This window comes from Nocardia sp. NPDC020380 (genome assembly GCF_044386975.1).
Taxonomy (GTDB): Bacteria; Actinomycetota; Actinomycetes; order Mycobacteriales; family Mycobacteriaceae; genus Nocardia.
Genome location: NZ_JBIRVQ010000011.1, coordinates 226208 through 283676, shown reverse-complemented (window position 1 = coordinate 283676; position 57469 = coordinate 226208). Strand labels below are relative to the sequence as shown.

The following is a 57469-nucleotide window of genomic DNA, read 5'->3' as shown; positions in this document are numbered from 1 at the left end:
CGTCCAGGAGGTTGGCGAGGGCGGCGAGGTCGGTGAAGGTGCCTGGGAGTTGGATCCAGAGGGCGTGCAGTCGCCGGCCGAGGGGTTCGATGGCGTCCAGGAAGGCGGTCATTTCGCCGTCGATGCCGGTGAGGCGGCGTTCGTGGGTGACGGTGCGGGGCAACTTCATTACGAAACGGAACTTCGGGTCGGTTTGCCGCGCCCAGGATTCCACGGTCCGGCGTTGCGGGGTCGCGTAGAAGGTCGTATTGCCTTCGACCGCATTGCACCAGGAGGCGTAGGAGCGCAGACGTTCCGCCGGGGGCAGGGGTTTCTCCTGCCACTCCGGATGTGTCCACATCGCGCATCCCACGTAAAGCCGCATATCAGCAACGTTAGTACCCGCTCGTGTGGCGTATGGCGGGCAGCCGGATAGTCGCGCATTTGCGACAAATCAGGCGAGAGTGTTATGTCCGATCACGCGGCCGCAGCCAGCCGAAGGTGAGTTCCACTGCGCGCCGCCAATTGTCGTACTCCTCCTCGCGCAGCGCCGGATCCATCCGCGGCATCCACTGCGCGGCCAGCCGCCAGTTGGAACGCAAGCCCTCCAGGTCCGGCCAGTACCCCACCGCCAGCCCTGCCGCGTAAGCCGCACCGAGAGACACAGTTTCGGCCACGATCGGGCGCATGACCGGAATCCCGAGCACATCCGCGATGATCTGCATCAACAGGTTGTCCGAGGTCATGCCACCCGCGACCCGCAGCGCCTCGGCGTACAGCCCGGAGTCGGCGTTCATGGCCTCGACGACATCGCGGGTCTGCCACGCCGTCGCCTCCAACACGGCCCGGGCTATGTGCCCCTTGGTGATATACGACGTCAGCCCGATGAGCAGTCCGCGCGCGTCACTACGCCAGTGCGGCGCATACAGTCCGGAGAACGCGGGAACGAGATAGCACCCGCCATTGTCTTCCACTGTCCCCGCGAGGGTTTCGATCTCCGGCGCACTGGAGATGAGCCCGATATTGTCCCGCAGCCACTGCACCAGCGAGCCGGTGACAGCGATCGGCCCCTCGAGTGCGTACACCGGATCCGGCCCGACCTGATAGCCGATGGTGGTGAGCAACCCGTGCTTGGACCGCACCAGCTCCCGCCCGGTGTTCTTGAGCAGGAATCCGCCTGTCCCGTAGGTGCATTCGGTCTCACCCGGCGCGAAGCAGGTCTGCCCGAACAGCGCGGCATGCTGATCCCCGAGCGCCGCCGCGATCCGCACTCCGGGCGTGACCCGCCGGGCGGTCCCGAACGATCCGGTGGACGGTTCGATCTTCGGCAACATTGCCTTCGGAATGTCGAAGAACCGCAACAGCTCGTCGTCCCACTCCAGTGTGGACAGGTTCATCAGCAGCGTCCGCCCCGCATTGGTCACATCGGTGACGTGCACTCCGTGGTCGGCCCCGCCGGTGAGATTCCAGATCAGCCAGGTCTCCATGGTCCCGAACAGCACCTCGCCGCGCTCGGCGCGCTCGCGCAGTCCAGGCACGTGGTCGAGCATCCAGCGCAGCCGGGGCGCCGCGAAGTAGGTGGCCAGCGGCAGACCGCAGAGTTCCCGGATGCGTTCCGCGCGCGGGTCTTCGGCGAGCTTCCGCACCAGCTCCTCGGTGCGCACGTCCTGCCAGACGATGGCGCGTTTGACGGGCGTCCCGGTGCTCCGATCCCACACCACGGTGGTCTCTCGCTGATTGGCGATGCCGACGGCCGCCACCTGATCCACCGTGATGCCCGAATCCCGCAGCGCCGCAGGAACGATGCGCTCCACATTGCGCCAGATCTCCAGCGCGTCCTGTTCCATCCAGCCGGGCCGCGGGTAGTGCTGCTTGTGCTCGCGCTGCGCCACGCCGGTGAGCCGGGCGCGCTGATCGAACAGGATGCACCGGGTGGAGGTGGTGCCCTGGTCGATCGCCAGCACGTATCGCTGCGTCATGCGGTGATTCTCCTGATCGTGAAAATCATTGTGCGCCACCGAGATCCCGCGACACCGCCTGCGCCGCATTACGCACCTGCTCGACCAGTGCGGGCCGGAATCGCAACTGCCCGTCGCAGAGGTGATCGATCGGCCCGCTGATGGCGATGGCTCCCGCCACCAGTCCGCCCCGGGAGCGGATCGGAGCGGCGATGCTCGCTTCACCGGAACGGTACTCGCCGATATCGCCCGCCCAGCCGGCGCGCCGTACCTCGGTGAGTGCCCGTCCCAGTGCGGGTTTGGCGATGATGGTGCGGTGGGTCAGCGCGGTCAGCTCGCCCTCGCGCACGGCGGCGGTGAGTTCGGCGTCGTAGGCGAGTAGCACTTTCCCGAGCGCCGTTGCGTGAGCGGGCAGTATTTCGCCCACGGCGAGTTCCTGTTCCGAGTTGTCGGGCCGGAAGACGTGGTGCACCACCTTGATCTCGCCGTCGACGGGTGCGGCGATGCGCACGGATTCCCCGCTGCGGGCGGCGAGGGCGTCCGCGCGATTGATGGCGCGCGACCGCAATTCATTGGCATCCAGGTGCCCGCCCCCGAGTTCCTGGATGCCGGGGCCCAGTTGGTACTTGCCGCTGACCGGGTCCTGATCGACGAACCCGACGCCTTGGAGAGTCCGCAGAATCCCGTGTGCGGTGGGTTTCGCGAGCCCGAGCGCCGCCGCGATCTCACCGACGCCCATGCGTCCGGAGCCGCGCGCGAGTAACCGCAGCATCGCCGCGGCGCGCTCGATGGACTGGATCGGGCCCGGCATAGCCGTAACCTACCAGCAAACCGTTCGGCATTGTCGAACGGGAAGCCTGTCCGAGTTGTCGATCTCTTCGTAGCGTGGACGTCGGGCGCCGTCAGCATCGCGTCCACCCGCCACCGCCTCCCCGGGCACCAGGCAAACGGACTCAATGACGAGAATCCGGAAAGGACCGCGATGACGCAGTACGTCGGAGCCATCGACCAGGGCACCACGAGCACCCGCTTCATGGTTTTCGATCACGGCGGCAACGTGGTTGCCCGCCATCAGCTCGAACACGAGCAGATCATGCCGCAGGCCGGCTGGGTCGAACACAATCCCGATGAGATCTGGGAACGCACCCGCACCGTCATCAAGAGCGCCCTCGCCGGCGCCCGGCTCACCGCGAGCGACCTCGTCGCCGTCGGCGTCACCAACCAGCGCGAGACCACCATCGTGTGGAACCGCCGCACCGGACGCCCCTATTACAACGCCATCGTCTGGCAGGACACCCGCAGCGACCGCATCATCTCGGAGATCGAGAAGGCCGGTCACGCCGACCTCATTCGCACCAAGGCCGGACTGCCGCCCGCGCCGTACTTCTCCGGCGGCAAGCTGAAGTGGATCCTCGACAATGTTCCGGGCGTGCGCGAGGCCGCCGAGAACGGCGACGCCCTCTTCGGCACCCCCGACTCGTGGCTGATCTGGAATCTCACCGGCGGCGTGCACGGCGGCGTCCACATCACCGACCCCACCAATGCGTCGCGCACCATGCTCATGAACCTCGAAACCCTGGACTGGGACGAGGAATTGCTCGCGGTGTTCGGTATCCCGCGCGCCATGCTGCCCGCCATCGCACCGTCCTCCAACCCGGCGGGCTTCGGCACCACCAATCCGGAGGGCCCGTTCAAGGGCGCGGTGAAGATCGCCGGCGTGCTGGGCGATCAGCAGGCCGCCACCGTCGGCCAGGTCTGCTTCCGCCCGGGTGAGGCCAAAAACACTTACGGCACAGGGAATTTCCTGATGCTGAATACCGGTACAGACATTGTGCGCTCCCAGCACGGCCTGCTGACCACCGTCGCCTACCAGTTCGGCGACGAGAAGCCGGCGTACGCGCTGGAGGGCTCGATCGCGGTGACCGGGTCGGCCGTGCAGTGGCTGCGCGATCAGCTCGGAATCATCGGCGGTGCAGCGCAAGTCGAGAATCTGGCCCGGCAGGTGTCCGACACCGGCGGCGTGTACTTCGTGCCCGCCTTCTCGGGTCTTTTCGCGCCGTACTGGCGGCCGGACGCACGCGGCGCCATCGTCGGCCTGTCCCGCTACTCCAACAATGCCCACTTGGCCAGGGCCACACTGGAATCCATCTGCTACCAGACCCGTGACGTGGTCGAGGCCATGCAGCGCGATTCCGGCGTCAAGCTCGCCACCCTGCGCGTCGACGGCGGCGTCACCGCCAACGAACTGGCCATGCAGATCCAGGCCGACTTCCTCGGCGTCCCGGTCTCGCGCCCGATGGTGCCGGAGACCACCGCGCTCGGCGCGGCCTACGCGGCCGGACTGGCCGTCGGATTCTGGAACAACACAGACGAACTCGTCGCCAACTGGCACGAGGACAAACGCTGGCAGCCCTCGTGGACCGAGGAGCAGCGCGAAAAGGGCTACGGCCGCTGGCTCAAGGCCGTCTCGCGCACTCTCGACTGGGTCGATATCGATGACGACTGAACCCGGGCTGCCGCAACAGACTCACAACCCCGATTGCAAGGAGTATTTCGTGTCCGCTCAATTGGATCCCGCCTACCGCGCCCGGGCGATTGATTCGCTCGGCGACACCGAGATCGACGTCCTGGTCATCGGTGGTGGAGTGACCGGCGCCGGCGCCGCCCTCGACGCCGCCTCGCGCGGCCTGTCCGTCACCCTGGTCGAGGCGCGCGACTTCGCCGCCGGTACCTCCAGCCGTTCGTCCAAGCTCATCCACGGCGGCCTGCGCTACCTGGAGCAGTTCGACTTCGCCCTGGTCCGTGAGGCTTTGAAGGAACGCGGCCTGCTGCTCAACAAGCTGGCCCCGCACCTGGTGCACCCGGTCTCGTTCCTGTTCCCGCTGCAGAAGCACTACGAGCGCTTCTACATCGGCGCCGGCATCGCCCTGTACGACACCATGGGCGGCGCCCGTTCGGTGCCGATGCACCGGCACCTGAGCCGGGTCAAGGCGCTGGAACTCGCTCCGGCGCTGAAGGAAGACGCCATGACCGGCGCCATCCGCTACTACGACGCGCAGGTCGACGACGCCCGCCACACCATGATGATCGCCCGCACCGCCGCCCAGCACGGCGCGACCGTGCTGACCCGCACCAAGGTCACCGGCCTGCTGCGGGACGGCGAGCGGGTCGTCGGCGCGAAGGTCATGGATCTGGAAACCGGTCTGGAGCACAGCATCCGGGCCAAGACCGTGATCTCGGCGACCGGCGTGTGGACCGACGACATGATCAAGATGACCGGCGTCGACTTCCCGTTCCACGTCCGCATGTCGAAGGGCGTGCACATCATGGTCCCGCGCGAGCGCCTGGACCTGGGCAGCGGTATCGCCATGAAGACCGAGAAGTCCATCCTGTTCGTCATCCCGTGGGCCGAGCACTGGATCGTCGGCACCACCGATACCGACTGGACGCTGGACAAGAACCACCCGACCGCCTCCGCGGCCGACGTGCAGTACATCCTCGACCACATCAATTCGCTGCTGCGCGAACCGCTCACCCGCGCCGACATCGTCGGCACCTACGCGGGCCTGCGGCCGCTGATGACCGGCGCGTCGAAGGAGACCTCCAAGCTGTCGCGCGAGCACGCGGTGGCCGAGCCGGCACCGGGCCTGTTCGTCATCGCGGGCGGCAAGTACACCACCTACCGGGTGATGGCCAAGGACGTCATCAATGCCGCGGCCGAGCGCCTGGGCAGCGATGTCGCGCCGTCGGTGACCGAGAACCTGCCCATCCTGGGCGCCGTCGGCTACCAGGACATGCTGGACGACCTCGCCGGGGTCGCCGAGCGCGCCGGGCTGCCGATCGAGACCGTCGAGCACCTGCTGGGCCGCTACGGCTCGCTCAGCCACGAGCTGTTCGATCTCATCGCCGCGGTTCCCGAACTGGCACAGCCGATTCCGGGCGCCGACGACTACATCGCCGCCGAGGCCGTCTACGCCGCCACCCACGAGGGCGCGCTGCACCTGGACGACCTGCTCACCCGCCGCACCCGCATCTCCATCGAGGTGCCGGACCGCGGCCTGACCGCCGCACCGGAGATCGCCCGCCTGATCGCCCCGCACCTGGGCTGGGACGACGAGCGCACCAATGCGGAGATCAACCGCTACTACGACCGCGTGCACGCCGAGCTCGCGGCCAACGAGGCCCGTGACGACGAGGCGGCCAATGCGGCCCGGCTGGTCGCGGTGAGCTGATTTCCCGCAATTCCTGAATATCGATTGTGCCGCGCCGGAGAATTGCTCCGGCGCGGCGCAAGCGGTTGCGCGCCACCGGAATTCGCTACCGCGCCGGACTTGTGCGTTTGCCGACATTACCTCTAGCGTGTTTCTAGAGATTTGCTGAAAGGGGCCACGAGTCCTTTTCGGCGTGGCAACGACGCCGACCGGGAGGCACATCAATGAACTTCGGCTCGATATTCGTCAGCGAGGCGCTAGGCACCGGTGTGCTGATCCTGCTGGGTGCGGGAGTGGTCGCCAATGTGGTGCTCACCAAATCCAAGGGATTCGACGGCGGCTGGCTGCTCATCACCTTCGGCTGGGGTCTCGGCGTATTCGCCGGCGTCTATGCCGCGTACAAGACCGGCGGCCATCTGAACCCGGCCGTCACCATCGGAACGCTCTTCTCCGGCGCGGACGATTACGCCCCCGGAATTCCGGTGAACTTCGCCAATACCCTCGCCTATCTGTCCGGCCAGCTGGTCGGCGCATTCCTCGGCGCGTGCGCCGCCTACATCGCCTACAAGCGGCACTTCGACGAGGAGCCGGACGAGGGCAAGAAGCTCGGCATCTTCGCCACCGGGCCCGCCATCCGCTCCTACCCGTGGAACTTCCTCACCGAGGTGGTCGCCACCTTCGTGCTGGTGCTGGTGATCCTGGCCTTCGGCCACACCCCGAGCGGCCTCGGCCCGCTGGCCGCGGCCCTGCTGGTGGTCGGCATCGGCGCCTCGCTCGGCGGCCCGACCGGCTACGCCATCAACCCGGCCCGCGACCTCGGCCCGCGCATCGCCTACGCCCTGCTGCCCACCCGCCGCGCGGCGAACATTCTGCCGCAACGCATTCCGGCCGAGACGACGGTGGGCGGCGGCGCCCAGCGCGTCATCGACGAGAGCCCGGGCGAACCGGTGTCCTCGACCGAGAAGAACGCCGACTGGAGCTACGCCTGGGTTCCGGTCCTCGGCCCGCTGGTCGGCGGCGCGCTCGCCGGCCTGGCGGCGCAGGTCTTCCTGTAAGGCGGGGGTCCTCCCGTCGGACTCTCGATCGGCCCGGTTCCGTAGCGGCGGAGGCGGGCCGATTCGCATGAGCCGCAGGTCAAAACCCTTGAATCCCGCACTCTCGCTCGAGGGTTAGGGTCGAAGGGCCGGTGCGAAGAAGCCCGGCTTTCGTATGCGTTGGAGGTAGTACAGATGGCTCGCATTCCCTCGGTACCTACGTCGCTGCTGGCGGCCGGCGGACTCACCGGCGGCTTCGCGCTCGCGCAAGCGACCAAGCAGCGTCAGCTCGGCGGCGCGGTCTTCGCCGCGGGCGTCGGTGCGGCGGTACCGCGCTGGAAGAAGGCCGCCGGCCTCCCCGGCGCGGCCGCCCTGGTCGGCCTCTCGATCGGCGCGATGGGCGCCTCCCACCCGCTGGCCAAGAAGATCGGCGCCTGGCCCTCGGTCGCCGTCGTCTCGGGCGTAGTCGCGGTGGCCGCCTGGGCCGTGGCAGACCGAAAGGCCTGACCACCCAATCGAATTCGCTACACAGCTCGGGCCCGCACCAACGCGGGCCCGATTGCTATGAGCGACCGCGCCTTCCGCTACAACCATGGGCTGTGACCGCTGCGGAGTCCGGCGGAAGCGGCCCGTCATGATCGGGGCGGATGTGCTGCGGCTGGGGCGTTGGTGACAGTGCCGGCCGCGTTCGTCGATCGCGCTGATGACCGTGTGGTTGGGGTTTCGTCGGCGCGGTGATCGGCGTGCGTGCGGCGCTGTTCCTGGTCGGGCTGTTCGTGCTGGCCAGGCCGCTGCTACTGCCGCGCCGGGCGCTCATGCCGGAGTCGGCTCTCGCCCGGGGGGCGGTCTGGCTCGGATACTTCGGCTGGCACCGAAGCGTGGGCGCGGGACACTGGGTTCATGGAGCCGATCAAAGATGGCGATGTGGATATCTCCGCCGCGGCGCGGCTGCTGGCGGACCCAGCGCGGGCACGCATGCTCATGGTGCTGGCCGACGGACGTGCGCAACCTGCGGGGGAGTTGGCTCGCGCGGCTGGCGTGAGCGCGGCGACCGCGAGTGAGCATCTCGCGAAGCTGGTCGCGCAGGGCTGGCTGGGTGCGGAACGATACGGGCGGCACCGCTACTACCGGATCATTGCGCCCGATGTGGTGCCCGCGTTGGAATCGCTGGCCGTCATCGCCCCGATCACGCCGGTGCGGTCACTGCGCGGCGCCCGTGCGAGCCGGGCTATGAAGATTGCCCGCACCTGCTACGACCACCTCGCCGGTGCGGTGGGTGTCGCGGTCTTCGATTCCCTCTGCGACGGGAATGCCCTGGATATGGTTGGGGGCGAATGGCAGGCCACCACCCACCCGCACCCTCTGCTCACCGAACTCGGCATCGAAGCCTCCGATCTCCAGGGCCACGGTCGCCGCCCACCCATCCGCGCCTGCCTGGACTGGTCGCAGCGCCGCTACCACCTGGCTGGTGGCCTGGGCGCCCTGGTCCTGCAACGCATGTACGACGAGAAGTGGTGTGCCAGCGAAAAGCCCAACCGCGCAGTAGTTTTCACCCCGGCAGGCTGGGAGGCCCTGTCACGTGTGGCGGGCGTGGACCGCGCCGCCACCGAGTCGGCCGCGGAATCCCCTGCCCCTGATCCCCGCTCTCTCCCGACCGCCCGCGGCGCGTGATATCGCGTCAACCCTCCCTGGGCGCAGGAAACCCGCGGCCTTCAATGCGTCGCGGCAGTTCGGTGGTGCGCTGGGTGTGGCGGTGGCGGGTTCGCTGCTCACTTTCGAGAACGGTTCCGTCCGGCTCGCATTGGCGTGTGCCGCACTGGCTTTCCTGGCCGCCGTCCCGATCGCGGCCCGGCTGCGCGATATCAAGGATCCGGAAACGAAAAATGCCGCACCGGAAGTGATTCCGGCGCGGCACTGATTTCCCGGGTCAGCCGATGGTGACCGGTTCCTTCCCGCGAGCGGCCTCGCGGGCGAGGGACCGGTCGCGCTGTTCCTCGAACCGGACGACGTCCTTGCGGAGCTTTTCGATGAATTCGCCCAATTCATTGCGGGATTGGTCGCCGCGCGGCCCGAAGTCGGTGCGTTCGAAGATGTTCCACTTCTTGAGCACGGGCAGGATCACTTCCTCCAGATGCTGACGGAGGTCGTAGATTCCGTGTTTGGCCATGAGCACCCCGTGGCGGCGGAAGTTGGGCATGCCGGCGCCGGGCATCTGGAAGGTGCGGATGATGTCGTAGATGGCGCCGATGGCCTGATCGGGTGAGAGGTCCAGCGCGGCGCCGCACATGTTGCGGTAGAAGATCATGTGCAGGTTCTCGTCGGCGGCGATGCGCTGCAACATCCGATCCGCTATGGGGTCATTGCAGACTTTGCCGGTATTGCGATGAGAAACGCGAGTCGCTAATTCCTGAAATGTCACATAGGCGACGGAATACATGAATCCGGCAGCGGTCGGGACACGTTCGGTTCCGGCGTGCTGCTTGATCAGCGCGGCCGGCTGGTAGCCGTTGGTCATGTGGATCATCCGGGCCTGTTCCAGCGCCACCGGATCCACGCCGCGGGTGACCACGAGGTAGTCGCGGATGACGATGCCGTGCCGGTTCTCCTCGGCGGTCCAGCGGCCGACCCAGGTGCCCCAGGCGCCGTCCTGGGAGAAGTTCTCGGCGATTTCCCGGTGATAGCTGGGCAGATTGTCCTCAGTGAGCAGATTGGTGATCATGGCGGCCTTGGCGACCTCGTTGAGCTTGGACTGCGCTGGATCCCAGTCGATGCCGTCCATAGCTGCGAAGTTGCGACCCTCATCCCACGGGACGTAGTCGTGTGGGTGCCAGTCCTTGGCCATGGATAGATGCCTGTTCACATTAGCTTCGGCGATCGGCTCCAGCTCGATGAGCAACTCGAGCTGCGTCAGATTCCTGGCCACGATCGTGTGCCTCCCTCGAAATGGCTCGGTACTGCGGAAAGATAGTGATGATCAAAGGCTGTCGGATGCTGTCCGACTGTGGAATGCTGGAATTTCAGGCGCTTGCCGCCGCGGCGAAGGGGCCGTCGGGAAGAGATCCGGGGATGCCCGCGTGTCGCTCGAGGAGACTGGTCGGCTTCGCCTCGGATAATCTAGCCCAGTTCGCCGCAGATTGGCTCCATCCCCCGCCAATGTTTTGATGGCCGGGTCCGCTCGCTAGTTCCAAACCAGTCCTTGACAGCCCACGCGGATCGAAATCTGGTTCGCCGGAGCATTGCTACGGAGAGTGAAGAACATGCAGACCCCCAACCGTCGTACGTTTCCCAGCGTCGTCGTCACCTCGCTCGCGGCGACCACCTCCATCTCGGGTGATGTCGACTCGACCTGGAAGGGACTACTCAACGGAGAGAGCGGGATCGACGTGCTCGAGGACAGCTTCCTCGACGACTTCGAACTCCCGGTCCGCATCGGCGGCCACCTCAAGGTCAACCCCCGCGACCTGATGACACGCGACGAGACCCGCCGCTGGTCCTATGTCGAGCAGATGGCGGTCCATCTGAGCCGCGAAGTCTGGCGCAATGCGGGCAGTCCCGAGGTGGACGGGGACCGGCTGGGCGTCGCGATCGGCACCGGTCTCGGCGGTGCGGAAGTGCTGATGGCCGCGCGGGACAAGCTGGTCAACGGCGGTTACCGCAAGGTCTCGCCGCTGACCGTGCAGTCGATCATGCCGAACGGCCCGGCCGCGTGCGTGGGTACCGAACTGCATGCGAGGGCCGGTGTCACCACGCCGGTTTCGGCCTGTTCCTCCGGTTCCGAGGCGATCGCGAACGCCTGGCGCATGATCGTCATGGGTGACGCCGACATCGTGGTCACCGGTGGTGTCGAGGGATCCATTCAGGCGCTGCCCATTGCGGGCTTCTCGATGATGCGCGCCATGAGCACCCGCAACGACGATCCGAAGGCCGCCTCGCGCCCGTTCGACAAGGATCGCGACGGTTTCGTCTTCGGTGAGGCCGGCGCGCTCATGGTCATCGAGACCGAGGAGCACGCCAAGGCGCGCGGCGCGACCATTCACGCGCGGCTCATGGGCGCCGGTATCACCTCGGACGGTTTCCATCTGGTGGCCCCGGATCCGGAGGGCACCGGCGCGGCCCGCGCCATGGCCCGGGCCATGGAGCACGCGGGGATTTCGAAATCCGATGTCACGCATATCAATGCACACGCGACCGCCACTCCGATCGGTGATACCGCGGAGGCGAACGCCATCAAGCAAGCCGTCGGCAACCATGCCGCGGTGTACGCGCCGAAGTCCGCGCTCGGGCATTCGATCGGTGCTGTCGGCGCGCTGGAATCGGTCATCACCGTGCTCAGCGTGCGGGACGGAATCATCCCGCCCACTCTGAATTTGGACAATCAGGATCCCGAAATCGACCTTGACGTGGTCTCCGGCCAAGCGCGTTCCGGCCAGTACGACTACGCCCTGAACAACTCCTTCGGTTTCGGCGGGCACAACGTGGCCCTGGCCTTCGGCCGCTACTGAGCGGTCTCCGGTTGGTTCTGAGTGACGCGGGATCTCGGCACCTGTTAGAGTTCCCCAGCCCCAGCAACTTCCGGGCCTTCGGTGTCGATTCTTGTTCGGTGTCACTGCACAGTCACGGCTGTGAGTTGAAAAAGGATAGGGAATGATCGGCGAGACCTTTGAAGACTTTCTGGACGAGCGAGGCAACATCAGCCTCCCCGAGGACAAGACCATGATCGATCTGGTCGACCGGCACGCCGCCGCGAACGGGGATGAGCTCGCCTACCGCTTTATCGACTATTCGCGGGAACGCGACGGCGAGGTCCACGACATCACGTGGAACCGCTTCGGCGTCCGGCTGCGCGCGGTGGCCGCCCGGCTGCAGCAGGTCACGCAGCCGGGCGACCGGGTGGCGATTCTGGCGCCCCAGGGCCTCGACTACGTCGTGGCCATGTACGCCGCGGTGTACGCGGGCAATATCGCCGTGCCGCTGTTCGATCCGGATGAGCAAGGGCATTCCGACCGTTTGCACGGGGTGCTCGACGACTGCACGCCGTCGGCCATCCTGACGGTCGCCACGGCGGCCTCCGGGGTCCGTGACATCTTCAAGCACCTGCCCGCGCCGCAGCGCCCGCGCATCATCGCGGTGGAGGCGGTGCCGGACGGCGTCGGCGAGACCTGGGTGCGCCCGGATCTGCAGATGGACGACGTCGCCTATCTGCAGTACACCTCCGGGTCGACGCGCACCCCGGCGGGCGTGGAGATCACGCACCGGGCCGTGGGCACCAATCTGTTCCAGATGATCCGGGCCATCGGCATCACCGAGAAGGCGCGCGGGGTGACCTGGCTGCCGCTGTTCCACGATATGGGGCTGCTGACGGTCATCCTCCCCACCATCGGCGGCAAGTACATCACCATCATGTCGCCGAGTGCCTTCGTGCGGCGGCCGTACCGCTGGATCAAGGAGCTGGCGGCGCAGGAGGACGGGGCCGAGATCTTCGCGGCCGCACCGAATTTCGCGTTCGAGCACGCCGCGGCGCGCGGCCTCCCGAAGGCGGGGGAGGAACTCGACCTCTCCAATGTCATCGGCCTGATCAACGGCAGCGAGCCGGTATCGGTGACGTCGATGAAGAAGTTCAACGACGCCTTCGCCCCGTACGGCCTGCCCAAGACGGCGATCAAGCCCTGTTACGGCATGGCCGAGGCGACGCTGTTCGTCTCCGCCACCCGCCGCGACGACGAGGCCCGCGTGGTCTACGTGGACCGCAACAAGCTGAACGCCGGTCGCATGGTGGAGGTCGATCAGCACGCGGATCAGGCTGTGGCCCAGGTGTCCTGCGGTTATGTCTCGCTGTCGCAGTGGGCGGTCATCGTCGATCCGGAGACCGGTGCGGAGAAGCCGGAGGGCGAGGTCGGCGAGATCTGGCTGCACGGCCAGAACATGGGCATCGGTTACTGGGGCCGGCCCGAGGAGAGCCTGGCCACCTTCCGTAATCGGGTCACCAGCCGGCAGTCGCACAGTCATGCCGAAGGTGCGGACCCGGACGCGAATTGGATGCGCACCGGCGATTTCGGCGCGTACCTGGACGGTGAGCTGTACATCACCGGCCGCGTCAAGGATCTGGTGATCGTGGACGGCCGCAATCACTACCCGCAGGATCTGGAGTACTCCGCGCAGGAGTCCAGCACCGCCCTGCGGCCCGGATTCGTTGCGGCCTTCTCGGTTTCGGCGAACCAGCTGCCCGTCGATGTCTCCGCGGCCGACGGCGCTCCCGCCGCCGATCCCGGCGATACCGCCGAGCAGCTGGTCATCGTGGCCGAACGCGGTACCGGCGCAGCGAAACTCGATGCCGACCCGATCACCGAGACCGTCCGCGCGGCCATTGCCAAGCGGCACGGTGTCACGGTCCGCGATCTGCTGCTGGTGCCGGCGGGTTCCATTCCGCGCACGTCCAGCGGCAAGATCGCTCGCCGGGCCTGCCGCACCGCCTATCTGGAGGGCACCCTCCGCGGCGGTCACCGGCAGCAGGCGTTCCCCGACGAATCCGACTGAGCCGGGCCGATATTCGATCCGCCCGCGTGGGGCGTCGCACCAGCTGCGACGCCCCACGCGGCGTTTCGCCCGGCTCATCGGGGGCCGGGGGCGTGGTGCGCCGATCCGGGGTTTCGCCGGACGTTCTCTCGCACAGCCGACGCGGTGGAGCAGGCGGCGGTCATGCCCTTGCAACGGGATCCGGGAGCCTTCCAGGATCCGGAGTACGCGCATCGGCTCAGCCTGGACCTGCTGACCCGGTATCTGGACAATCTGCACGGCGAGTTCACCGGCGGTGTGGTGGCGCCGCATTGGACCCGCTTCTTCGAGCTGGCCGCGCAGTGCGAGGTTTCCGGTGCGCGGACGGCCATGGTGGGCTACGACGCGCACCTGGTGGTCGATCTCGCGCATTCGATCGCGGCGGTCGGCTCCCGGCCGGAGAACGCGGCCGACTACTTCAAGATCGTGACCGCTATCGCGAGCGCGGGCGCTCTGATCATCGATGACACCAAGCAGGTCTACCAGGCCGATATCGGCCCGCTGTGGCGCTTCTACTTCCTCGGCGAGGGCTTGGACCTGCTGCTGGGCAAGGGTGTGGCCACCCGGCCGCTGCTGGTGTTCGCCGACCAGTCCGCGAATGTGGTGATCTTCGGAAACGGCCTGGCGCTACAGGACCCGGCGCTGCGCGATGCGACCGAGGCGGCGGTCGGCGCGCTCTTCGGGACCGCGGATATCGCCTTCGACGTCCTGGCGCGGATCCACGCGCTATAGGGCGGTGCGAGTGGTGCTGCGCCCCACCGCCTTGGCCCAGTACATGCTGTAATCGGCCGCCTGCAGCAGATGATCGGCGGTGGTGTGCGCGGCGTGTTCGGCGGTCACGCCGACGCTGGCGGTGACGGTGAGCCGCCGGCCCTGGACCTCGAAGGGGCGGTTGAACTTCGCGCGCACGGACCGGGCCAGCTCCTCGACGTCGGCGCCGGCGTGCGGTACGAGGATGACGAATTCGTCGCCGCCCATGCGGGCCACCAATTGGCCGGGATCGGTGGTACAGGCGTCCAGCCGGGCGGCGACCTGTTTCAGCACCTGATCGCCGACCGCGTGCCCGTAGGTGTCGTTGACGGCCTTGAAGCGGTCCAGATCCACGTAGCAGAGCCCGATCCGGGCGCCGGGCTCGTCGAAGGCGGCGGTGAGGGCGTCGAAGAAGCGGGATCGATTGGCCAGCCCGGTGAGCTGGTCGTGGTGGGCGCGGTATTGCAGGCGTTCGCGCAGCACCCGTTGTTCGGAGATGTCCTCGACCAGGATCAGGGTGTACTGCGGCCGGCCCTCGTCGTCGCGGATGAGCGAGACATTGATCTTGGTCCACACGGTGGTGCCGTCCCGATGCGGATAGGCCTTCTCCAGGTGGACATTGTCGACATCGCCCTGCACCACCGCGGAGTAGAGCGCCCACATGTGCGCATCGTCGTCGGGGTGGGTCAGGTCGGTGACGTCGAGCGCGCACATCTCGGCGGGTGTATAGCCGAGCATGTTCGCGAAGGCGGCGTTGACTTCGATGATGCGACCGGTCATATCGGACAATCCGGTCCCAATTCCGGCCTGGGCGAACACCGCCCGGAATCGCGCCTCACTCGCCCGCAGTTGTTCCTGAACCCGTAATCGCGCCGCCATGTCCGCGGCGCGCACGCTTTCCTGTTCGGCCAGCAGCCAGCCCCGGAAGGCCCGCACGTATCCGGTGGTGAAGGCGCCCACCAGCGCCGCCGCGCGGGTCGCCGGAATATCGGCCTGCTGCGCGCAATAGGTCTGCAATGCCGTGATGCTGCGCCCCAGCACCTCGTTTCCGACGAAATGTGCCCGCGCCAGCTCGACGCCCAGACTGGTCGCCCTGTCCGGAGTTCCGTCATCGTGTGCGGCGGCGACGAATTCGCGCGCCAGGCGGTCGAGCAGACCGCGCGCCTCATGGCGGCTCATGGGCACCACATGGTCGCGGGTCCCGCCCTCCAACGCAGCGGCCCACTGTTCGACCAGTGCGGCGTGCGGGCTGCGCTGATCCGGCCCGCCCCCGGGATCCGACGCCATGAGAATTGATGGTAGCCCGACCGGTCGGTGACGTGAACACCACCCCTTTTCACCGTGGTGGGATACCATTGCGGCGCTTCGGAATTGGCTGAAATGCCGATTCGTTCGGTTCGAGAGAGGTAGTGGCTCCGATGACCAGGCCGAGTTGGGCTCCCGAAGGTATCGATCTGGACCGACCGAGTGCCTCCCGCGTATACGACTATTTCGTCGGCGGCATGCATAATTTCGAGATCGACCGCGAATTGGCCCGCATGATCGAGCAGTTCACCCCGAATGTCGCGGAAACCATGCGCGCCAACCGCGACATGCTCCGTCGCGTGGTCCGCTATCTCACCGATGCCGGTATCGACCAGTTCCTGGATCTGGGTTCGGGTATTCCCACCGTCGGCAATGTGCACGAGGTCGCGCAGGCCCGAAACCCCGAAGCCCGAGTGGTTTACGTGGACATCGATCCGGTGGCGGTGGCGCACAGTCAGGCCATCCTCGCGGGGAATGACCGCGCCATCGTGATTGCCGGGGATGTCGCGGATCCGGAGGCGATTCTGTCGGATCCGGGGACGAAGGATCTGCTCGATTTCAACCGACCGGTCGCCGTATTACTGCTCGGCGTCCTGCATTTCGTGCCGGACTCCGCCGATCCGGCCGCCGCGGTGTCCCGGCTGCTGGAGGTGGCGGCGCCCGGTAGCTACGTCTCCATCACCCATGCCACCGCCGACGGCCAGCCCGCGGAAGTGCTGGAAGCGCAGAAACTTTCGGGCCGTACCTCCACCGAGATCGTGCTGCGCGGTAAGGACGAGATCGCCGGTTACTTCCAGGACTGGACGCTGCTGGAGCCCGGTTTGGTGCATCTGCCGCTGTGGCGCCCGGACAATCCGGAGGATGTCGGCGCGAATCCGGAGGCTTCGGGCGCGTACGGCGGTCTCGCCCAGAAGGGTTGAGTCGTCAGGGCGCGATCATGGGAATGCTCAGCATGCGCAGCGCCCCACCCGGTTGCAGCACCACGCTGTCGTCGATATTGCCGATCACGATGGGTACGAAGCCGGTGGTCTTGATCAGTTCGGCGACCCGGCACAGGGCCGCCGGATGATCGCCGGCGATGGGCGCCACGATGCGCCCCAGCGAGGTGAGCGGACCGGACCGGTACATCGGTGCGGTGAACCCGTTGAAGGCCTTGACCAGCTGTGTCTTGGGCACCAGATCGGCCACCACGGCGCTGCTGGGCCGTCCGTCCGTGGACAGCACGGTGACGCTGCCGTCGGCCTCGCGGGCCAGCGGATTGGCGGGATCGATCCAGATCTTCCCGTCCAGCGGGGGCAATTCCTTTGCCAGGGTTTCCAATTGGCTCCACTCGACAGCGCCGATGAGCATGGTCGCCGATTCGGCGACCTCTTCGGCCTCGGCGGCGCGGGTATGCCGGAAACCCCTGTCGGCCACGGTTTTCGAGAGGTGGTCCAGGTGACGGCTGGCTATGAACACGGTGTGGCCCGCGCGATCGAACAATCCCGCCAGGCTCAGACCGACCAGTCCTGCTCCGAAAATGCCCACGTCCACAGCCGCAGCCTCCTGGTGAGGAAGAGCAACCACCCGAACAGTTGGTATTCCCTGAAAAGGATACCGCAACCGCTGTGATCAGCGATTTCCCCCGCGGACGTGGGCGGCGAGCGCGACGGCCGCCGCGGCGAGCCGGTTCCGCACCGCCGGATCCTCCACCGTCCCGTCCGCGCCGATCATGTTCTGCAGCACGGTGATCCGGGCACTCGCCGCCTCCACCAGATCCGCGCCCACATAACCGAGCACGGTCCGCAGCGTGGCGACGGCCTCCTCGCCGCGGCCCTCGTACGCGACATTGACGTACGCCACCGGCTTGTCGTGCAGATCCGCGGTGCCGACCGTCCACTCCAGCAGGTTCTTGAGACTGCCCGGAATCATGCCCGCGTACTCGGGGGTGCAGATGAGCACGGCATCGGCCGCGCCGATGGTCTTGTGCAGCGTCTCCGCCGTGGACGGCCCGTCCGTACCCGGCACGAACTGCGGCAGGTCGGCCAGCCCGTCGTAGAGCGTGGCCTCGATATCGGCCGGGACGGTGGCGGCGACGGTGCGCAGGGCCGCGGTATTGGTGGAGCTGTCGCGGGTGCTGCCCGAAATCAGCAGGAGGCGCAGGGGAGTGGTCACGATCGGGGCAACGTGGCTGCGGTGGGGAGTATTTCACCGGTCACACCGGTTTTCCCGAGTGGGCGGTACTACCGGCTGAAAATATACGGTCTCACCGAGTGGGAGCGGCTGCGACATGACCTGTCACATTCTCTCATCTTCGGTATCGTGAACGTACGGACCGGACTGTCCGGGACAGTTGTAACACCCGGATCCGTTTGCGCGACAACTCCATAACGCGTGATCGTGTGGGAAAGGCAGGCAATGATGACTGCGAACACCAACCGCTTCGACGAGGCGGCGGTAGGTGCCGGACCGGGCCGGCTGTTGTCGGCGGAACCGATGACGGCGCGGCTGCTGCCCGGCGTGAAACTGCCCGCCCGGGCCTGGCGGATCAGTTACACCAGCACCCTCGGTTCGGGGGAACCCACGCAGGTCACCGGCACCGTACTGGTCCCGCGCGAGCCCTGGCGCGGCCCCGGCGCCCGCCCGCTGATCGGCTACGCGGTCGGGACCCAGGGCCTGGCCGATACCGTGGCCGCCGCGTCCTGGCAGTTGCGTTTCGGGCTGGAGTACGAATCGCTGTTCCTCATCTCGGCCCTGCGCCGCGGCTGGGCGCTCGCCATCACCGACTATCCGGGCCTCGGCAATCCGGGCACTCATCCCTACGTCATGGGCCGTTCGCTGGGCCCGGCGGTGCTGGACAGCATTCGCGCCGCGCGCCGGCTGCCCGCCGCGGGCCTGGATCCGGACGGACCACTCGGCATCTACGGCTACTCCGAGGGCGGCTGCGCCGCGGGCTGGGCACTGCAATTGCAGCCCGGCTATGCGCCCGAACTGGAACTGTCCGGCGGCGTGGTGGGTTCCGCGCCCGCCGACCTGCTGGACATGGTCGAATTCCTGGACGGCACCCCGTACGCCTTCCTGCTGTTCTACGGCGTGCTCGGCCTGGACGCCGCATACCCGGAACTCGATGTGCTGCAATACCTCCGGCCGCACGGCCGCGCCATTGCCGCGATCTTCCGCCGTACGCACGCTATTCCGGCGGCCGTGCTCGGCATCGGTGTCGGCGCGTTGATTCCGACCCGGGTGTCGGCCTATTGCACCCGCATGCCTTTCGAGGTGCCGGAGGTCCGGCGGCGCATGCTGGAGAACAAACTGGGCGGAATCGCACCCGCCGCACCGGTATTGGTCGCGGGCGGCACCGCCGAGCAGATCATCCCGTTCCCGCAGGCGGTCAACCTGGCCGACGACTGGAAGGCGCTCGGCGCGGACGTCACCATGCTGACCATGCCCCGGCGCGAACACATCACCGGCGCACTGTCCTTCGCCGGTCCGGCCATGCGCTTCCTGGCCGACCGCTTCGCCGAATCCCGCGCACTGGTCCTCCAGAAAGGCGCCTGAACACCGAAATGGCGCACGGCCGAGGATTTCCCCGGCCGTGCGCCATTCGCGCGCCACTCAGAGGTTGACGCCCCAATGCAGGACCCGGGACGTGAACAACACCAGCGCCAGCGAGACGATGGCGACCGTCACCAGGCCGATCACCGCCACCACCAGCGGCCGCCAGCCGGTCTTGGCCAGCTCGCGAATATTGGTGTTCAGGCCGACGCCGGCGAAGGTCAGCAGGAACGCCCACTTCGAGAAGTTCGCCAGGTTGGCGACCTGGGCCTTGATCAGCCAGTGCACGGTGGCCACCGCCGACACGGCCAGGAAGCCGAGCACGAACTTGGGGAACTTGGACCAGACGAAGACCGCCTTGGCGCGCAGGCCCGGTGCGATGGCATCGGCCTCGCCGCGAGCCGCCCAGTAGGCCGCGAAGCCCAGCACCACGAACCCGATGAGCGCATTGCGGGTCGACTTCACGAGTACCGCGGTCTTCCCCGCGGCATCGGAGAACAGGTAACCGGTGGCCGTGGTCTCCGCGGTGTTGTCCACCGCCAGACCCGCCCACAATCCGAACTCGTGATCGGTCAACCCGATCGCATGCCCCAGCGGCGGCAGCGCGAACAGCGCCACCGCGCCCAGCGCGAGAATCGCCGCAATGGCGTATCCGACATCGGAATTGCGGGCCCGGATCGCGCCCTTGCCCGCGACGATGGCCGACACGCCACAGATCGAGGTGCCGATGGCCAGCAGTGAGCCGAGCTTGCCGGACAGTCCCAGCCAGCGGGCCACGGCCAGGATGATCGCACCCGACACGGTCATATCGACCAGGATCTGAATGATGCTGGTGCCACCGAGTTTCGCCACGTCGCCGAGCACGAAGCGCGAGCCCAGCGCCACGATGCCGACCTTGAGCCAGAACTCGTAGGTGCCCACGCCCTTCCGGAAGATCGGATGCAGGCCGACGGTATTGGTGATGAGCAGGCCGATGAGGATGGCCCACAGCACGTATTCGATGTCCGGGACGGTCCAGTGCTGGTGTTTGGCCAGTTTCAGCCACCAGATCTCCGCGTACTTGCCGAGCACGCCGACCGCGACGAGCAGCAGTACGCCGGGCAGGTATTCGGCCAGGCCGCGCGCGGTGAGCGGCCCGGAGTCCGGTTCGAGGAAGTCGTCATCGGTCCTGCCGAGGTTGACCGCGGTATCGCTCATGTCGTCACCACGGAATCTTCGGCAGGATGTCGAGCACGGCGAGCACCGTCACCGCGCCCGACACGATCACGGACCACCAGTCGGCCCCGAGCCGCCCGGCGGCGTCGAGCCACGATGGTCGGGCGCCGGATGTTTCCGGCGCCGGCGTGGGGTTGGGACTGTTCACCCTTGGGCCTCCAGACTGAGTTCGCAGTACGGCAGGCCTGCACTATGTCGAGGCCGGCGGGCTGCGGACAGTGTTGGAATCGCCCTGATTCGTTGTCGGAATTGTCCTTATTGACGCACGGTTCGCCGATACGCTGCGGGCGTCGTGCCCGTCCAGCGCTTGAACGCGTGAATGAAGGGCGTGGCCTCGGCGTATCCCAGACGGATCGCGATATCGTCCACCGACAGCGGTGTGGCGGTGAGCATTTCCTCGGCCAGCGTCTGCCGCACCTCGTCGAGCAGCACGCGGTAACTGGTGCCCGCCGCGTCCAGATGCCGGCGCAGCGTGCGCGGACTCACATTGAGGGTCCGGGACAGAGTGTCGAAGGACGGCGGCGCGGTGAATCCCGTTGCCCCGGAACCGGGCAGCAGCCGATCCCGCACCTCGGCCGCGATACCGGTGCGGGCACTGCGCCGATGCAGCAGATCCCGGCATTGCGCGACGCAGACCGCCCAGGTCGGTTGATTGGCCTGGGGGAGCGGTTGCGCCAGCAGATCCGGGTCGATCCCGAAAACCGTGTGCGCGCGGTCGAATTGCGGGCGGATGCCGAACAGCGACTCCAGCCGTTCGGCCTGATCGGTGGCGGGATAGCCGAATTCGGCCCGGGTGAAATCGACCCGCGCCCCGAGCAGATCGCTCATCACCCGATGCATGGCGATGATGTCGCGCTCGGCCAGGAACTGCTGTACATCGGCCGGAATGGTGTCGTGGTGGATCCAGGTCACCACCTCGCGCGGCCGGGACTCGACGATCGGTGTGCAGAAGGCGAATCCGAGCCGGTAGTACCGCAGCGCCAGCGAAATCGCCTCGCGCAGCGTCGGACTGGTGACGCAGGCGTACCCGAAGATGCCGAAGGTGCTGATCCGGTAGCGTCGCCCCACCTCCACGCCGAGCGCCGGCACCCCGGTCACCTCGCGGAGCAGATTGCGCACCACGGCCAGTTCGGTCTCGGCCGGGATCTGCGCATCCGGATCTGCCAGCTGCCGCCCGGTCAGCCCGGTGCCCGCGAGTATCCGTTCCGCCGGCACGCCGTGCTCGCCCGCGAATTCCACCATGACCGCGACGCTGGCCGTGCCGCGCGGGAAATTCCAGGTCCGGACATCCGGTTCCTCGACCGTGCTCATCCTTCGATTATGGCCGGAAGTATGGATTTTCTGGCCGTCGCTCATTCATGACCATATAACCCCAGGTCGTAGCTTTGAACGCAACACATCGAGGTGAGGAGAGCAGCCATGAGCGCTCGTAGCGGCCCGTCGATCGTCATCATCGGCACCGGCTTCGGCGGCCTCGGCATGGCCATGGAACTGCGCCGGGCCGGATTCGAGAACTTCACCCTCCTCGAACGCGGCGACGATGTGGGCGGCGTGTGGCGGGAGAACACCTACCCGGGCGCGGCCTGCGACGTGCCCTCACCGCTGTACTCGTTCTCCTACGAGCCGAACCCGGACTGGACCAAGCGCTGTGCGCCGCAGGCCGAGATCCACGCGTATCTGCGCGGCCTCGCCGAGAAGCACGGGCTGCTCGCGAAGATCCGCTTCGGCGCGGAGGTCACCGAAACCGAATACGACGACGCCACCGGCACCTGGACCGTGCGCACAGCCGACGGGTCCGAGCTGACCGCCGATGTGGTGATCTCGGCCGTCGGGCAGCTCTCGCGCCCGGCCGTGCCGAACATCCCCGGCCTCGAGAGCTTCGAGGGTGCGGCCTTCCACTCCGCCGAATGGGATCACGAGGTCGATCTCACCGGGAAGCGGGTGGCCGTCATCGGAACCGGCGCCAGCGCAATCCAATTCGTGCCGGAAATCCAGCCGAAGGTGGCCGAGCTGACCGTGTTCCAGCGTTCGGCCACCTGGATTCTGCCCAAGCCCGATACCGATTACGGTCCGCGTCTGCGCGCGCTGTTCCGGGCCGTCCCGCCCACGCAGTTGATCGAACGTGTCGCCTGGTGGGCGGTATGCGAAACCACCTCGCTGAGCATCGTGGACGTTCCGGCCATCCGGCCCATCGTCGAACGAATCGGCACCGGCCATCTGAACAAGCAGGTGAGCGATCCGGTCCTGCGCGCCAAGCTGATTCCCGACGCACCGCCCGGCTGCAAACGCGGGCTGTTCTCCAACGACTGGTTCCCGGCGCTGGCCCAGCCCAATGTGCAGGTCGAGACCGGCGGCATCAACGAGATCACGCCGACGGGCGTGCGCGGCGCCGACGGAGTGCTGCACGAGGTCGACGTCATCATCTACGGCACCGGGTTCAAGGGCACCGAGTTCCTGTGGCCCATGACCATCACCGGCGGCCAGGGCCGCAAGCTGCACGACGAATGGGCCGATGGCGCACGCGCTTTCAAAGGCATCGCGGTGGCCGGGTTCCCGAACCTGTTCATGCTGTACGGGCCGAACACGAATCTCGGCGCGGGTTCCGTCGTGCACATCATCGAATCCCAGACCCGCTACATCCGGCAGGCCCTCGAACTCCTGGCCGCGCGGCCCGGCCGCGTACTGGCCGTGCGCCCGGCGGCCGAAGCCGCCTACGACGCCAGAATCCAAGCCCGCCTGGACCGTTCGGTGTGGAGCTTCTGCACCAGCTGGTACCGCAGTGCCGCCGGGCGCATCACCAACAACTGGCCCGGCACGGTCACCGGCTACCGGCTGGAGACCCGCCGCCTGAATCCTGCCGACTTCGAACTCGTGGAGATCTGAATGCGTTTCGACTACGACGTCCTCGTCATCGGCTCGGGCTTCGGCGGCAGTGTGAGCGCACTGCGGCTGACCGAGAAGGGGTATCGCGTCGGCGTGCTGGAGGCGGGCCGCCGCTTCGCCGACGACGAATTCGCCAAGACCTCCTGGCGGCTGCGGCAGTACCTGTGGGCACCGGCCCTGGGCTGCTTCGGAATTCAGCGACTGTCCCTGCTGAAGGACACCTTCATCATGGCGGGCGCGGGTGTCGGCGGCGGTTCGCTGGTGTACGCGAACACGCTGTATCAGCCGCCGGACAAGTTCTACGCCGACCGGCAGTGGGGGCACATCACCGACTGGAAAGACGAGCTCGCGCCGCACTACGACCAGGCCGGGCGAATGCTGGGCGTCACCGTGAATCCCGCGACCACGCCCACGGATCGGGTGCTGCTCGAAGTGGCCGAGGAGATGGGTATCGAGGGTAGCTACCAGCGCACCCCGGTCGGCGTGTTCTTCGGCGGCCCGGGCCGGCGGCCGGGCGAGGATGTGCCGGACCCGTATTTCGGCGGCGTCGGTCCAGAACGCCGCACCTGCACCCATTGCGGTGAATGCATGACCGGCTGCCGTCACAACGCCAAGAACACCCTGGTGAAGAACTACCTGTATCTGGCCGAAAAGGCCGGGGCCACAGTGCATCCGCTCACCACGGTGACCGATGTCCGGCCACTCTCCGGCGGCGGATACGCGGTGACCACCGTGCGCACCGGCCGTAAGCTGCGTAAGCAGCGCCACGAATTCACCGCCGAACAGGTGATCTTCGCCGCCGCCTCGCTGGGCACCCAGAAGCTGCTGCACAGTCTGCGGGATCGGGGCTCGCTGCCGGACATCTCCCCGCGCCTCGGATATCTCTCCCGCACCAATTCCGAAGAGCTGCTGGCGGTCCGGAGCCGGCGCAAGGACGGCGACTTCACCAAGGGCGTGGCCATCACCTCGTCCATTCACCCCGATCACGACACTCATATCGAACCGGTGCGCTACGGCAAGGGCAGCAATGCCATGTCGCCGATGACCACCGTCATGGTGAGCGGTGACGCCCCGCGCTGGCGGGGCTGGCTGCGGGAACTCGTACGGAATCGGCGTGATCTGATCAAGGTCCACTCGCCGCGGCGCTGGTCCGAACAGTCGCTCGGTCTGTTGGTCATGCAGTCGGTGGACAATTCCATCACCACCTACACGAAGCCAGGCCTGTTCGGTCGCAGGATGACCACCAAACAGGGTGAGGGACAGCCGAATCCGGATTGGATTCCCGCCGGTCACGAGGTGGCGCGCCGGATAGCCGGCAAGATCGACGGCATTCCCACGGCCGCCACCAGTAGCAGCATCTTCAATATCCCGATGACGGGTCACTTCATCGGCGGCTGCGTCATCGGCGACAGCCCGGAGACCGGTGTCGTGGACCCGTACCACCGGATCTACGGATATCAGGGCCTGCACATCATCGACGGCTCGACAATCTCCGCGAACCTCGGCGTGAACCCGTCACTGACCATCACCGCGCAGGCCGAGCGCGCAATCTCCTTGTGGCCCAATCGAGGCGACGCGGATCAACGTCCCGCTGTCGGCGCGGCTTATCACCGCATCGCCCCGATCCCGCCACAGCATCCGGTGGTACCGCCCACCGCTCCGGCGGCGCTCCGGCTGCCGATCGTCGAAATCACGTCGGCCCGAACGGAGTCCGCGGAGACCTAGAGGGTCCGGAGCCGGGCCTTGGCGTCGGCGTATTCGCGGGTGAGGCGGTCGACCACGGCGGCGACCGGCACCACCGCGTCGATCGCGCCGATGCCCTGGCCGGAGCCCCAGATATCGCGCCACGGCTTGGCGCCGGCCGGGGCGTCGGCGACGGTGCCGAAGTTCATGGCCGACGGATCGGACTGGCCCAGATTGTCGGGGTCCATGCCGGCGGCGGTGATGCTGGGGCGCAGGTAGTTTCCGTGCACGCCGGTGAAGAAGTTGGAGTAGACGATATCGCCGGCGGTGGAGTCGACGATCATCTGTTTGTAGCCGGTGACGGCATTGGCCTCGTCGGTGGCGATGAAGGCGGTGCCGATGTAGGCCAGGTCCGCGCCCGCGGCCTGCGCGGCGAGAATGGAGCGGCCGTGCGCGATGGCGCCGGACAGCAGCAGCGGGCCGTCGAACCAGGAGCGGATCTCGTTGAGCAGCGCGAACGGCGACTGCGCGCCGGCGTGCCCGCCCGCGCCGGCCGCCACCGCGATGAGGCCGTCGGCGCCGCGTTCGACGGCCTTGTGCGCGAACACATTGTTGATCACGTCGTGCAGCACGATGCCGCCGTAGGAGTGCACGGCCTCGTTCACGTCGGGACGCGCGCCCAGCGAGGTGATGACGATCGGCACCTGGAATTCGACGACCGTGGCGAGGTCTTCCTCGAGCCGGTCATTGCTCTTGTGCACGATGAGGTTCACCGCGTACGGCGCGGACGGGGAGTCCGGATTATCGGCGTCGTGCTTGGCCAGTTCCTCGTTGATGCGCACCAGCCATTCGCGGAACTGTGCGTGCGGCCGGGCATTGAGGGACGGGAACGAGCCCACGACCCCTGCCTGACACTGGGCGATGACGAGCTCCGGACCGGAGACGAGGAAGAGGGGCGAGGCGATCGCGGGCAGGCGCAGGCGGTCGGACAGGATGGGCGGCAGGCTCATTGACGCGTTCCTTCATCGGGTCGTTCCGAGGCTGTGACCAGCACTCTGGTGATACTCTTCACCAGAGTATGCCCGAAGCAAGATCAGTAGCCCAGAGGTGATGACGTGAGCGGTGGTGACGCGACCGCGCCCCGCGGCCGATACGCCGGCCTCACCGCCGACGAACGCCGCCTCCGGCGCCGCGAGCAACTGCGCACCGCCGCCCTGGACACCATTGCCGACGCAGGCATCTCCGGCCTCAAGGTACGCGCGCTCTGCGCCCGCGCCGGCCTGAACGACCGCTACTTCTACGAGAGCTACCCCGACACCGACCACCTCCTCGTCGACGTGGTCGAAGACCAACTGGCGCAGGCCATGTCGGAGATCATGGCCGCCATCACCACCGCTCCTGCCGACACCCGCCTGCGCACCCGCGCGGTCATCGAAACCGGCCTCGCCGCCATCGTCGACCACCCCGCCCGCCGCCGCATGGTCACCGAACTCCAATCCCTCGCCGAATTACGCACCCGCCGAGCCGAACTCGTCACCCTCCTCAGCGGCATCATGCTCGACCAGGGCCGCGAACTCCTCGGCGAATCCGCCACCGGCATGTACGCCGAACTCGCTGCCCGCACCGTCGTCCACGGCGGCCTCGAACTCCTCGCCGAATGGGTCCGCGGCGACCTCACCATCACCCGCCCCCAACTGACCGACTTCCTGGTAGCCATGATCCTCACCGCCTCCGACATCACCACCACCGTCGAACGCGAAGTCGCCGGGTAGTCCGCGCCGCCCGAACCGAAGGCTGGACGAAGGCGATCGAATGTCTCAGGATGAGATCCGATCTCATCGACGAGGAGTGCGGATGGTCGCAAACCAGCGCGTGGACTGGCTGGCCGGTGGCGTGCGCCGGTCCATCGGTGCGGAGCGGATCGTGATGTCGGCCGGGGAGCTGTTCCGGGCGCGGGGGTTCGATCAGGTCGGTATGGATGAGGTGGCTGCCGCCGCGGGGTGCTCGCGGGCCACGCTGTACCGGCACTTCCCGGGCAAGGTGGCCTTGATCGATGCGGTGCTGGCCAGTTCGGCCGAGGCGGTGGTGGCGCGGGTGGCCGGGGTGGTCGCGCGCTACGACGGGGCGCGGCGGATCGTGGAGGCCATTCTCGCGTCGGTGAGTGCGGTGCGGGCGGATCCGGCGCTGGCGCACTGGTTCGCGGACCGCGCCGGGGGCAGTGACGAAGTGTTCGCCACGTCGGGCGAATTGGGGCGCATCGCGACCATGCTCACCGGGATCGCGCCGGATGACGAAGCGGCGCAGTGGATTGTGCGGGTGGTGCTGTCCTTGCTGGTGTGGCCGCTGGCCGATGCGGCGAGCGAGCGGCGCATGGTGGAGCGGTTCGTGCGCTAGCCGCCGGGTCAGCGGTTCGGCTGTTCCGAGAACTCGGCGAGGGGGAGGAGGGGGGCGTTCGGGTCGAGAGTGAGGCCGCGGGATTCGGCGGTGGCGGAGAGGGCGCCCCAGGCGAAGGAGGTGAGCTGGTCGGCCAATTCCTTTGCGGTGATGACGGGTTCGTTGAGCCAGCGCAGGACGCCGAGGCCGATGGCGCCGAGCATGGCGTCCACGGCGAACTGGGTGTGCTCGCCGTCGGCGCCGTGTAGCCGGAGCACGCCGGAGAAGAAGTCGGCGACTGTATCGGACAGTGGCCGGCCGTCCTCGATGAGGCGGGCCGCGCCGAAGGCCGTGACCACGTGCGCGCTGACGATGAACCGGAACAGGTTGGGCCGCTCGGCGACCAGATCGATGTAGGCGGCGAGCACCGTGCGCACGGCTTCCCGCCCGGGTCCGGTCGGATTCAGGTGCGGTGTCACGCGATCCACGATCAGTTCCTGCACCCGCCCGCTCACCGCGGCCAGCAGTTCCACCTTGTCGCCGAAGAACCGGTAGAGCTTGGGACGCGGTATACCAGCGGTTTTCACCACATCGTCGATGGAGAGTTCGGGCCCGTGCTCGTCGATGGCGCGCATGGTGGCGTCGATGAGTTCGGCGCGGACGGAGGTGCGGTGCGAGTGCCAGCGGTCGTAGCGGGCATCACCCTTCGGGGCGGCCGGTCGGTCGCGATTCGGGGGAGAGGCCATGCGACAGATTGTAATTCGATCCGTTACGGCACACCCCCTTGTGTGGTGTCTGGGACAATCCTACACTGACCTCACATCGAACACGCAGTACTAGGTACTCAGTGTTGCACCAAGGATGGTCAAGATGGCAAGTGTTCTTCCCACTTATCCCAAGGCGCGGCGGATCAGATTCCGCTTCGACCAACACGATTCGAACGACAAGTACTTCGTCGACGGCGATATGGTGTTCAGCCACTTCGTCGCCGGCCTCTCCGGCGGCTTCCCACCGGGCGAGGAATCCTTCATCCGCTCGGTGCGCCGCGTCGCCGAACGCGTCACCGACCCGGTCCTGAAGAAGCGCGTCACCGGCTTCGTCGGCCAGGAGGCCATGCACGGCCAGGAACACCGGCGGCTCAACGAGAAACTCGTCGAAATGGGTTATCCCATCGCCTGGTACGACTCCCCGACCCAGCTGGAACGCATGCTCGGCATCGAGTCCCGGCTGCCCGCCGAGGTGCATGTCGCCATGACCGCGGCGGCCGAGCACTTCACCGCCGTGCTCGCCGAACGCGTGCTCTCCAGCGACGAAATCCAGTCCATCCCGGCCGAACCCGAATTCTGGCAGCTGCTCAACTGGCACGCGCTGGAGGAACTCGAGCACAAGTCGGTCGCCTTCGACGTGTTCCGTGCCATCGGCGGCAGCGAACGCATGCGCATCGGCGTCATGCTGGCCATGTACTCGCTGACCCTGCCGCTCACCTACGGCAGTCTCGCCTACGCCCTGGCCACCGATCCGGTGGCGCGCCGGCAGCCCGTGCGCGTGGCCCGCGAGGCGTATCAGCTGTTCACCGGCCCGATCTTCCGCGGCCTCATGGGTGAGCTGGCCAAGTACCTGCGGCCCGGCTTCCACCCGGACGACATCGACACCACGGCCCTGCTCGCCCGTTGGCAGCAGGAGCTTTTCGGCGACGAGGGCGTACTCAACGACCACCTGAAATAGCCACAACTCCCTCGAGAAAGGACCGGCCAATGACGATCGGTCAGGACGCCCAGTCCCTCACCCCCAACGGCAGATCCCGCACCCCGTATCCGAAGGTGCGGCGCATGCGCTTCCGGTTCGGCCAGCCCGAACCCATGCAGCACCGCTTCGTCCAGGACGATATTCCGCTCACCCACCTCATCGCCGTGCTGTCGGGCGCGTTCCCGCCGGGTGAGGAGTCCTTCATCCGCTCGGTGCGCAAATTCTCCGACGAGATCACCGATCCCGTGCTCAAGAAGCGCGTCGCCGGGTTCATCGGCCAGGAGGCCGTGCACGGGCAGCAGCACCGCGTGCTCAACGACATGCTGATCGACAATGGATTCCCGATCGTCCGCATCTTCACCTTCGACCGCGACGCACTGCGCGAACGCGGCCTGGTCGCGCTGGAGAACGCGGTACCACGGCAGGTGCACCTGGCGGTCACGGCCGCTGCCGAGCACTACACCGCGACACTCGCCAAGCGCGTGCTGGGAACCCAGGAGATCCAGGACATTCCGGGTGATCCGGAGGTGCTGAACCTGCTCAACTGGCATGCGTTCGAGGAGCTCGAGCACAAGTCGGTGGCCTTCGACGTCTTCCGCGATCGCGGCGGCGCGGAGGTGGTCCGCATCGGTGTCATGGCCGGCATGTACGTCTTCACCATCCCGGTGGTCTCGCTGGGCGTACTGGCCTCGATCCTGTCCGACCCCAGCAGCTGGCGGCCGTTCAAGGTGGTGCGCCAGACCATCCGGCTGTACCGCGGCCCGATCGTGAAGGGCCTGCTGAAGGAGATGCGGCCGTATCTGCGGCCGGGCTTCCATCCCGACGATATCGACACCACCGCCCTGCTGGAGGCGTGGCGGCAGGAGCTGTTCGGCGCGCACGGCGAGCTCGTGGACCGGATCGGCTGAGGCAGAGGACCTTTCGAGAATATGAGCAGAGACGCCGGCCGGGACGCCCCGGCCGCCGTCCGGCCCGACCACGAGGTCATCGTGGTCGGCGCCGGATTCGGCGGCATCGGCACCGGCATCGCATTGCAGCGCAAAGGCATCCACGACTTCGTGATCGTGGACAAGTGGGACCGCGTCGGCGGTACCTGGCACGCCAACACCTATCCCGGTGTGGCGGTGGACATCCCCTCGTTCATCTACAGCTTCTCCTACGAGCAGCGCGGCGACTGGTCGCGCATCTTCGCGCCCGGCGCCGAACTGCGCGAATACGCCGAGCACATGGTCGACAAGTACGGGCTGCGCGACCGGCTGCGGCTGAACACCACCGTCACCGGCGCCGAATTCGACGACCGGAACAGCCTGTGGCGCCTGACCACCGACGGCGGGCACCACCTCACCGCCCGGCACGTGGTGCTGGCCATCGGCGGCCTGGAACGCCCCAAGATGCCGGATATCCCGGGGCTGAACGACTTCGGCGGCACGCTCGTGCACACCGCCATGTGGGATCACGATGTGAGCCTGCGCGGCAAGCGGGTCGCGGTGATCGGCACCGGGGCGACCGCCCTGCAGCTCATCCCGGCCATCGTGGACGACACCGAACACCTCACCGTCTTCCAGCGCACCCCCATCTGGGTGTTCCCGAAGAACGATGCCGAGGTCGGACGCCTCGGCCGACAGGTACTGGGGCGCAAGGGTATTCGCTCCGCCCTGCGCGCGGTGGGCAATGTCGGCACCGAAATCGCCATGAGCGGCCAGGTGGCCGGGCCCGCCTGGCTCACCGAGGCCGGCCGGAAGGCGGCGGAGATCCCCATCCGGCGCTGGATGCGCAGCCAGGTGGACGATCCGGTGCTGCGTGAGAAGCTCACGCCCCGTTACGGTCTGGGCTGCAAGCGGCCGTCCATGTCGAACGATTACCTGAAGACGTTCAACCGTTCCGACGTCAGCCTGGTGACCGACTCCATCGAGCGCGTCACCGAGCGCGGCGTGGTGACCGCGGACGGCGCCGAGCACGAGATCGATGTGCTCATCTGCGCCACCGGCTTCAAGCTCTGGGACAAGGGCGCCATCCCGCCCTTCCCGGTACGCGGCCGCAACGGCAAGGATTTGGAGAAGTTCTGGGACGAGCACCGCTACCAGTCCTATCAGGGTGTTTCGGTGCCAGGATTCCCGAACGCCTTCACCATCACCGGTCCGTACGGATTCGTGCTGGGCTCCTACATCTGGATGATCGAGGCCACCTCGGCGCATCTGGCGCGGGCCATCGCGGAGTCGAAACGGCGCGGCGCCACCGAGATCGAGATCCGGCAGGAGGTGCACGACGAGTACTTCCGCCGCTGCCTCCAACGGCAGGAGAAGAACTTCCTGTTCACCCCTGTCTGCGAAGGCTCCAACACCTACTACATCGACAATAACGGCGACTCGCCGTTCCGGCCCTCCACGCACGGCGAAATGTACTGGCAGAACCGGCATTTCAATCTCGACGTGTACCGGTACACCACCGGCGCGCCGGCGCCGTCCGAGGTCGCGGTCCTGTCCGAGGAGGCATCGTGAAGCTCAATACCATCGAGCCGCGCCTGGTCGTGGTGACCGGTGCGGGCAGCGGCATCGGGCGGGCGGTCGCCCTGCGCTTCGCGCGCATGGGCGCTCAGGTGGTGGTCTCCGATATCGACAAGGACGCCGCCCTGGCCACCGTGGCCATGATCCGCGCCAAGGGGCAGCGGGCCGTCGCCATGCAGCTGGATGTCACCGATCCGGAGGCGTGGGGGACCTTCACCCGGGACGTGCACGCCGACCTCGGCGTGCCGGACGTGCTGGTCAACAATGCCGGCATCCTGGTCAGCGGCGCCTTCCTGGACCTGGAACCGGAGGACTGGGACAAACAGCTGGGCGTCAACCTGCTGGGTGTGGTGTACGGCTGCCGGGCCTTCGGGCGGCTCATGATCGACGAGGGCAAGCGCGGGCACATCGTGAACATCGCCTCCGCGGCGGCGTTCACGCCCACGCCGGTCATGTCGGCGTACTCGGTGTCCAAGGCCGGGGTCAAGATGCTCACCGAATGCCTGCGGCTGGAGCTCGCGCCGAAAGGCGTGGGCGTGAGCGCCATCTGCCCTGGCGTGATCAATACCAATATCGGCGAGCATGCCACCACCATCGGCGTCGATCCCGCGCTGGTGCAGCGCGGGAAGGAGATCGCCAGGCAGGTGCAGGAATTCGCGGCCCAGCTGCCGTTCTCGCCGCTGAGCCCGGACCTGGTGGCGCGGGCCGTGGTGCGCGCGGTGAACTACGACCTGGCCGTGGTGCCGGTGCGCGCCGAAGCCTGGCTGGGGTACTTCATGCTGCGCATCGCGCCCGGCGTGAATCGCCGTATCACCCAGCCGATCTCGATCGAGCGCCTCGAATCCACGGGCGCCTGGCTGCTGGACCGGTTCGGCGGGTACCTCCCGTCGCAGCCGGAGGTCGTCACCGCGGGCAGCGGGAAGCCGGCCGCCGGGAGAGGGGAGCATGGATGAACCCTCGCGCCCACCTCATCAAGGTGCGCGAGGTGATCAGCGAGACCGCCGACGCGGTCTCGCTGGTCTTCGATATCCCGGCCGATCTCGGTCCCCGATTCGCCTACGCGCCCGGACAATTCCTCACCCTGCAGGTGCCCAGTGACCGCACCGGCTCGGTGGCCCGCTGCTATTCGCTGTCCAGCAGCCCGCATTGCGACGACCGCATGACCGTGACGGTGAAACGCACGGCCGGCGGCTATGCGTCGAACTGGCTCTGCGACAACGTCGCCGCCGGATCCGTGCTGACCGTGCTGGAACCGGCCGGGAACTTCGTGCCGCCGTCGCTGCAGCGGGATCTGCTGTTGTGCGCGGCGGGCAGCGGTATCACGCCGATCATGTCGATCCTGAAATCAGCGCTCACGGTCGGCCGCGGGAAGATCGTGGTGCTGTACGCCAATCGGGATCGGCGCTCGATCATCTTCGAGCGGCAGCTGCAGGACCTGACGCGGAAGTATCCGCGCCGGTTGACGATCCAGCACTGGCTGGAATCCGAACGCGGGCTGCCGACCGCGCGCGGTATCGCGGGGTGGGCCAAGCCCTACCGGCGGCACGAGGTATTCCTGTGCGGTCCGGAGGGTTTCGCGACCGTGGTGAAGCGCGGGCTGGGGGAGTTACGCATTCCCGAACGTGCGATACGGCAGGAGGCGTATCGCTCGCTCACCGACAATCCGTTCGAACATCACGCACCGGCTATTGCCGCGGATTCGCCGGAAGCGGGTTCCGATATCGCCACGGCGCATGTGGAAATCGACGGCGCGACGCACACCCTGCCCTGGCCGCGGAACAAGAAGCTCCTCGACCTACTCCTCGACCACGGTATAGACGCGCCTTATGTCTGCCGTGAATCCGCATGCGGCACTTGCGTATGCAGCGTGAAACAAGGCCGCACCCGCATGATCATGAACGAGGCCCTGATCGAGGAGGAACTGGACATGGGCCTGACCCTGGCCTGTCAGACCCTCCCCGAATCCGATGACGTGCACATCGCCTTCGACCAGTGAGTCCTACTCGGCGGGCAGGATTTTCGTGTACGCCAGCGGCATGGCCGCGGGACCGCGCAGGTTGACGTGCGCCCGGTACTCCGGGGGATCGCACGTCAGCCGCGGTCCGATGACGCGCTGCGCGAAGCGGGTCAGCGCGATATCGGCCTCCAGCCGGGCCAGCGACGCGCCGAGGCAGAAGTGCGGGCCGAGCCCGAACGCCAGATGCTTGTTCTCCCGGTAGGGGTCGAAGCGCGCGGGTTGCGGGAAGACGCTCGGATCCCGGTGCGCGGCGGCGAGCAGCATGATGGCCAGATCACCGGGCCGCAGCTCGAGTTCGCCGATCCTGATGTCCTGGTAGACGATGCGCGGAATCAGCTGCACGGGCGGGTCGTAGCGCAGCGTCTCCTCGACGACCTGTGCGCCGAAATGCGGTTCGGTGCGCAGGGTTTCGAGGTGCTCGGGATGCCGGAGCAGTGCGAGACCGCCATTGGCGATGAGATTGACGGTGGTCTCGTGCCCTGCCATGAGCAGCAGCCCGCAGGTCGCGATCAGCTCATTGTGCGTGAGCAGATCGCCGGAGTCCTCCGCCGCGATGAGCCCCGACAGCAGATCGTCGCCGGGTGCGGCGCGGCGGGTGCTGGTGAGTTCGTCGAAGTAGTCGTACAGCTCATTGTTGGCGCGCACCAATTCCTCGGCGTCGGGCCGGAATTCGGGCGCGGAGCTGGACACCGGATCGAGGCTGCGCGCCAGCAGGCTGGACCATGCGCGCAGCCGCGGTTCGTCGCTGAGCGGTACGCCCAGCAGTTCGCAGATGACCGTCACCGGCAGCGGATAGGCCAGATCCGCGACCAGGTCGAAACCGCCCCGCGCCGCGGCCCGGTCCAGCGCCGCGTCCACGATGGCGGTGATGCGCGGTCCCAGTCGGCGGATCACGCTGGGCGTGAACGCCTTCGACACCAGCCGCCGCAGCCGGGTGTGATCCGGCGGATCCCGGAACAGAAACGAGACGGTATCCCGCAGTTCGATCGCGTGCGGTCCGGCGAGATCGTGCGTCGGCGTGGCGCCCATGGGAATGGTGGCGTGCCGCCGCTCCACCCCGGCCCCCGGATCGCGCAGCAGCGCCGCGCATTCCGCATACCCGGCCAGCACCACGACGGGCGCTTCCCCGATGCGGACGGCCCCGTTCCGCCGTATCTGCTCGAACACCGGATAGGGATCGGCGCGCACCGCCGGGTCCAGCAACCGGGCGAAGGTCCCACCTGTCGTGGTCATGGCAACTCCCTCGAAAGCTACAGAACTGTAGCTCTATGCCATCAGACTTTAGCTACAGTCCTGTAGCTTTACCAGGGGCGGCTCGTCCCGAGAGCCCGCCCGAAAAGGAGGTGTTCCCCGTGCCCGCAGCGCCGATCAGGCGAAACCGCCCCTACGCCGCCCGCATGGCCCGCGAGGACCGCCGCGAACAACTCCTGGACGTCGTCCTCGACATCATCGACACCGACGGCATCGCCGCCGTCAGCATGGACGCGGTGGCCCGCCGCGCCGGCGTCACCCGCCCGGTCGTCTACGGCGTCTTCACCGACACCGACGACCTGCTCCGCAACTCCCTGAACCGCGAATCCGACCGCGCCCTGGCCCAACTCGCCGACGCCCTCCCCACCCCCGGCGCCCCGCCCGTCCCCGCCTTCACCGCCCTCTTCGACGCCTACCTGCACGCCCTGGTCGCCGCCCCCCAACGCTGGCGCGCCGCCTACATGATCACCGACAGCAACACCAAGGCCTTCCAGAAACGCATCAACCGCCTCCGAGCCCTACTCGTCCACCACTTCGCCGAAGCCCTCCGCCCCGCCCTCCCCGCCGACGCCGACATAGAACTCACAGCCGGCCACCTACTCGCCGCCCTCTGGGAATCCGGCCGCCTACTCCTCATCCACCCCGACGCCTACCCCCACGACCGCCTGCTGCGCTCCCTGGAAACCCTTGTCACCGCACTGATTCCGGACGTTCCCGGCCGATAGTGGCCGGGAACAAGGGATTTCGGATGCTCAGTCGCGGGTGAGTTCGGAGCGGGCGGCAGTGACCATGGTGGTGATGGCGGTGGGGAGGGCGACGGTGGGGTCGGGGGCGAAGTAGGGGGAGTGGTTGGAGGGGCGGTCGTGGGGGAGGCCGCCCTCTTCGAGCATGTGGGCCTGATCCTCGGGGGTGAAGCTGGCGGGGTTGATGCCGCCGATGTGCCAGAAGACGGAGGGGCAGCCGGCGGCCGTGCCGAAGAGGCCGAAATCCTCACTGCCCGTGATGGGATTCGTCATGGGCATGACGGGGAGGTTCGCGGCGGTCAGGGTGGCCATGACGCGTTCGGTGTCGCCGGGGGTGTTCACGGTGACCGGGAAGGGATCGAAGTATTCGACCTTCGGCTCCTGCGGTGCGCCCAGGGCGGCGGCCTCGGCCTGCGCCATGCGCTCGATGCCCTCCATCATGCGCTTGCGGACACCGGCGCTGAAGGTGCGCAGGCTCAGCAGCACCTCGGAGGTGTCGGCGATGATGTTCGGGCGGGTACCCGCGTGCAGGGCGCCGGCGGTGAGCACCGGGGAGTTCGCGGTCGCCGTCTGACGGGCCGCCAGATGCTGCAGCTGGACCACGAAGGACGCGGCCATGAGCAGCGGGTCGACGGCGGTCTGCGGCTGCGAGGCATGGCCGCCGATGCCGTTGAAGGTCACCCGCACCGAATCCGAGGCCGCCATGAGCGGGCCGCTCTTGGTGGTCACCAGGCCCGCCGGCGCGGGACTCACATGCTGGCCCAACACGATGCGCGGATGCGGGAAACGGTCCAGCAGACCGTCGTCGATCATGCCCTGCGCGCCCGCGGCGGTCTCCTCGGCGGGCTGGAAGAGGGCCACCACGGTGCCCGGCACCGGGTTCGCGGCCAGGTCGGCGCAGGTGCCCAGCAATGCCGTCACATGCACATCGTGGCCGCAGGCATGCATGACACCCGGTGTGCGGGACGCGTATTCGAGCTGGGTCAGCTCCTGCACCGGGAGCGCGTCCATATCGGCGCGCAGCCAGATCACCGGGCCGGGACCATTGCTCAGCACGCCGACGACACCGGTGCCGCCGACGTGTTCGGTCACCTCCCAGCCGGGGAGGGCCCGCAGTTCCTCCGCCACCAGTCGCGCCGTCTCGTGTTCGGCCCCCGAGAGTTCCGGGTGCTCGTGCAGGTACCGGTAGAACTGCTGCCAGTGCTCGGCCCCCGGAAGCTGCTGCGTGACAACGGTATCGGTGGCATCGGTCATGTGAGACTCTCCTTTTCGGGGATGGTGACGGCGGACCGCGCGGCCACGGCCGCCCGGAACGCCTCGGCGGTCTGCGGCACCAGCACCGCCGCGATGATCGCGAGCAGCGGCCCGGCGGCCATGGCTTCGAAAGCCGCGGTGTACGAAAGATGATCGGTGATCACCCCGAAGATCAACGGGCTGAACACACCGGCCAGCTGCCCGCCGAAGATGATCACCCCGGCGGCCACGCCCATGTACGCGCTCGGCAGCGCCCGCAACGGCACCGCGAAGGCCGGCATGTAGGCCAGGCCCGCGAGCAGCGTCATGACCGTGCCCACCACCACGAACAGCGGAAAATCCAAGCGCGGCAGCAGGAACAGCAGTCCGGCCGTGACCGTCATGGCGGGCACCACGATCACCCGCGGCCGGCCGCCCAGCCGATCCGACAGGCGCGCACCGAGAATCGTCCCCGCCGCCGCGGCCAGCGTGATCGGCACCGCCGCGAAGGCGATGGTGCCCAGCGAGATACCGCGCTGCTCGTGCAGGAAGGTCGGCGTCCACGCGGTAACACCCCAGATGAGCACGTCGTAGCCGAAGAAGATGGCCGCGAAGCCCAGCAGCGACGGCGAGAACAGCACCGCCCGCCGCTCCGCCTTCGAACCGCCCGGCGCGAGCGGAATCTCCTCCTGCGGCAACGGTTCCGGCATCCACCGCCGCCACGCCAGGATCGTCGCCACACCCAGCACCGAGATGATCCCGAACATGGCCCGCCAGCCCACCGTGGGCAGCGCGATCCCCGCGATGACCGCGGCCGCCAGCACGCCCGCGGCATTGGAGGCATTGGTCCAACCGGTCGCCGTGGTCCGCTGCTCCGGCCGGGTGCGTTCGGCCAGCGCCTTCAGCGCCGCCGCCGGGAACACGCCCTGCACCAGCCCGAACAGGAACCGCATGGCCAGCAGGACCGCGAAAGACCAGGCGATCGCGGTCAATCCGGTGAAGATCGACCAGGCCAGCAGCCCGATCATGCCGACCTTCAAGGCGCCGTACCGATCCGCCAGCAGCCCGCCCGGCACCTGTACCAGCGCGTACGCGATGAAGAACACCGAGACCAGCAGCCCGAGCTGCGTGTGATCCAGCCCGAGATCACTGCCGATGGACGGCAGCGCGAAGTTGATGACCGTCCGATCGATGTAATCGACCACCCACGCCGCGAACAGCAGCATGACGGTTATCCGGGTGGTACGTGGCATTCGTGCCCCTTCATCAACCTCTCGAGCGGGCAGTGCCGGCTACTCGAACCGGGCGGCGCGGTGAAATGCCACAATGAGCCCTGTGCCCGAGGATACGGCGAAAACGCCGGATACCGGCGGCATCGGAACCCTCCCGCCGGATTCCGCCGCCTTCAGCGAACGCGACCTCGACCTGGTCAACGCGCTGCAGATCAATCCGCGCGCCTCCTGGACCCGCATCGGCGCCACCCTCGGGCTGGACGCCACCACCGTCGCCCGCAGGTGGCAGCGGCTCACCGACGCCGGACTCGCCTGGATGACGGCCTACGCGCCGGAATTCGCCACCATCGGGCACGTGCGGGTGCACTGCCGCGCGCCCGATCTGGCCGCCGTCTCCGCCGCGGTGTGCGCGACACCGTCGGTGTTCTCGGTGGAGCGGATAGCCGGCCGCCATCAGCTGCAGCTCTCGGTGGCCGCCGAAAACCTCGCCGCCCTGGACGATTTCACCGTGGTGCACCTCGCCGCACTGCCGGGCATCGAGGAGGTCCGGGTGGCGATCAGCCTGCACATGTATGTCGAGGGCAGCCACTGGCGGCCGCAGGCCCTCGACGCGGCGCAGCGCATCGAACTCCTCGACGACCGCGAGCAGCCGGCGCCCTCGCCCGCGCAGCGCCGGGCCGGGGACGCGGCGCTCATGCTGGCGCTGAGCGCCGACGGCCGCCGCAGCGCCGCCGAACTCGCGCAGGACACCGGCCTGAGCGAGACGACCGTGCGCCGCCGCCTCGCCGAGATGACCCGTTCGGGGCGGCTGATCATCCGCTGCGATATGGCCCAGCAGGCCGCCGGCTGGGCGGTGAACATGCATTACTGGGTGCGGATACCCGCCGACGAGCTCGATAAGCTCGGCGCCGCCCTCGCGGGCTGGCCCGAGATCCGGCTGTGCGTGGCGACCACCGACGCCAGCAATGTGCTGCTCATCGCCTGGCTGCGCAACCAGCAGGAGAGCATCCATTTGGAAACCCGCCTGCTGCACAGCTTTCCGGCGCTGCGCATCGTCGAACGGCAGATGACGCTGCGGGTGCTCAAACGCATGGGCCGGCTGCTCGGTCCGGACGGCCGTGCGATCGGGCGGGTGCCGTTCGCGGTCTGGTAGGGCCCGGCCCGGCACTCGACGCCAGGTGCTTACGTAGGCTTCGTACCGATGACCGAGCACCAGATCCACGGATACATCGCCGAGGGCTACGGCCGGGTGGCCGACGCCTTCCGGCGCAATTTCGAGCGGCAGGGCGAAATCGGCGCGGCCGTGGCCGTGTTCGACGGGGACCGGCCCGTGGTGGACATCTGGGGCGGCCGGCGCGATGCCACGCGTCGACTGCCGTGGGAGCGCGACACCGTGGCGCCCGTGTTCTCCTCCACCAAAGGCGTTGCCGCACTGGTGCTCGCCATCCTGGTGTCGCAGGGGCAGCTGGACTACGACCAGCCCGTCGCGAAGTACTGGCCGGAGTTCGCCGCGCACGGCAAGGGCGAGGTCACCGTGCGGCAGCTCATCGATCACCAGGTGGGGCTGCACATCCTGCACGGCCGGCTCACCCTCGAAGAGCTGCTGGATCTGGATCGCGTCGCCGAGCTGCTGGCGGTGCAGCGGCCCGGCTGGACGCCCGGTACCAAGCAGGGCTACCACCCGGTGAGCATCGGACTGTTCGTGAACGAGCTGGTGCGCCGCACCGATCGGGCCGGGCGCAGCCTGCGGCACGTGATCGCCGAGGACATTGCCGGACCCCTCGCAGTGGACTTCACGCTGGGCCTGCCCGAGGATCTGGCCGCTGACCGAATTGTCCGGCTCGTCCGGACTTCCGGCGCGGATCTGCGGTACGAACGGAATGTGCCCTGGAATCAAGCGCTTCCGGCCCTGCTGCGCCGCGGTCCGCTGTTCCGGGCGCTGGCCAATCCGGACCTCGGCATGCCGGAGGATTTCGTGCGGCCCGAGATCATGCGGGTCGAACTGCCGGGCAGCAATGGCGTCGGTTCGGCGCGCGCCCTCGCCCGCGTCTACGCGGCGGGCCTGCGGGGTGAACCGCCCATCGACGCGGAAGTGCGCGCCCGCCTTGCCGATCCGGGCCCGGTGCCCGCGCCCGATGCCGTGCTCTGGACGCCGACCCGATTCCACCTGGGATTCCGCAAATCCAGCCCGGTGTTCCCGTTCGGTTCGCGGGATCACCGCGCCTACGGCACGCCCGGTATGGGAGGTTCGCTCGGTTTCGCCGATCCGGCCACCGGCCTGTCCTTCGCCTATGTCCCGAACCGGCTCGGCCTCACCCTCAATGGCGATATCCGCTGCCATCGCGTGGCCCGCGCGATCTTCGGCTGAACCCTCGCGGTGTCGCCTCCGGCGCGCCGATCTCCGATTGAACCGAACAGGGGCGTCCCTCGTAGTCCCGGTGTATCGGCCATTCGGCCGGTAGCCCATACGAAGCTGGTTCGGATGACGTAGCTCCGAACCCGCGACCCCGCCGGTGCTGGCCCGGCGGGGTTGTCGGTCGCCCAATATTTCTGTGCGGCAGCGTATTTCGGGCAATGGTGTGACGCCTGACACATTGATCTGTCTGGGTCGGCAGAGATACGTTGTGGGCGATGTATCGCGCACAAGGCACTAGAACCGTGGCCGACCTCATCGTCGACCGCCTCGCCGAGCACACAGGACATCTCTTCGGAGTCGGCGGGGCGAATATCGAGGACATCTACGACGCTGTCCACCGCACCCACACACCCCTCACCGGCATAGTCGCCAAACACGAATTCGGCGCCGCCACCATGGCGGACGGCTACGCCCGCAGCACCGGCCGCCTCGGCGTGGTCGCCGCCACCTCCGGCGGCGGCGCCATGAATCTCCTTGCCGCCCTGGCCGAATCCTTCGACTCCCGAACCCCGGTGCTGGCGCTGGTAGGCCAGCCCCCACTCCCCCTGGAAGGCCGCGGCGCCTTCCAGGACACCAGCGGCGGCCCCGGCCGCCTCGACGCCCACCGCATCTTCGCCGCGGTCTCCCGCTACTGCGCGAAACTCACCCGCGCAGAAGACATCCACGTCGAACTCGACCGCGCCATCGCCGCCGCACAATCCGGCGGACCAGCAGTATTGCTGCTACCCAAGGATATTCAGGCAGCGCCATTGCCGCCACACGAATACGCTCCGCCGCCCATCGTCGCCGCGCTGGGCCATGCCAGGCCGATGCCGAGCGGCCCGACGCCTGGCTCGAAGGCGTCGGAAACGGGGGTGGCGCCTTCGGTGTCGATGCCGCTCAGCGCTGTTCGAGTGGTGCCGCCGACCGGGCAGGCGCCGAGTGGTGAGGCTCCGGTGGCCGCCGGGTCGTCCGGTGCAGGCGAGTCGGTGGACAGGGCTGTCACCCTGCTTGCCGGAGATCATGGCGGGCCGGTGGTCGTCATTGCCGGACCGGAGGTGGCGCGTGCCGACGCGCGGGCCGCGCTGGCCGCGCTGGTGGCGGCGCTGGATGCGTCGGTGCTGGTGACGCCGGACGCCAAAGACGCGTTTCCGAACGATGATCCGCACTTCGCGGGGGTTGTCGGCATCATGGGGCATCCCCATGCGCCCAAGCTGGTTTCGGAGGCGGCGGTGTGTGTGCTCGCCGGGGCGACACTGTCCATGACCGCGCGCGCCGGATTGGACGATCCGCTGGCGGCATGTCCCGTGGTGGTGCACCTCGGGGACGACGATCCTTTCGTGCCAGTGCACGGCCGGGTCCGGGGCGAACTGGGAGCGGCGCTGCAAGTCTTGGCCGATGCTGTCGAACTCTCCGGATCCGCTGTGCCGCAGGAGCTTCGGAATGGCATTCCGGAACTCTCCGTGCCCGTTTCGGCCGGGCCGGGTGTCCGGTATCGGGAGGCGGTGGCCGCTATTGCGGCGCGGCTGGAGCCGGGGACCGATGTGGTCGCGGATGCCGGGAACACCGGGGCGGCTGTCGTGCACTACCTGCCGGTGCCCGCGGACGGGCGGTTTCTCATCGCGCTCGGGATGGGCGGGATGGGGTATGCGTTCGGGGCGGGGGTCGGGAGTGCGCTGGGGCGGGGGCGGCGGACGTGCGTGATCGCCGGGGACGGTGCGTATTTCATGCACGGGCACGAGGTGCACACCGCGGTCGAGCACAGCGTGCCGGTCACGTTCATCGTGTTCAACAACAATGCGCACGCCATGTGCGTGACCCGGGAGCAGCTGTACTACTCCGGGGATTACACCTACAACCGGTTCGGGGCCGCCGAGATCGGGGCGGGGGTGGCGGCCATGTTCCCGCACCTGCCCGCGTGGTCCGCGACCACGCTCACGGAATTCGAGGACGCATTGGATCGGGCCCGCGGCGTGGCGGGCCCATCCTTCATCGAACTCCGTTGTGACCCAGACGAAATACCTCCGTTCGCACCATTCCTGAAGGAGTTCGCATGACCGAGTCCGTGAAGGCCGCACCCGTCGAGGTGCCGGATGTGGGTGTGCCGGGCGTGTACCGGATCGAGACCCTGACCCTCAAAGAGGGCATGCCCATGGTCCTCGACATGACCCGCGCGGTGTACCCGCACGACGAGATCTTCGGCGAGTACTGCACCGTCAACGAGTACATCGCCGCCCCGCCCGAAGAGGTCTACGAATACCTCGCCGACACCCGCAGCCTGTGCGAATGGACCTACAGCATGCGAGGTTTCGAGCGCACCGGCGAGCCGGACCTGTGGGTCTCCGATGACCGCATCGGCTCCGACACCCGCATCTACACCCGCACCGAGGCCAACCCCGCCGCCCGCACGGTCGACTACCACTGCGCCTGGGATCAGGGCGAACACCTGTGGATGATCTACCTGATGCGCGTGGTCGACGCGCAGAAGCTGCTGAACAAGCCGGGTTCGGTGGTGCTGTGGACCAACTGTCACCACCCGTTCTACGACGAGAACGGTTACCCCGAAACGGCACCCGCCGACCGCCCGGTCTGGGTGGGCGACTTCTGGCACCTCTTCGCCGCCGGGCACCTGCTCGAACTGCGCAATCTCAAGGCCATCTGCGAACATCGCCACGCCAACGGCCTGCCCATCAAGCCCGAATGGATGGACTGACCATGAGCATCGACACCGTCAGCCTGGTGGACGTCGCCGGGTATCTACCCGAAAACATCGTCCCCGCAGACTATTTCGCGCAGTACGCCGATCCCGAGGACGTCACCTCGAACGTCATGTTCAAGGCCCCCAAGTTCCGCCACCACGCCGCCGTCGGCGAGACGGTCGCCGATATGGCAGAGCGTGCGGTGGCGCCGATTCTGGACCGACAGGGCCGGAATATCTTGCAGGACATCGACATTCTCATCGTGCACACCCAGCTGCCGGAGACGCCGGTGGTCGGCAACGGCGGTGAGGTCGCGGCCCGGCTCGGCATCGCGCCGGAGTGGCTGATCGATCTGCACAACGGTGGCTGCGCCGCCTTCGTGCACAGCATGAAACTGGCCCGGCAGCTGCTGCTCGGCACCTCGGCGAGGTCGGCCCTGGTGGTGACCGTGCAGAACGCCGCCGGTCAGATCTTCACCCAGGAGCAGGTGCGCGGTAAGCCGCAGGCCGCCATTCCCGGCGACGGCGCGGGCGCGGGCCTGCTGGTGAAGTCCGATGTCTCACCCATCCTGGATATCGAAGCCCGGCATCTGCCGGAATTCGCCGGGCAGATGACGGCCGTCGCCGATCCGCCGCGCCGCTATTGGGAGGCCGGCGCCGGCCAGATGCATGTCGGTTTCACCGAATCCAAGATCGCCAAGGTGCTCGGCCGCGGCAACAAACTGGTGCCCGAGGTCGCGCAGGCGGTGTGCAAGCGCATCGGCGTGAAGTCCGACGAGCTGGATCTGCTGATCACCAACCAGCCCAACCGCGCCTTCCTGCGCAACTGGCGTGACGCCCTGCAGCTGCCCGTCGACCGGCATCCCGACACCTTCGACGACTGCGGCAACCTGTTCGCCGCGGGCATGCCCGTCACCTTCGACCGCGCCGTGGACGAGGGCCGCGTCCCGGCCGGATCCGTGGTGATGTTCGCCGGTTTCGCGCATGCCGGCGATTTCGCCGCCGCGGCGGCCGTGCGCTGGGGCGGGCGCTGAGACCATGTCGAGTACGGCCGCACTCCCCAGGGTGAGCGCCGCGGCGCTCACCGGGCCGGGGCATCGACTCCAGCTCAACGAGATCCCCTACGGCCCACCGGTATCCGTGCAGGAGGCGCTGAGCCGGGCACTGGCCTCGGCCAACCGGTACCCCGAATTCCTGCCGGAGCGGCTGCCGCGGCTCATTGCCGAACGGCTCGGCGTCCCGGCCGATCACGTCGTGGTAGGGGCGGGCGCCACCGGCGTCATCCTGCATCTGGTCCAGGAATTCGGTTCCGCCGGAGCACAGGTCGTCATGGCGACGCCGACCTTCGACGGCTACCCGATCCTCACGGCCATGGCCGGAGGCGATCCCGTGACGGTGCCGCTCACCGCCGACGGCCGCCAGGACCTGCGCGCCATTGCCGCGGCCGTCACCGAGCGGACCCGGCTCGTCGTCTTGTGCAGCCCGCACAATCCGACCGGAACCCGGCTCGCGCCAGGGGAATTCGAGGATTTCCTGCGGCAGGTGCCGCGGGATGTCGTGGTGGTGCTGGACGAGGCCTACGTGGACTTCGTGCCTGCCGCCGATCGCATCGACGCCCTGGAGCTGATCCGCCGGCACGCGAATCTGGTTGTCCTGCACACCTTCTCGAAGGCATACGGGCTGGCGGCGCTGCGGGTCGGCTACGCGGTCGGCTCGGCCGGCGTGATCGGCCGCGTCGCCCGCCGCCAATTGCCGTTCGGCATGAGCACGCTCGCCGAGGTCGCCGTGCGCGCCTGCTATCAGGCCGAGCCGGAGATCGCGGGCCGGATCGCCATGATCGGCGCGCACCGGCACCGCCTCACCGCCGGACTGCGCGAGCTGGGGATGCGGGTGCCGGAGAGCTACGCCAACTTCGCCTACCTGACCCTGCCCGCGCCCGATATCGATCGGGTGGGAGCGGCGTTGGCCGACGCCCACATTCACGTCAAGAGCTATCCGACCGGTATCCGGATCACCGTCGGCGATCGGGATGCCACCGACGCGGTGCTCCATGCCGTGCGCAGTACAGTGCAGTAATGCAAGAAAATCCGCCTTCCGCACCCGAAGGGCACCGGGCCGGAGCGGACGAGGAGATCGACTACGGACTGCTGTCGCTCAATGCGCAGTTGTGTTTCGCGCTGTACTCCACGTCTCGGTCCATGACCGCCGCATACCGGCCGTTCCTGGACGATATGCACCTCACGTATCCGCAGTACCTGGTGCTGCTGGCGCTGTGGGAGCATCCCGGCATCACCATGAAGGAACTGGGTGAGCAGATTCACCTCGACTACGGCACGGTGTCCCCGCTGGTCCAGCGTCTGCAGACGCGGGGCCTGGTCGAGAGCGTACGCAGTCCGAACGACGGCCGGGCCGTCGTCCTGCACGCCACCGAGGCGAGCCGGGAACTGCAGCACGCGGCACAGGACATGATCCACACGGTCCTCGACCTGGTGGGTGTCCCGATCGAGGAGATCGAGGCGCTGCGTGATCAGGTGAAGGCGCTCGGCCTCCGCCTCGATCAGGCCGCGGCCACCGCACGCCTCCGCTGAGCGTCCGCCGCTGTATCGGCCCGGCTGCATACAGCGGCGGCGTCAGACGGCAGGATGTATGCCGACAGTTTTTCGGACAGACCACGCGAATCCACGGAGGACGGCCATGATGCGCCGCAGCGACACGGCTGAGCCCATGCGCCGTAGCGAGACGGCGGAATCCGTCGACGCATTCACCGATGCGCTGCTGACCGCCTCCCGGCTGTTGGTGGCGCTCTCGGCGCGCTCGCTCGCGCGTGTGGACGAGACCATCACCCTCCCGCAGTTCCGGACGCTGATGATCCTGTACACCCGCGGCTCGTCCAATGTGGCCAGCCTGGCCGGGCTGCTGAACGTGCAGCCCTCCACGGCCACCCGCATGGTCGATCGCCTGGTCGCGGCCGGTCTCATCGACCGGCAGCAGAATCCGAACTCGCGCCGGGAGCTCATCGTCGAATTGAACGGGCACGGGCGCGAAGTCGCGGAGGCCGTGATCGAGCGCCGGCGCGAGGAGATCGCCGCGGTCGTGCAGCGCATGCCGGACGAGGACCGGGCCGGCCTGATCCGCGCCCTGAACGCGTTCAGCGCCGCCGGCAACGAACCGCACGCCGGCATGGACATCGAGGACTACCAGCTCTAGCGGGCGAGCGGGTCCGGATACTTCGCGAGCGCCTCGGCCACGATGGCGTCCAGCCGCGCATGATGCGCGCCCTTCCAATACGTCTGCCCGCAGTCGGCGCAGCGCGCGAAGGTGTCGTAGGTGCGGCCCGTGCTGTCGGGCAGCTGCGCGCGCACCGATTCCGGATCGGCCGGGTGCAGGGCGCCGTTGCAGGAGGTGCAGCGGGTCCACGGGTCCAGCGGCGGCGCGAAACGAGAGAGAATGTCGTCCAGCTGCTCGGCCGGCTTGTGGCTGTAAACATATGCGCCGGAGTAGATTTCGCGGCGGCGCAGCAAGCCGCGGTCCCGGGACAGCAACACCCGCTGCTCGGCCGCCGAGCGGGTCGCCAGCGCGGCGTCACCGATATCGGGATTCTCGTAGGCGGCATCGATACCGAGCAGCCGCAGCCGCCGGGTGAGCGTGCCGAGATGGATGTCGAGCAGGAAGCGCACCGGCTGCGCGGAGAGCACCGGCCGGGTCACCGCCGCCACGGCCACGGACTCGCGGTCCGCCGGTATATGTGACGGCCGCACCCGGCGGCCGTCCACTGTCAGTTCCCCCACCTCGGTCAGCGGTACGCCGAGTGACTCCACCACATGGCCGAGCGTGGAAACGCCATCGATGCGAATCGGCTCGGCGGCCCGCTGGGCCACGAACACCCGCAGTTCGGGCGCGAACGCGACCGTGATCTCCCCTGTGTGCACGCGGACAGTATCGCCGAAATCAGAATGCACGAAAAGTGAATGAACGTCGGAATTCGTTGACGCAGTGGCGTGGAGCACATGAAAGGCGTGCGAACAGCGCGTTAACCAAATGTTTGCGAGTTTGAAGGTTGCGAATACTGCCAGCTGGTGATTTTCTGTGCAGGCAGGTTGAATCCGACTACCGATGGACGATGAGGTCTTTCCGTCGGGTGCCATTCTCGGCAAAGTCGCCGCCGCACTCCCGGCCTGCGACCAAACGAGTTCGCGCTTTCATTCGGCGTGCTCGTCCTGATGAAGGTTTGAAAGGAATCGGGCCATGTACGTACCCGGATTCGCGCGTGCGGCCATCGTTTTCGCGAGTTTAGCCGCACCGCTCATCGCGCCCGGCCTGGCTGCCGCCGCTCCGGCGGGAGGCGATGCGACGCCTCCCGCCGATGCGAGCTCTGCCCCCGCCAACACGGTATTGCCGCAGCTCGGGTCGGGTAGTGCCGCACTCGGCACGGGCAGCTCGACCGCCGCGGGACTGGTCGGCGCACTGGGGACCGGCAGCGCTGCCGCCGGTTCCGTGGCCGGACTCTTCCCCGGTCCGGGCTCGGTACTGAGCATTCTCGGTACCGGAAGTGGCGCGGCCAGTGGCTCGGCACAGGCAGGTGGTACCGCGGCGCAGGCGCTGGGCAGCGGTAGTGCGGCGGCCGGCAGTGGCTCCGCAGGGTCGAAGTAAAGAACGTTCAATTCTCCTGTCGTGCCGACGATTCGCGCGAAACGAACGTTTTGCTCGTTCTGATTTCTCCGCGAGATAAAAACGTAATCTGAGGCATGATTCGAAATTCGATGAGGGAATAGCCATGGAATACACCCACCTGTCCGAATTCGCTATCCGCCCCGGCACTCTGACGCTGTGGCGCGCGGAACTCGAACCTGGGCACGACTGGACCACCGACGAGCGGCCGCTCGCGAGCGTGCACGTGCGGCACTGCAAGGAAACCGATTCCGCCGATCCGCGCCCCGGCCGCGGCCGCTGGATCGGCACCATCTTCGAAATGGACGCGCCCCTCGACGCCGAGCACTGGCGCGAGACCGTGCGGCTGTGGCACGCGCGCCACGAGGGCCTGCGCACCACCCTCGGCCGCCACGATGTGGCCGAACCGCAGCGCCTGGTCTGCGCCCCGGACGCCGTCACCATCACCGACGAGCCCGTCCCCGGCCTCACCGCCCCGGAAGCCGTCAACGAATACCTCACGGACGCACTGGAATTGCGGCTCTCGCCGCTGATCTGGCCGCACTGCCTGCTGGCCACCGTGGACCACGGCGACTCCGGTTTCACGGTGCTGGTGGCCGCGGACCACTCCGTCATGGACGCCTACTCGCAGGCCATCGTCATCCTGGAACTGCGCGCGCTCTACCGGTCCGTGGTCGCCGGTGAACCGGCCCGCGAATCCGTGACCTTCGGCAGCTCGGCCGATTTCGCCGCCTACGAGCGGAACGCCGCGGCGGCGCTGACCGCGCAGTGCGACGGCGTCCAGCTGTGGCGGCGGTTCCTGGACGGCTCCGGCGGCATGCTGCCGCGGTTCGAACCCGCCATCACCCCTGGCAGCGCCACCCACTCCGAGACCGCGCAGACCAGCATCTCCCGGAAGCTGTTGTCGCTCAGCGAGCTCGAAGCCGTGGAAGCGGGCGTCACCGCGCGCGGCCACCGGCTGACCGTCGCGGTGTTCACCGCCCTGGCCGTCGCCTACCGCCGCAGCTTCGGCTACATCTCCATGCGGGCCATCATGCCCATCTCCACCCGGCCGGATCTGAAGTGGCTGGAATCCATGGGCTGGTTCGTGAACGTGGTGCCCATCGACATCACCCTCGCGCCCGACCTGGACCTCGACACCGGGCTGGAATCCACCCGCAACGCCCTGCGCCGCTCCCGCGCCGGCAACGAGACCACCTGGACCCGCGCCCTGGAACTGCTGGGCTGCAACGATCGTCCGCGCTTCGGCATCTCCTTCCTCGACATCCGGGTACTGCCGGACTACGAGCTGGTCGAATCCCTGCGCGGCCACACCCTGCGCGCCGAGTGCTACTCCGGCGACGAGGTGTTCTTCTGGGTCGTGCGCGGCGCCGACGGCCTGCGCCTCTCCACCCGTTTCCCCGCCACCTTCCCGGTCGAGGAAATGGACCGCTTCCTGGCCGAATTCGCCCGCGCCATGCGCGAATTCGCCCGCGAGGTGGAGCCCGCCGCCCCGCAGGACGCCGCCGAACTCCTGGCCGCCGGCCCGGAAGTACCGCACGGCGCCGTGCTCGACATGCTGCGCGACGCGGTCCCCGCCGGCCCCTCCACCCCGCCCCCGGCCGCTGAACCGCACTCTGGTGGCGCCGCCGCGGGCCCGCAGACCGCCGCACCCGCCGCGGCCCGCGGTACCGCGCCCGCTGTGCTCTCGGGCAGTGAGCCGCAGCTGGCCGATATCGCGGCGGGAGGCGTTGCGGCAGCGCAGGGCAGCGTTGCGGCAGCGCAGGCCGAGGGCGTGCCCGCCGCGGCCGCGGCGGGCACGCCGGAACTAGTCGCCTCGACGGGGAGGTGAGTCATGCGGGTCCTGCTCGCCTTCGCCGGCAGCCGGGGTGACGCGCAGCCGGGCATCCTGCTCGCGCGGGAACTGGCCGCGCGCGGTCATCGGGTGACGCTGGCCGTCTCGCCGAACCTGGTGGAATTCGCCGAGCACCACGGTATTTCGGCCGCACCGTTCGGGGTGGACAGCGAGGTGTTGTTGCGCGCCCAGCTCGACGACACCCGCTTCGCCAGCCTGAATCCGTACCTGCGGGTGCGGGCGCTGCTGGATCTGCAGCGGCGCGGCGTGCCGGAGGCCGGGCGGGACCTGCTCGATATCGCCACGGACGCACAGGTTCTCGTCACGGGCATGGCCTGTGAGGAGCTCGCCGCCGAGGTGGCTGCGCAGCGTGGCGTACCCCTCGCGGCGATGCATTTCTTCCCCATCGCGCCCAGCCGCGCGGTGCCGGTGGTGCCCGCGGCCTGGGGGCATCGGATTCCCGGTTCGCTCAATCGCCTGGCCTGGCGGGCCCTGGCCTGGGTGCGGGCCCGCGCGCTGGAACCGGCCCTCGCGGAACTCCGGGCCGAGGCGCCCGCACGGTACGAGGCGCCGGGCGAGCGCGTCCGGATCCAGGCCTACGACGGAGAATTGTTCCCGGGACTGGAACTGGAGCTCGGGGGAGCGCCAGTCACCGGATTCCCCGTCGTACCAGAGGATTCCGAACCCGCGCACAACCCGGTCGCGAGCAACCCGATCGCGGGCCACCCGGCCGCGAGCGGTGTGCTCGATGCCTGGTTGTCCGCGGGCCCCGCACCCGTATACGTCGGATTCGGATCGATGCAGATCCCGGATCCGGAGGGCCTGGAGCGCACGATCCGCGCCGTCTGCCGGCACCTGAGCATGCGATTGTTGTTGTCCGGCAGCATGTTCCGGCAGGGTTTCAGCCCGGAGGTGGCCGTCGTGCGCTACGTCGACCACACGTCGGTGCTGCCGCGTTGCGCGGCCGCCGTGCATCACGGCGGCGCCGGCACCACGGCCGCCGCCCTGCGCGCCGGCGTGCCCTCGGTGATCTGCGCCGTGCAGGCCGATCAGCCCTATTGGGGCCGCCAGCTCGAAACTCTGGGCCTGGGCGCGACCCTGCCCTTCACCGATCTCACCGCCGACCGCCTCGAACACGCGCTGACCCGCGCCACCGAGCCGGCCACCGTCATGCGGGCGGCGGCGTACGGCATGCGGTTCCGGGACGACGGCGTGAGCCGGGCCGCCGATGTCGTCGAATCCATGGTCCCCGTGGCCGAACGACCCGATCACTCGGGCACGGCCACCGGACCGACACTGTTCGGAGGTAGCCCCCAATGACCGGAACCAGCGAGCCGCAGCTCGAGATCATCGTGGAGAGACCGGAACTCGCCATCGAGACCCGCGGTCTGGGCAAGACCTTCGGCGGCATGACCGCGGTCGACGCCGTCGACCTGGAGGTCGAGGCCGGCACGGTCTTCGCCCTGCTCGGCCCGAACGGTGCGGGCAAGACCACCACCGTGCGCATGCTGGCCACCCTGCTGCGCCCGGATCGCGGCAGCGCCAGCGTCTTCGGCTACGACATCGTCCGCGACGCCACCGCGGTCCGCTCCATGATCGGGCTCACCGGCCAGTACGCCGCCGTCGACGAGAACCTCACCGCGGTGGAGAACCTGCGCCTGTTCGGGCAGCTGCTCGGCCTGACCCACCGCGCCGCCGCCCGCCGCGCCACCGAACTGCTGGAGGAATTCGAGCTCACCGGCGCCGCGACCCGGCGGGTGAGCACCTTCTCCGGCGGCATGCGCCGCCGCCTGGACCTGGCCGCGACGCTGATCACGGTGCCGCCCTTGATCTTCCTGGACGAACCCACCACCGGCCTCGACCCGCACACCCGGGAACGCATGTGGTCGGTGGTGCGCGGACTCGTCGATCGCGGCGCCACCATCCTGCTCACCACCCAGTATCTGGAGGAGGCCGACGCGCTGGCCGATCGCATCGCGGTCATCGATCACGGCACGGTGGTCGCCGAAGGCACGGCGGGCGAACTGAAGTCGTCCATCGGTGAGGAGATGCTGCGCATCGATCTCGCCGATGCCGGGCAGCGCCCGCTGGCCGATGCGGCCGTCGAACGGATCACCGGAATCACTCCGCTGCACGGGGATACGCCCGACACGCTCACGGTTCCCTTGTCCGACACCGATCTCGCCGCCGAGGTGATCGCGGCCTGCCGCACCAGCGGTATCCGGTTGCGCGGCTTCGCCGTGGACCGGCCCGATCTGAACTCGGTCTTCCTCGCTCTCACTCGCCAACCGGCTGCCACAGCGTCGTCCGCGGCCACCTCGCCTGCCGTCACCCGGGGGTCCGCATCATGACCGTTCTGACCGAAACACCCGTGCGCGTCCACGCCCCGCGCGTCGTCCGGGAGCCCACCGTCCTGCACGTGGGATTGGCTGCCGCACTGTGGCAGTCGCTGATCATGGCCAAGCGCGGCATGCTCACCTTCCGGCACAGCCCGCAGCTGCTCTACGATGCCGTGCTGCTGCCGATCGTGGGACCGCTGCTGTTCGGCAATGTGTTCGGCACCGCCATCGCGGGCAGCCTGCACAACTACCTGCCCACCCTGGTGCCGGGCGTGTTGGTGCAGATCGTGCTCACCTCCTCGGTGGCCACCGGTGTGCAGCTGTCCGAGGACATCCACTCGGGTGTCTTCGACCGGTTCGTGTCCATGCCGATCTCGCGTTTCGCACCGGTGGCGGGCGCATTGGCCGCAGGGGCGACGAGATACGTGATCGCCGCCGTCATGGTGCTCATCGTCGGTTTCGGTATGGGTTATCGGCCGGATCATCCGTTCGGGCTGCTGGCCGGCGCGTTGCTGGTGGTGCTGGCGACCACGGCCATGAGCTGGCTCTTCGCCTTCATCGGCGTCACGGTGGCGCGGCCCGCGGCCGTACAGGGCATGTCCATGCTGGTGCTGACCTTCCTCAGCTTCGCCTCCAATGCCCTGGTCCCGGTCGCCGCCATGCCGACCTGGCTGCGGCACGTCTCCGACTACAACCCGGTCTCGCATCTGGTGGCGGCCGTGCGCACGCTCGCCGATTCCGGTCACGCGGGCAGCGATCTGCTCTGGTCGGTGGTGGCCGGCGTGATCGTGGCCGTCGTGTTCGCGCCCTTGACCGTTCGCGTGCTGCGCACCCGATAACCGGAGGATCCCCATGAATCGCCTCACCGCGGACGACGACCTCTTCCTCAAACTGCACGACCTCTATGGCAATGCCTTGGTCAATCAATTGGCCTGGCGTTTCGACGAACCCGTGCATCCCGAGGTGCTGGAACGCTTCCACGCCCACCTCGCGCACGGCTTCCTGGCCCGTCGGGTCCGCAGCACGGCGGTGCCCATCGCCCGGCCGTGGTGGACGGTGGCCGCGGAATCCCATCCGCTCACCATCGAGACCGCGCCGGTACCCGAAAGCGGCGTCCTGGACTGGTATTTCGCGCAGAGCCGGGTCGACTTCGATCCGCGCACCGGCCGGGTGTGGCGACTGTCCGCCGCACCGACCGCGGACGGCGGCATGCTGCTGTCCCTGGTCACCTCGCACGTCGGCGCCGACGGTGGCGCGGTGCTGTTCGCGGTCGGCGACGCACTGGAGCGGCTGGATTCCGATGCACCGGTATCGATCCCGGCGAGCTCGGGACGGCTCGTAGCGGGCGACAACGGAACCGCTTCGCGCCGGGATCATTTCGCCGACGCACTCGGTCAGTTGCGTGCCGCCGCCCGGGGCATCCGGGCCGCCATCGCCGCCCGCGGCGTGCACGAGCCCGAGCGCAATCCGCGCCCGGAGGAACCGCGACTGGACCTGCCCGATCAGTACACGGCCGCCGTCGCGGTCGTGGAGGTGGAGCTGGCCGAATGGAAGGCGGTGGCCGCCGCCCATCAGGGCACCGCGAACGGGCTCATGGTCGGCGTCGCCGTCGGCCTGCTCGGCCGCACCGGCCGCCTCGGCGAGGAAACCGTTGTGCGCGTGGACATTCCGCACTCCATGCGGAAGCCCGAGGATCCCCGCGCCAATGCCACCACCGGCCTGCCCATCGCCGTGCCCTACCGCGCGGGCGAACTCACCGATCTCGCGCACGTGCGGGCCGCCATCAAGGAGGCCGGTAAGGCCTACGCCGATCCGGCCACCACACCGGCGCTGCAACACCTGCAGCCCGTGCAGATGATGCTGCCCCGGGCGGTGCTCGGTTACTTCTCGCGCACCGCGAAGGCGCCGGAATGCCTGTGCACCAACCTCGGTGAGACCGGCCAGGCCGTGGCCACCATCGGCGGCTATCTCGCCCGTTCGGTCCTCATGCGGCCGATCGTGTGCACCCGCGAGACCGATATGTTCCGCCGGCTCGAGGTCGGCCTGAACCTGTCCTGGTCCAGTGACGGCGAGACGGTGACCCTCGCCATCACCGGCGCCGACCCCGACCGCTTCCCGACCCGCGCCGCCCTGCACGACTACGTGGCAAAGGAATTCGCGGCCTGGGGCCTGCACCCGACCTTCTGGAGTTAGGGCGTTCCGTGCGCAGTTACCGGCGAATGTTCGCGCACAAGCGCTCCCAGTTGCCCGAGCCGATCTGCTCGCGCTCGGCGTCGGTGAGATCGGCCTGTTCGAGGAAGTTCCGTCTGCAACGGCACGGCCGCGGCCGGTGTCAGGCGCTGCAGTCCCGGGGTGGTCAGGGACAGGACCTGGACGTCCATGCCCACCTCGTCCATGGCCTTCAGCCGCTCGTCGCCGAGATCCAGCAACCCCGACGGGGAAGGCCCGCGCAGGGCGAACTGCAGGGCCGGATCGTCCGGCGCGGTCCCGGCCGCCGCCTGCCAGGCGTCGGCGATCCGGTCGGTCACGAGGTGTTCTTCCAGGCCGATGATTTTCATGGCTGTCTCCTCTTCGCTCGGATTCGACACTAGGAGGCGGGCAGCCTCCGGCGCTGGAGTGATCTACGACACATTGTGGCGGGCCGTGATCGGGAGGGGCCGTCTGGCCGCCCCGCGGGCCACCCGGGGATGATCTGCTACATGACAGACCCTGGAGTGCGGATCACGGTGCTGGGGTCGATGACGCTGTGGCAGGCCGGCGCACAGACCACCATCGGCCGCCCGCGCACCCAGGCGGTACTGGCCGCGCTCGCGCTCACCGACGGCCGCCCGCTGAGCGCCGCCGAACTCGTCGACGCGGTGTGGGGCGAGGAATTGCCGCGGCAGGCGACCCACTCCCTGCGCACCCACGTCCTGCTGCTGCGCAAGCTGCTGGAACCGGATCGCGGAATGCGCACGCGACCCGCCGTGCTGCTGTCGGTCGGAGACGGTTACCGGCTGCGCCTGGAACCGGACGCGATCGATGTGCAGCGAGCGCGCCGCCTCGCCACAGCCGCCGAAAACGCGGCCGCCGCGCATGACCCCGAGCAGGCACTGGCGCTGCTGACCCAGGCGTTGGAACTCTGGCGGGGAGCGCCCCTGATAGGAGTGCCCGGCCCTTTCGCGGAATCACAGCGGCGCGCCCTCACCGAACTCCGGATCACCCTGCTGGAGGCCCGCTTCGAGCACGCCTTGGAGCTGCACCGCCCCGAAACGCTGGTCGCCGAACTGACCGCTCTCACCGCCGAATACCCCCTGCGCGAACGACTTCGCGGATTCCTGATGACGGCCCTCGACCGCTCGGGCCGCCGCGGCGAAGCCCTGGCTGTCTACCAGGAAGCACGCCGCACCCTGATCGACGAACTCGGCATCGAGCCCGGCCGCCCCCTGACCGAACTGCACCAGCGCATCCTCACCGATGACCTCCCCGGCCCCGCCCACTCGAATCCTAGTGCCCGGCAGCCGCTCGCAGCCTCAACTCGTCCCCCTGGCCCGAATCAGTCGGCGCGGCAGTCGTCCATGGTGCCGTCCGGCCCGGGAGACTCGAATCTGGTTCTGTTGCAGCCGGTCATCGCAGTCTCCGCGCAAGCGGTGACGGCGCGCGGACTGCTGCCGGCGCAGCTTCCGGTGGATGTCGGGGATTTCGTCGGTCGCGGCGAGCTGGTCGCCGAGCTGGTGGAGTGCTTGACGCCGGATCCCGCCGCGCCCGTCTCCGCGGTGGTCATCGGGATGGGTGGCGCCGGGAAGACCACGCTCGCAGTGCATGTCGCGCATGCGCTGGCCGAGCACTATCCCGACGGGCAGTGGTTCGCGGATCTCGGTGGCGCGGACGAACGGCCCGCCGAACCGGACCAGGTGCTCGGCGTGCTGTTGCGCGGGCTCGGGATTCCGGAGGGCGCGGTGCCACCGGACGGCGCCGCACGGTCGGCCCTGCTGCGGGAGACCGTGCGCGGCCGACGGGTGCTGCTGGTGCTCGACAATGCCAGGGATGCCGCGCAATTGGCCACGCTGCTGCCCGCGACACCCGGCAGTGCGGTCCTCGTGACCAGCCGAAATGCGGCCGCCGGCATGCTGCCCGGCGCCTGGGTGACCGCCCTGGAACTGCTGCGGCCAGAAGAGGCGAAACAGTTGTTCCGCAGCATCATCGGGGCCCGGCGGGTCGATGCGGAACCCGAGGCCGTGGACGCGATCGTGACCGCGTGCGGGCTGCTGCCCTTGGCGATTCGCATCATCGCCGCCCGGATCGCGGCCCGACCGCAATGGCCGATCAGCGCGGTGGCCACCCGCCTGGCCGATGAGCGGCGGCGGCTCGGTGAACTGCGGGTCGGGAACTCCGCGGTCGAGTCGACCTTCCAATTCGGCTACCGCCAACTGGATCCCGCACTCGCCCGGGCCTTCCGGCTGCTGGCCGTCCCCGCCGTCCCCGACCTGTCGGTGGCCGCCGCGGCCGCCGTGCTCGACCGCACCGTCCCGGAAGCCGAGCAATTGTGCGAGGCCCTCATCGATGTCGGGCTGCTGGAGTCGCCGCGGCCGGGTCGCTACCGCTACCACGATCTGCTGCGGCTGTTCGCGATTCAGGTCGAGGACCCGGAAGGCGAGCGCGCGCAGGCGCTACCGCGTCTGACCGACCACCTGCTCGCCACGGCGAAGAACATTCTGCAGCGGCAATGCCCGGGCCACCGCCTCGATCTGTTCGTCGAAACAGCTTCTCCCGGAGCGCAATTCGATGATTTGTCCAGCATGTACGACTGGATCCGGGCCGAGGAGCCGGGCATCATCGCCCTGAACCGGCAGGTCGCGGCGGATCAGCCGGGACTGGCCGCGGTGTGCGTCCAGATCGCGCTGGCGCTCGCCAGCCGCCGGGATGCGAGCACGCACTCACCACAGCTGGTGCGATCACTCTACGAACTCCTGGATGTCGCTGTAGCGCAGGGTGATACGACCACGGCGTCCCGGGTGCGGGTGACGCTGGCCGCGGCGCTGACCACGGACCTCAACGATCCCACCGCCGCGCGCGAGGTACTGCGCCTCGCGCTCCCCGATCTGGCCGCCGCGGGAGACCGGCTGATCTGGGCGGTCGGCATGGAGATGGACGGTCTCGCGGACTATTTCGGCGGCCGTCCGGCCGACGCGATCGGCAAGCTGCGGACGGCCGCCCGGACCTTCGGTAGCGAGGGCGACCCGTGGAACGAGGGGCGGAGCACCGCCGGCCTGGCCGTCTTCTGCGCCGACGCCGGACAGTGGGACGAGTGCGCGGCGGCCGGCGAACGGGCCCTCGCCCTCGCCGGGGGGAC

General features: G+C 68.2%; 52 protein-coding genes and 1 pseudogene (2 of these 53 cut by a window edge). 36 read left to right on the top strand and 17 right to left on the bottom strand.

Features of this window, described 5'->3' with window-relative positions; all coding sequences use genetic code 11:
* The 3 genes from ACH438_RS30390 to ACH438_RS30380 form a co-directional block, all read right to left on the bottom strand.
* Positions 1-364, bottom strand: the beginning of a protein-coding gene (locus ACH438_RS30390; protein ID WP_397011355.1) for a DUF72 domain-containing protein. It extends 470 nt beyond the left edge of the window; only the first 364 of its 834 coding nucleotides appear in the window; its start codon is at positions 362-364; its stop codon lies off the left edge, out of view.
* 82 nt (positions 365-446) lie between these two features.
* Positions 447-1958 (bottom strand): glycerol kinase GlpK, encoded by a 1512-nt coding sequence (gene glpK / locus ACH438_RS30385; RefSeq protein WP_397011353.1) that lies wholly within the window; start codon positions 1956-1958, stop codon positions 447-449.
* Between the two features lie 25 nt (positions 1959-1983).
* The gene (locus ACH438_RS30380; protein WP_397011350.1) at positions 1984-2748 is read right to left on the bottom strand and encodes an IclR family transcriptional regulator; all 765 of its coding nucleotides are present in this window, start codon (positions 2746-2748) and stop codon (positions 1984-1986) included.
* Between the two features lie 171 nt (positions 2749-2919).
* On the opposite strand from ACH438_RS30380, the gene glpK (ACH438_RS30375) reads away from it, so the two are divergent.
* From glpK (ACH438_RS30375) to ACH438_RS30350, 6 genes are all read left to right on the top strand, one after another.
* Positions 2920-4443 (top strand): glycerol kinase GlpK, encoded by a 1524-nt coding sequence (gene glpK, locus ACH438_RS30375; protein ID WP_397011348.1) that lies wholly within the window; start codon positions 2920-2922, stop codon positions 4441-4443.
* A 49-nt stretch (positions 4444-4492) separates the two neighbouring features.
* Positions 4493-6169, top strand: coding sequence for a glycerol-3-phosphate dehydrogenase (glpD, locus tag ACH438_RS30370; RefSeq protein ID WP_397011346.1), 1677 nt, complete (start codon positions 4493-4495; stop codon positions 6167-6169).
* A gap of 203 nt (positions 6170-6372) precedes the next feature.
* Positions 6373-7203 (top strand): MIP/aquaporin family protein, encoded by an 831-nt coding sequence (locus ACH438_RS30365; protein WP_397011344.1) that lies wholly within the window; start codon positions 6373-6375, stop codon positions 7201-7203.
* 174 nt (positions 7204-7377) lie between these two features.
* Positions 7378-7689: a hypothetical protein gene (locus ACH438_RS30360; protein WP_397011342.1), complete on the top strand. Its 312-nt coding sequence runs from the start codon at positions 7378-7380 to the stop codon at positions 7687-7689.
* A 393-nt stretch (positions 7690-8082) separates the two neighbouring features.
* A complete protein-coding gene (locus ACH438_RS30355) occupies positions 8083-8853 on the top strand; it encodes an ArsR/SmtB family transcription factor (protein WP_397011340.1) in 771 nt (256 codons plus the stop codon).
* A gap of 76 nt (positions 8854-8929) precedes the next feature.
* A complete protein-coding gene (locus ACH438_RS30350; protein ID WP_397011338.1) occupies positions 8930-9100 on the top strand; it encodes a hypothetical protein in 171 nt (56 codons plus the stop codon).
* A 9-nt stretch (positions 9101-9109) separates the two neighbouring features.
* Here ACH438_RS30350 and ACH438_RS30345 read toward each other — a convergent pair whose 3' ends face one another.
* Positions 9110-10105 carry an acyl-ACP desaturase gene (locus ACH438_RS30345; RefSeq protein ID WP_397011336.1) on the bottom strand — a complete coding sequence of 332 codons (996 nt, stop codon included), beginning with the start codon at positions 10103-10105 and terminating at the stop codon, positions 9110-9112.
* 334 nt (positions 10106-10439) lie between these two features.
* Here ACH438_RS30345 and ACH438_RS30340 point away from each other — a divergent pair, with 334 nt between their 5' ends.
* The 3 genes from ACH438_RS30340 to ACH438_RS30330 all read left to right on the top strand — a co-directional run bounded on the left by ACH438_RS30340 (position 10440) and on the right by ACH438_RS30330 (position 14466).
* Positions 10440-11684, top strand: a complete 1245-nt coding sequence (locus tag ACH438_RS30340) for a KasA/KasB family beta-ketoacyl-ACP synthase (RefSeq protein WP_397011334.1) — start codon at positions 10440-10442, stop codon at positions 11682-11684.
* A gap of 145 nt (positions 11685-11829) precedes the next feature.
* A complete protein-coding gene (gene fadD32 / locus ACH438_RS30335; protein ID WP_397011519.1) occupies positions 11830-13716 on the top strand; it encodes a long-chain-fatty-acid--AMP ligase FadD32 in 1887 nt (628 codons plus the stop codon).
* A gap of 9 nt (positions 13717-13725) precedes the next feature.
* A complete protein-coding gene (locus ACH438_RS30330; protein ID WP_397011517.1) occupies positions 13726-14466 on the top strand; it encodes a DUF5995 family protein in 741 nt (246 codons plus the stop codon).
* Here ACH438_RS30330 and ACH438_RS30325 read toward each other — a convergent pair.
* Positions 14461-15771, bottom strand: a complete 1311-nt coding sequence (locus tag ACH438_RS30325; protein WP_397011332.1) for a diguanylate cyclase domain-containing protein — start codon at positions 15769-15771, stop codon at positions 14461-14463. The genes ACH438_RS30330 and ACH438_RS30325 overlap by 6 nt on opposite strands.
* Before the next feature lie 131 nt (positions 15772-15902).
* Between ACH438_RS30325 and ACH438_RS30320 the strand changes: the two genes are divergently transcribed.
* A complete protein-coding gene (locus tag ACH438_RS30320; protein WP_397011329.1) occupies positions 15903-16709 on the top strand; it encodes an SAM-dependent methyltransferase in 807 nt (268 codons plus the stop codon).
* Positions 16710-16713: 4 nt separating this feature from the next.
* Here the strand turns inward: ACH438_RS30320 and ACH438_RS30315 are convergent, their stop codons facing one another.
* Together ACH438_RS30315 and ACH438_RS30310 are read right to left on the bottom strand one after the other, a co-directional pair.
* Complete coding sequence (locus ACH438_RS30315) at positions 16714-17322, bottom strand: NADPH-dependent F420 reductase (protein ID WP_397011327.1); 609 nt, start codon at positions 17320-17322, stop codon at positions 16714-16716.
* Between the two features lie 78 nt (positions 17323-17400).
* Entirely contained in the window at positions 17401-17943 is a 543-nt protein-coding gene (locus tag ACH438_RS30310) for an NADPH-dependent FMN reductase (protein ID WP_397011325.1), read from the bottom strand.
* 243 nt (positions 17944-18186) lie between these two features.
* Between ACH438_RS30310 and ACH438_RS30305 the strand changes: the two genes are divergently transcribed.
* Complete coding sequence (locus ACH438_RS30305; protein WP_397011323.1) at positions 18187-19326, top strand: lipase family protein; 1140 nt, start codon at positions 18187-18189, stop codon at positions 19324-19326.
* A gap of 57 nt (positions 19327-19383) precedes the next feature.
* On the opposite strand, the pseudogene ACH438_RS30300 reads toward ACH438_RS30305, so the two are convergent.
* The 3 genes and pseudogenes from ACH438_RS30300 to ACH438_RS30290 all read right to left on the bottom strand — a co-directional run.
* Positions 19384-20433: pseudogene (locus tag ACH438_RS30300) on the bottom strand (YeiH family protein); the annotation flags it as partial.
* 91 nt (positions 20434-20524) lie between these two features.
* A complete protein-coding gene (locus tag ACH438_RS30295) occupies positions 20525-20686 on the bottom strand; it encodes a hypothetical protein (RefSeq protein ID WP_397011321.1) in 162 nt (53 codons plus the stop codon).
* Positions 20687-20793: 107 nt separating this feature from the next.
* Entirely contained in the window at positions 20794-21849 is a 1056-nt protein-coding gene (locus ACH438_RS30290; protein WP_397011319.1) for an AraC family transcriptional regulator, read from the bottom strand.
* A gap of 108 nt (positions 21850-21957) precedes the next feature.
* Here ACH438_RS30290 and ACH438_RS30285 point away from each other — a divergent pair, with 108 nt between their 5' ends.
* Together ACH438_RS30285 and ACH438_RS30280 are read left to right on the top strand one after the other, a co-directional pair.
* Positions 21958-23421 (top strand): flavin-containing monooxygenase, encoded by a 1464-nt coding sequence (locus ACH438_RS30285; protein WP_397011317.1) that lies wholly within the window; start codon positions 21958-21960, stop codon positions 23419-23421.
* Positions 23422-25146 carry a GMC family oxidoreductase N-terminal domain-containing protein gene (locus ACH438_RS30280; protein WP_397011315.1) on the top strand — a complete coding sequence of 575 codons (1725 nt, stop codon included), beginning with the start codon at positions 23422-23424 and terminating at the stop codon, positions 25144-25146.
* On the opposite strand, the gene ACH438_RS30275 is transcribed toward ACH438_RS30280, so the two are convergent.
* Positions 25143-26114: an NAD(P)H-dependent flavin oxidoreductase gene (locus ACH438_RS30275; RefSeq protein WP_397011313.1), complete on the bottom strand. Its 972-nt coding sequence runs from the start codon at positions 26112-26114 to the stop codon at positions 25143-25145. The genes ACH438_RS30280 and ACH438_RS30275 overlap by 4 nt on opposite strands.
* Before the next feature lie 105 nt (positions 26115-26219).
* On the opposite strand from ACH438_RS30275, the gene ACH438_RS30270 reads away from it, so the two are divergent.
* Together ACH438_RS30270 and ACH438_RS30265 are read left to right on the top strand one after the other, a co-directional pair.
* The gene (locus ACH438_RS30270) at positions 26220-26876 is read left to right on the top strand and encodes a TetR/AcrR family transcriptional regulator (protein ID WP_397011310.1); all 657 of its coding nucleotides are present in this window, start codon (positions 26220-26222) and stop codon (positions 26874-26876) included.
* Between the two features lie 82 nt (positions 26877-26958).
* Complete coding sequence (locus ACH438_RS30265; RefSeq protein WP_397011308.1) at positions 26959-27498, top strand: TetR/AcrR family transcriptional regulator; 540 nt, start codon at positions 26959-26961, stop codon at positions 27496-27498.
* Positions 27499-27506: 8 nt separating this feature from the next.
* Here the strand turns inward: ACH438_RS30265 and ACH438_RS30260 are convergent, their stop codons facing one another.
* Positions 27507-28223, bottom strand: coding sequence for a TetR/AcrR family transcriptional regulator (locus ACH438_RS30260; protein WP_397011306.1), 717 nt, complete (start codon positions 28221-28223; stop codon positions 27507-27509).
* A 124-nt stretch (positions 28224-28347) separates the two neighbouring features.
* Between ACH438_RS30260 and ACH438_RS30255 the strand changes: the two genes are divergently transcribed.
* Genes ACH438_RS30255 through ACH438_RS30235 form a run of 5 tightly spaced genes read left to right on the top strand, consistent with a single transcriptional unit; the run spans position 28348 to position 33723 of the window.
* Positions 28348-29202, top strand: coding sequence for a metal-dependent hydrolase (locus ACH438_RS30255; protein WP_397011304.1), 855 nt, complete (start codon positions 28348-28350; stop codon positions 29200-29202).
* A 29-nt stretch (positions 29203-29231) separates the two neighbouring features.
* Positions 29232-30131 (top strand): metal-dependent hydrolase, encoded by a 900-nt coding sequence (locus ACH438_RS30250; RefSeq protein ID WP_397011302.1) that lies wholly within the window; start codon positions 29232-29234, stop codon positions 30129-30131.
* Between the two features lie 21 nt (positions 30132-30152).
* Complete coding sequence (locus ACH438_RS30245; RefSeq protein ID WP_397011300.1) at positions 30153-31721, top strand: flavin-containing monooxygenase; 1569 nt, start codon at positions 30153-30155, stop codon at positions 31719-31721.
* Complete coding sequence (locus ACH438_RS30240) at positions 31718-32680, top strand: SDR family NAD(P)-dependent oxidoreductase (protein ID WP_397011298.1); 963 nt, start codon at positions 31718-31720, stop codon at positions 32678-32680. Before ACH438_RS30245 ends, ACH438_RS30240 begins: the two co-directional genes overlap by 4 nt.
* A complete protein-coding gene (locus ACH438_RS30235; protein WP_397011296.1) occupies positions 32677-33723 on the top strand; it encodes a 2Fe-2S iron-sulfur cluster-binding protein in 1047 nt (348 codons plus the stop codon). Before ACH438_RS30240 ends, ACH438_RS30235 begins: the two co-directional genes overlap by 4 nt.
* 3 nt (positions 33724-33726) lie before the next feature.
* On the opposite strand, the gene ACH438_RS30230 is transcribed toward ACH438_RS30235, so the two are convergent.
* Entirely contained in the window at positions 33727-34977 is a 1251-nt protein-coding gene (locus tag ACH438_RS30230; protein ID WP_397011294.1) for a cytochrome P450, read from the bottom strand.
* 119 nt (positions 34978-35096) lie between these two features.
* Here ACH438_RS30230 and ACH438_RS30225 point away from each other — a divergent pair, with 119 nt between their 5' ends.
* A complete protein-coding gene (locus tag ACH438_RS30225) occupies positions 35097-35720 on the top strand; it encodes a TetR/AcrR family transcriptional regulator (protein ID WP_397011292.1) in 624 nt (207 codons plus the stop codon).
* Between the two features lie 27 nt (positions 35721-35747).
* Here the strand turns inward: ACH438_RS30225 and ACH438_RS30220 are convergent, their stop codons facing one another.
* Positions 35748-36992, bottom strand: a complete 1245-nt coding sequence (locus tag ACH438_RS30220; protein ID WP_397011290.1) for an amidohydrolase — start codon at positions 36990-36992, stop codon at positions 35748-35750.
* Complete coding sequence (locus ACH438_RS30215) at positions 36989-38224, bottom strand: MFS transporter (protein WP_397011288.1); 1236 nt, start codon at positions 38222-38224, stop codon at positions 36989-36991. Before ACH438_RS30215 ends, ACH438_RS30220 begins: the two co-directional genes overlap by 4 nt.
* Before the next feature lie 82 nt (positions 38225-38306).
* Between ACH438_RS30215 and ACH438_RS30210 the strand changes: the two genes are divergently transcribed.
* The 8 genes from ACH438_RS30210 (at position 38307) to ACH438_RS30175 (ending at position 46503) form a co-directional block, all read left to right on the top strand.
* Positions 38307-39356 carry an Lrp/AsnC family transcriptional regulator gene (locus ACH438_RS30210; protein ID WP_397011286.1) on the top strand — a complete coding sequence of 350 codons (1050 nt, stop codon included), beginning with the start codon at positions 38307-38309 and terminating at the stop codon, positions 39354-39356.
* 48 nt (positions 39357-39404) lie between these two features.
* Positions 39405-40571, top strand: a complete 1167-nt coding sequence (locus tag ACH438_RS30205; RefSeq protein ID WP_397011284.1) for a serine hydrolase domain-containing protein — start codon at positions 39405-39407, stop codon at positions 40569-40571.
* A gap of 290 nt (positions 40572-40861) precedes the next feature.
* The gene (locus ACH438_RS30200) at positions 40862-42655 is read left to right on the top strand and encodes a thiamine pyrophosphate-binding protein (protein WP_397011282.1); all 1794 of its coding nucleotides are present in this window, start codon (positions 40862-40864) and stop codon (positions 42653-42655) included.
* Positions 42652-43311 (top strand): SRPBCC family protein, encoded by a 660-nt coding sequence (locus ACH438_RS30195; RefSeq protein WP_397011280.1) that lies wholly within the window; start codon positions 42652-42654, stop codon positions 43309-43311. Before ACH438_RS30200 ends, ACH438_RS30195 begins: the two co-directional genes overlap by 4 nt.
* Before the next feature lie 2 nt (positions 43312-43313).
* The gene (locus ACH438_RS30190; protein ID WP_397011278.1) at positions 43314-44330 is read left to right on the top strand and encodes a 3-oxoacyl-ACP synthase III family protein; all 1017 of its coding nucleotides are present in this window, start codon (positions 43314-43316) and stop codon (positions 44328-44330) included.
* Positions 44331-44334: 4 nt separating this feature from the next.
* Positions 44335-45372 (top strand): pyridoxal phosphate-dependent aminotransferase, encoded by a 1038-nt coding sequence (locus ACH438_RS30185; RefSeq protein WP_397011276.1) that lies wholly within the window; start codon positions 44335-44337, stop codon positions 45370-45372.
* 122 nt (positions 45373-45494) lie between these two features.
* Entirely contained in the window at positions 45495-45884 is a 390-nt protein-coding gene (locus ACH438_RS30180) for a MarR family winged helix-turn-helix transcriptional regulator (RefSeq protein WP_397011515.1), read from the top strand.
* A 106-nt stretch (positions 45885-45990) separates the two neighbouring features.
* Positions 45991-46503: a MarR family winged helix-turn-helix transcriptional regulator gene (locus tag ACH438_RS30175; protein WP_397011274.1), complete on the top strand. Its 513-nt coding sequence runs from the start codon at positions 45991-45993 to the stop codon at positions 46501-46503.
* On the opposite strand, the gene ACH438_RS30170 is transcribed toward ACH438_RS30175, so the two are convergent.
* Positions 46500-47225 carry a Mut7-C RNAse domain-containing protein gene (locus ACH438_RS30170; RefSeq protein ID WP_397011272.1) on the bottom strand — a complete coding sequence of 242 codons (726 nt, stop codon included), beginning with the start codon at positions 47223-47225 and terminating at the stop codon, positions 46500-46502. The genes ACH438_RS30175 and ACH438_RS30170 overlap by 4 nt on opposite strands.
* Before the next feature lie 316 nt (positions 47226-47541).
* On the opposite strand from ACH438_RS30170, the gene ACH438_RS30165 reads away from it, so the two are divergent.
* From ACH438_RS30165 to ACH438_RS30140, 6 genes are all read left to right on the top strand, one after another.
* Positions 47542-47946, top strand: a complete 405-nt coding sequence (locus tag ACH438_RS30165) for a hypothetical protein (RefSeq protein ID WP_397011270.1) — start codon at positions 47542-47544, stop codon at positions 47944-47946.
* Between the two features lie 124 nt (positions 47947-48070).
* Positions 48071-49795 carry a condensation domain-containing protein gene (locus tag ACH438_RS30160; protein WP_397011268.1) on the top strand — a complete coding sequence of 575 codons (1725 nt, stop codon included), beginning with the start codon at positions 48071-48073 and terminating at the stop codon, positions 49793-49795.
* A 3-nt stretch (positions 49796-49798) separates the two neighbouring features.
* Complete coding sequence (locus tag ACH438_RS30155) at positions 49799-51118, top strand: glycosyltransferase (protein ID WP_397011266.1); 1320 nt, start codon at positions 49799-49801, stop codon at positions 51116-51118.
* Positions 51115-52149 carry an ATP-binding cassette domain-containing protein gene (locus ACH438_RS30150; RefSeq protein ID WP_397011264.1) on the top strand — a complete coding sequence of 345 codons (1035 nt, stop codon included), beginning with the start codon at positions 51115-51117 and terminating at the stop codon, positions 52147-52149. The genes ACH438_RS30155 and ACH438_RS30150 overlap by 4 nt, the downstream gene beginning before the upstream one ends.
* On the top strand, positions 52146-52976 hold the full coding sequence (locus tag ACH438_RS30145) for an ABC transporter permease (protein ID WP_397011261.1): 831 nt from the start codon (positions 52146-52148) through the stop codon (positions 52974-52976). The genes ACH438_RS30150 and ACH438_RS30145 overlap by 4 nt, the downstream gene beginning before the upstream one ends.
* Positions 52977-52989: 13 nt before the next feature.
* Positions 52990-54330, top strand: a complete 1341-nt coding sequence (locus ACH438_RS30140) for a hypothetical protein (protein ID WP_397011259.1) — start codon at positions 52990-52992, stop codon at positions 54328-54330.
* On the opposite strand, the gene ACH438_RS30135 is transcribed toward ACH438_RS30140, so the two are convergent.
* Entirely contained in the window at positions 54327-54695 is a 369-nt protein-coding gene (locus ACH438_RS30135; protein ID WP_397011257.1) for a hypothetical protein, read from the bottom strand. The genes ACH438_RS30140 and ACH438_RS30135 overlap by 4 nt on opposite strands.
* A gap of 141 nt (positions 54696-54836) precedes the next feature.
* On the opposite strand from ACH438_RS30135, the gene ACH438_RS30130 reads away from it, so the two are divergent.
* Positions 54837-57469: the 5' portion of an AfsR/SARP family transcriptional regulator gene (locus ACH438_RS30130; RefSeq protein ID WP_397011255.1), read on the top strand. It continues 406 nt past the right edge of the window; the window shows 2633 of its 3039 coding nt (coding positions 1-2633); it begins with the start codon at positions 54837-54839; its stop codon lies beyond the right edge, outside the window.

What these genes read in the sequence shown, in the direction of transcription:
- glpK (WP_397011353.1), bottom strand. Translation starts at nt 1,958, where the DNA reads ATGACGCAGCGATACGTGCTGGCGATCGACCAGGGCACCACCTCCACC.
- ACH438_RS30380 (WP_397011350.1), bottom strand. Translation starts at nt 2,748, where the DNA reads ATGCCGGGCCCGATCCAGTCCATCGAGCGCGCCGCGGCGATGCTGCGG.
- glpK (WP_397011348.1), top strand. Translation starts at nt 2,920, where the DNA reads ATGACGCAGTACGTCGGAGCCATCGACCAGGGCACCACGAGCACCCGC.
- ACH438_RS30365 (WP_397011344.1), top strand. Translation starts at nt 6,373, where the DNA reads ATGAACTTCGGCTCGATATTCGTCAGCGAGGCGCTAGGCACCGGTGTG.
- ACH438_RS30360 (WP_397011342.1), top strand. Translation starts at nt 7,378, where the DNA reads ATGGCTCGCATTCCCTCGGTACCTACGTCGCTGCTGGCGGCCGGCGGA.
- ACH438_RS30355 (WP_397011340.1), top strand. Translation starts at nt 8,083, where the DNA reads ATGGAGCCGATCAAAGATGGCGATGTGGATATCTCCGCCGCGGCGCGG.
- ACH438_RS30340 (WP_397011334.1), top strand. Translation starts at nt 10,440, where the DNA reads ATGCAGACCCCCAACCGTCGTACGTTTCCCAGCGTCGTCGTCACCTCG.
- ACH438_RS30325 (WP_397011332.1), bottom strand. Translation starts at nt 15,771, where the DNA reads ATGGCGTCGGATCCCGGGGGCGGGCCGGATCAGCGCAGCCCGCACGCC.
- ACH438_RS30320 (WP_397011329.1), top strand. Translation starts at nt 15,903, where the DNA reads ATGACCAGGCCGAGTTGGGCTCCCGAAGGTATCGATCTGGACCGACCG.
- ACH438_RS30305 (WP_397011323.1), top strand. Translation starts at nt 18,187, where the DNA reads ATGATGACTGCGAACACCAACCGCTTCGACGAGGCGGCGGTAGGTGCC.
- ACH438_RS30290 (WP_397011319.1), bottom strand. Translation starts at nt 21,849, where the DNA reads ATGAGCACGGTCGAGGAACCGGATGTCCGGACCTGGAATTTCCCGCGC.
- ACH438_RS30285 (WP_397011317.1), top strand. Translation starts at nt 21,958, where the DNA reads ATGAGCGCTCGTAGCGGCCCGTCGATCGTCATCATCGGCACCGGCTTC.
- ACH438_RS30280 (WP_397011315.1), top strand. Translation starts at nt 23,422, where the DNA reads ATGCGTTTCGACTACGACGTCCTCGTCATCGGCTCGGGCTTCGGCGGC.
- ACH438_RS30275 (WP_397011313.1), bottom strand. Translation starts at nt 26,114, where the DNA reads ATGAGCCTGCCGCCCATCCTGTCCGACCGCCTGCGCCTGCCCGCGATC.
- ACH438_RS30265 (WP_397011308.1), top strand. Translation starts at nt 26,959, where the DNA reads ATGGTCGCAAACCAGCGCGTGGACTGGCTGGCCGGTGGCGTGCGCCGG.
- ACH438_RS30260 (WP_397011306.1), bottom strand. Translation starts at nt 28,223, where the DNA reads ATGGCCTCTCCCCCGAATCGCGACCGACCGGCCGCCCCGAAGGGTGAT.
- ACH438_RS30255 (WP_397011304.1), top strand. Translation starts at nt 28,348, where the DNA reads ATGGCAAGTGTTCTTCCCACTTATCCCAAGGCGCGGCGGATCAGATTC.
- ACH438_RS30250 (WP_397011302.1), top strand. Translation starts at nt 29,232, where the DNA reads ATGACGATCGGTCAGGACGCCCAGTCCCTCACCCCCAACGGCAGATCC.
- ACH438_RS30245 (WP_397011300.1), top strand. Translation starts at nt 30,153, where the DNA reads ATGAGCAGAGACGCCGGCCGGGACGCCCCGGCCGCCGTCCGGCCCGAC.
- ACH438_RS30235 (WP_397011296.1), top strand. Translation starts at nt 32,677, where the DNA reads ATGAACCCTCGCGCCCACCTCATCAAGGTGCGCGAGGTGATCAGCGAG.
- ACH438_RS30230 (WP_397011294.1), bottom strand. Translation starts at nt 34,977, where the DNA reads ATGACCACGACAGGTGGGACCTTCGCCCGGTTGCTGGACCCGGCGGTG.
- ACH438_RS30220 (WP_397011290.1), bottom strand. Translation starts at nt 36,992, where the DNA reads ATGACCGATGCCACCGATACCGTTGTCACGCAGCAGCTTCCGGGGGCC.
- ACH438_RS30215 (WP_397011288.1), bottom strand. Translation starts at nt 38,224, where the DNA reads ATGCCACGTACCACCCGGATAACCGTCATGCTGCTGTTCGCGGCGTGG.
- ACH438_RS30205 (WP_397011284.1), top strand. Translation starts at nt 39,405, where the DNA reads ATGACCGAGCACCAGATCCACGGATACATCGCCGAGGGCTACGGCCGG.
- ACH438_RS30195 (WP_397011280.1), top strand. Translation starts at nt 42,652, where the DNA reads ATGACCGAGTCCGTGAAGGCCGCACCCGTCGAGGTGCCGGATGTGGGT.
- ACH438_RS30190 (WP_397011278.1), top strand. Translation starts at nt 43,314, where the DNA reads ATGAGCATCGACACCGTCAGCCTGGTGGACGTCGCCGGGTATCTACCC.
- ACH438_RS30185 (WP_397011276.1), top strand. Translation starts at nt 44,335, where the DNA reads ATGTCGAGTACGGCCGCACTCCCCAGGGTGAGCGCCGCGGCGCTCACC.
- ACH438_RS30180 (WP_397011515.1), top strand. Translation starts at nt 45,495, where the DNA reads ATGACCGCCGCATACCGGCCGTTCCTGGACGATATGCACCTCACGTAT.
- ACH438_RS30175 (WP_397011274.1), top strand. Translation starts at nt 45,991, where the DNA reads ATGATGCGCCGCAGCGACACGGCTGAGCCCATGCGCCGTAGCGAGACG.
- ACH438_RS30165 (WP_397011270.1), top strand. Translation starts at nt 47,542, where the DNA reads ATGTACGTACCCGGATTCGCGCGTGCGGCCATCGTTTTCGCGAGTTTA.
- ACH438_RS30160 (WP_397011268.1), top strand. Translation starts at nt 48,071, where the DNA reads ATGGAATACACCCACCTGTCCGAATTCGCTATCCGCCCCGGCACTCTG.
- ACH438_RS30155 (WP_397011266.1), top strand. Translation starts at nt 49,799, where the DNA reads ATGCGGGTCCTGCTCGCCTTCGCCGGCAGCCGGGGTGACGCGCAGCCG.
- ACH438_RS30150 (WP_397011264.1), top strand. Translation starts at nt 51,115, where the DNA reads ATGACCGGAACCAGCGAGCCGCAGCTCGAGATCATCGTGGAGAGACCG.
- ACH438_RS30145 (WP_397011261.1), top strand. Translation starts at nt 52,146, where the DNA reads ATGACCGTTCTGACCGAAACACCCGTGCGCGTCCACGCCCCGCGCGTC.
- ACH438_RS30140 (WP_397011259.1), top strand. Translation starts at nt 52,990, where the DNA reads ATGAATCGCCTCACCGCGGACGACGACCTCTTCCTCAAACTGCACGAC.
- ACH438_RS30135 (WP_397011257.1), bottom strand. Translation starts at nt 54,695, where the DNA reads ATGAAAATCATCGGCCTGGAAGAACACCTCGTGACCGACCGGATCGCC.